The organism is Aeromonas bivalvium (genome assembly GCF_000819765.1).
In the GTDB taxonomy this organism is placed as follows: Bacteria; Pseudomonadota; Gammaproteobacteria; order Enterobacterales; family Aeromonadaceae; genus Aeromonas; species Aeromonas bivalvium.
In genome coordinates, this window is the sequence record NZ_CDBT01000045.1 from 3,470 (window position 1) to 45,428 (window position 41,959).

Genomic DNA, 41,959 nt, shown 5'->3' on the forward strand with positions numbered 1-41,959 from the left:
GGTGCTGCCCGCCCTGGCCCAGACCGAGAAGCAGCTGCAGGCCCTGCACAGCGGCGAGGCGGGCAGGCTGCATCTGGCGCTGGACTGCCACAGCTGCATCCAGTGGCTGCTGCCGCTGTTGCCGGACTTTCGCCGCCAGTGGCCCGGGGTGGATCTGGAGGTGGAGTCGGTGCCCGGCTTCGACGCCCTCACCGCCCTGCTCGGCGGCCAGCTGGACTTGCTGCTCACCTCGGACGTGCAGGCGCGCGGGGATCTTCACTTCGAGCCATTGTTTGGCTTCGAGCTCACCCTGGTGATGGCGCCGGAGAGCCCCCTCTGTCATCAGGCGCAGATAGCACCCGCCGATCTGCTGCATCAGGTGCTGCTGGTCTATCCGGTGGAGCGGGCCCGCATGGACGTGTTCAGCCGCTTCCTGCAACCGGTCGGGGTGGAGCCCAAGCGCTGCAAACCGGTGGACAACACCTCGGTCATGCTGCAGATGGCCGCCGCCGGGCTCGGGGTGGCCGCCCTGCCCCGCTGGGCCAGCGAGGAGTTCGTGCGCCAGGGCCTGCTCGAAGCCAGGCCCCTGGGCCAGGGGGTGCGCCGCCATATGTATGGTGCGGTGCGGGCTGCCGATCGGGATCAACCCTGCCTGCAGAGCCTGTTCGAGCGCATTCGCGCCAAAATGGCCACCCAGTAAACCGGGCACAAAAAAGCCGCCAGGATCAGGCGGCTTTCATCAGGGGTTGTCCGCGCCGAAGGGAGCGCCGGGGATCAGGTCTCGTCACAGCTCGCCCTCCCCTGCCTGCGCGGGCAGTTGCCACACAGCTCCCCATCCCGGCGCTTGTAGTGCAGGCAGCAGCGCTGGCGCACATAGCCCGGCAAGGCCTCATCCCGGGGCAGCCCCCCCTCGCGCCAACCCGCCAGATGCGCCAAGGGCAGGCCGCAGGCGGCAAGCCAGTGCGGCGCATGGGCCGTTACCTCGTCCCGGCTCACCTCCCCGAAGAAATCCGGCACCCGCACCAGGGCCGCCAGCAGATCGTCGGCCAGGAGCGGACGCACGAAGCCGGGACGCAGCCGCTGCCCCTCCCCAAGGAGGGTGAACAGCCCTTGCCAGTGCGCCTGGAGCCGCTCCCCTGCCCGCTTTATCAACACATCGACCTCCCCCCTGATCATGGGCTCGACCGGCAGGGTAAAGCCCGACACCAGCCCTGCCTGATAGCCTTGCCCCATGCGATCCAGGGCGGGCACGGCCTGATGACGGTAGACGGCCACCATGGCGAGATAGATGGATTGCCAGCAGAGCATGCCCCAGCTGCGGGTGAGCCAGTAGGCGGGGCCCGCCTCCGGATGCGCCTGTTGCCAGTGGCCATGGAGGGCCTTGGCCACCTCGGCCGGTGCCGCCCGGGTAGCAGCCGTCAGCGCCGGGCACGCTTCACCTGCCGCCACCAGACTCCCCTTGAGGGAGGGAATAAGGCTGGCCGCGGCCGCGAACAGGGCCTGGTGATCCGAGACGAGGGCGCGCTCTGCGTCCTCCTTGGCGCTGGCGGGGCCCAGCGCCCGGCCATCGCCACTCCGTTGAAGTGGCCCCGGATCCGTGCCGGGGCGCATGGTCAGAATGCGTATTTGAGTCGAGCCTCCAGGTTGCGCTCTGCCCCGAACCAGCAGTTGTTCTGGTCGTAGCAGGAGTAGTAGGTCTGGTCGAACAGGTTGCTGGCGCTAACGGAGGCCTCCACCCCTTTCAGGCGCTGACTGAGCCGGCCGAGATCGTAACTGGCGGCCAGGTCCATCAGCAGGTAATCCGGCACCTTGTCGGTGTTGGCGGCATCGAGTTCGGTCTCCCCCACGTAGCGCAGCCCGACTCCCAATCGCAATCCGGCCGCGGCGCCTTGCTCCAGACGGTAGTTGCCCCACAGGGACGCGGTCTGATCCGGCACCCAGACCGGGGTCTTGCCCTGCAGGCCCGAGGTGTCGCGGGTGATCGCCATGTCGATCAGGGTATAGCTGGCGCTCAAGTCCAGGTTGCTGGCGAGATCGATGCGCCCCTCCAGCTCCAGTCCCTTGGAGAGGGTCTCCCCGGTCTGCAGCTTGGGCCCGTAGACGTTGTCCGGATCCGTCACCAGGGCATTTTTCTTGGTGATCCGGAAGGCGGAGAGGGTGGCCATCTTGCTCATGTCCTCGGAGAGAAACTTGAGCCCCCCCTCCCACTGCTGACCGGTGGCGGGATCAAACGCCTGGCCGTGCTTGTCCGCCCCCGGCACCGGCTCGAAGCTCTCGGCATAGCTCACATAGGGAGAGATGCCGCCATCGAGCTCATAGAGGGCACCGAGGCGCAAAGAGAGATTGTCCTGATCGATGCGGGCCAGGCTGCTGCTGGCCGCCCCGGCGTAGAGGCTGTGGCTGTCGGTATCCATCCGGTAGCTGTCATAGCGCAGCCCGGCGATGGCCACCAGCCGATCGAGGCGCACCTGATCCTGCAGGTAGACCCCGGTCTGATGCTGCTTGATCTGCTTGCGGTCCTGATAGACGAAATTGAGGCTATCGGTGTCAATCTGGCTGTGATTGGGGTTGAAGATATCGATATCCCCCGCGTTGTAGTCGAGAGTGTCCCGATAGAGCACATCCGCATCCAGATACTGGTAGTCGACCCCGAGCAGCAGGTTGTGCTGAGCAGAGCCGGTCTGCACCTTGCCGGAGAGCTGGTTGTCGATGACAAAGCCCTTGGATGCCTCGTCCGTCAGATAGGCGTTGCGTGACAGGGTGCGATCGTCGGCCGCCAGGGCCCCGTTGTAGGTGTTACGCTGCCTGGCGGAGGCATCCATGTAGCGGGCATTTTGCAGGAACTGCCAGTCGGCGCTGAAGTCGTGACTCAGCTTGTAGCCGAGCAGGGTCACGTCCCGGTTGTACTGGTTCCAGTGCTCGTCGCCAAGGAAAGTATCGCTGCCAAGCTCGCCCTGGGGATTGGCCTTGACCGAGCCCCTGGCGGGGACAGTGGTGTAGATGCCGGCTTGTGGATCCTTCTGGTAATAGAGGTTGAGGTTTAGCAGGGTGCGCTCGCCGAGCTGCCAGTCCAGGGACGGCGCCAGTACGTAACGCTCCTCTTCCGAGGTCACCGCCTGCCCCTCCTTCTGGCGGGCCAGCCCCACCAGGCGATAGGCCAGCCGCTCGTTGATGGCCCCTGTGCTATCGAGGGTCAGCTCCTTGAGCGCCCCAGTGCCGCTGGCCAGGCTGACGCTGTGCTTGCCCTCCCGCTGGGGCCGCTTGGCAATGAGGTTGACCATGCCGCCCGGCGGCATGCTGCCATAGAGCACGGACGTCGGCCCCTTGAACACTTCCAGCTGCTCGATGGCCACAGGATCTATCTGGGGTTGCAGGTTCCACTCGTTGTATTGCAGCAAGAGGCCGTCATAGAAGTTCTGGTAGTTGTCAAAGCCACGGATGTTGAACAGATCCAGCCGGTTGACCGCCCCGCCCCTCAGCTCTGTGTTGACCCCGGGCACATAGCGCAGCGCCTCGCTCACCGAGCTGACGCCACGCTGGGAAAGGGTCTCGCCATCCACCACCGAGATAGCCTGGGGCGTTTCGATGGGGTCGAGCCGGGTCTTGGTGGCCGTGTTGCGGTAGGTCTGACCCAGCACCGTCAGGGTCTCTGGTGCTGGAGGCTGGGGCGTGCCTGCCTCGGCCAGCGCCTGGGCGGCAAACAGGGTGGAGAGGGTCGCAGCGACCAGGGTCAAGGGGGGGTGAGTGGTGTACATCTGATCCTCGAATGCAATGATTGAATAGTAACAAATCTCATTTGCATTTTAATCAGCTATTTTTTGGCAAACTTGGCATTTTGGGGCATCTTGCGGCAAAAACCCACGGCAATCAGCCTCTTGCAAGACTGATTGCCGGACGCGATGGCCTCATGGGCACCAGGAGGGCGAGAGCCGTAAACCCTAGCCGCTACGAGATGAGAGGGGGGCGATGGGTAACCAGTAATGCATGCAGGCATCCGCGGCCGTGGCCCGGTAACCCGGGGGATAGGCCTCCAGCTCCAGGCCGTCCAGCCCGCGGTAGCCGGATTGGGGCAGCCAGTGTTCGATGAACCAGCTTAGGGTCCGGGGCAGCTCGCCGATGGGCCCCTGGTGGCGTATCACCCCATAGGTCTGACTCGGCACCGCCAGGATCTGTGCCCCCGGCAGCGCCGGGATCCCCTCCCCCTGTTCAATCCCGGCCCAGTATGGGAATCCCTGGCTCTCCCCCTGGCTGGCACTAAGATCGCTCACCCCGAGCAGGGGTCTGTCCGAGAAGGCCGTCCAGCCCGGCAAGGCCTGCACCCCTTGCCAGATGGCCGGCACCCTGTGTTGAAAATCGGGTGCATCGGCAAACAGGCCGTGGATGGTGCCACTGCCCCCCATCAGCTGGAAGGCGGGCCGGGTCTCGACCCGCACCTGCAACCAGCGCCCCTCCCCCGACCTTGCCGCGATCTGCTGGATGGGCAGACGCAGCCCGATCCGCAGGCCCCGCTTGCGATAGGCCAGGGGCGAACAGCCAAACTGCTGCTTGAAGGCGCGACTAAAACTCGCCTCTGCGTCATAACCGTGGCGCAAGGCCAGATCCAGCACCCGCTCACGACCATCGAGCAGGGCGGCGGCGGCCTGGCTCAGCTTGAGCTCGCGCACATAGGCCGCCACCGTCAGCCCGGTCTCGTTGTGAAACACCCGCTGCAACTGCCAGCGCGACCAGCAGCTCAGCTCGGCCAGTTCGCTGACCGAGAGCGGCGCGTCCAGATGCTGATGGATATGGTTCAACACCCGTTCTATGCGGGTGAAATGGGCGGGCTCGGGCAGACACTTGTCCGCCGGGACGACAGCATGGAGGAGACGAGACATGGGACTGACCCTGACAACAAGGGGCATCAGTGTGGCATATTCCCTGCGGGCCGGTACAGGATGCTCGGCAAGGCCCTTAGTGCGGCGAGCAGGGCCATGACCTGATCCCAGGCCAAAAACGGCAAACCCGACCAGGAGGTCAGGTTTTGTCACTTGCCGGTGGCCGGGCTTGACTCATGTCGTCTCTGGCGCTCGCACTGCGGGCAGCCTCTCATCATCCAGACGGGCTATCATCCTGACCGCCTGTCAACCAGAGGCCGAACCGAGCCGCCCGTCACCGGATACAACAAAAGGGCCCGTCTTTCGACGGGCCCTTTTGTTTTATTTGGCGGTGAGGGAGGGATTCGAACCCTCGAAATCACTCACTAAAACGTTATGAATCAACCAGTTACATTTAAACAGTTGCGTAATCGTGCCACACATCCATGACACCGTCAATTAATATATTTATAATATATGACACTAAGAAAAAAACTTATTGATACAAGTAATTATAATTATTTTTATCAATGAAGTGTTTCACGCTAACTGACCTCAGATTATCTAGATCTATATTAACTAAATAAAGCCCATTAAATTATGGATAGATATATATTGCCAATAGATATTCTCTGGATGTTTCTGATAGTTTATTTACGTGAATAATTTAGTCTGTAGTTAGCTTTTTTATAGAAGAGAGTTCAAGAAGGAAGTATTCAATAACAGAAGCTGCCTCTTCGCGTAAATGCATAGTATCTAGCGGTGGCTCATCTCCGCCAGCTCTCATTATCGCTCTTTGTGCTTGGGTAGTTTCACCATTTTTTGCAAAATAAAGAATTGATTGCGCTATGGATAAGACAATATCGATCTTAGCAGCTATAATGTCCTCATTAAGAGCTTTTATATCGAAATCTTTCCATAACTTATTGAAAAGACAATCCATCTCCATACCGCTAACATCAAAATTGTCTTGGTTACTCAGGAGAACATCATTAGGGATTCTTTCCAATTCATCCAACACACTAATTAGTTTCATATATAACGTGCATCTAATATTTCTTTTTGTGACAGGCAACTTCTCCATATACGAAATCATTTCTGGATATTTTAATGAATTTAAAGTTAGCATGTTAAATTCATGTTTTGCTACGGCCCAATTTTCTGATATTAATTGAGCATCAAGACGCTCTAGTGCAAGATTTGCTTGGACTATTCCATTGGCCTTTTTTGCGTAATGCTTTAGATAGATATATATAAGAGGTATAAGGGCAAGTAGCAGTGGAATTATAGCTTTCATTAATAAATCTCACTTTTTAACTTATGTTGAGTTGAGTTGAGTTTGAGCTCATTAGCAATCATCTGTTGTAGTTCCTAACAAGAGAGTTAGTTAGTAAAAACAACTCCTACAATATATTTCAACCCTAATATCTGAGAATTTTGCGGATTGAAGTCAGAAGTGCAATGCAAGTTGATGCCGCCAATAATGGCAGCATTTGACCATATTTCCTTGATCAGCGAATGAACCCGAGCGCCCGCAGTTGGTGGAGGGCCTGATCCTGCGCACTGTTCGAGTAATCAGGCTCCTGAGTAATTCGAGCAAGACGGTCAATCAGTCTCTTGCCGTTATCGTCAAGACTCGCAGACACATCTAGCAGTGATACTGAATAGCTTGTATTGCAAGCGGACGCCAGCGCGGTAGCCAGCACCCCGCTAGATTTGGTCTGCGGATGTTCTTTTATAATTGCCAAAATTTCATTCAAAACCTTCATTATTATTCCTCTTACTCAGGTAACCTTGGAAATATTCATATTCGGCGTATTCCGCATGTACGGCCCTGGGCGCCAAAAGGCAACAGGCAACAGGCAACAGGCAACAGGCAACAGGCAACAGGCAACAGGCTGGCTGTTGCCGGCCTTCCTATTACACTCATGCTAATAAGGCTATACCGGCGTCAGACCACGTCTGATCTGCCCCAATGAGCTCCATAAGTAGCTCATTCGGATCGCAATTCTCCCGTCCTGCTTGTTGTAGCTCTGCTCCGCATTGGGATGGCTACCGCACCCGACTGACGGCACTGTCAGGGGCTCAGCATCATCGTAATCATTTGGGCGCCGCTTCATGATTTTTTCAATGATACCATGGTGTTACCACCATGAACATGAGCCATATCACTACCCAAACGAATATTTTCAATGTATTGACTCTGCTCTGCTGCCTGGGATGGATCGAGTGGTCTGATAAACCTAAACAAGGGTACTGGGTGCCTATGTGGCTAATCTGCCGTTGAGTATTCAACGGCAATAAGAAAATCAGCACCGACGACCATTAGGTTGTGCAGCGTCAATTCCCGATATGTCTGCTGGGCTCTCGGTGTAATGGTGATCGGCAATCTTTATGGTGTGTTATCGGTTGTTGTGATTAGGTACTGGTTACGCTACTCAACCTCCTCTTAATCAGCCCTGAGCCTTGCTATGACAGCGTTTGATACAATAATGGTTAGGTGGTTAAGTATCGTTGGAGTAAAGCATTCTAAGCGTTTGAGAAGCCCATGCATTTTTACTCAATGACTTTTTATATAGAAACTACTTAATCAATTAACAAAAACCCACTGTAGGCCTGTAATGGTGCGGCATTCAAGCTGGTTAAGCAGTCCACATTGCGCTTAACCACTGCCTAATCACTTAATCATCTGCCAACCCTACAGGCAGAAAAAAGCCCCGCCTTATCGGCAGGGCTTAAGAGTCACTTCTTGTCGGCTTTGCCCTTCTCTTTGGGGCTATCGACGGGCAGCAGGTACTCAGTCCGATTAGAACGCACCCTGCGGCTCTGGAGCTTGCCCTCGCTCGCTAACACCCTGAGGGCTTTACCCCAGTTGCTCGCCATGCTCAACTTCTCACCGTGGCGGACGCACAGCTCGCTCGCCGTGAGCCATTCAGATGAGGCCAGCGGACGTGACAGGTGGTGGTGGTAAATAACCTCATAATATGGGCCCTTGTCTGTGTGAGCATCGTTTTCCGATGCGGCCAGTGCAGCTGTCGCGTCATCCAGAAACCACGTCGCGCCAGACTCATAGTGTTCCCTTACCTCCAGCCAAAACTGGCGCAGTTGCTCAGGGTCTGTCTGGGACAAACGGCCTGCACTCCAGCTCCAGCCAAGGACCGTATTGAGGCTCTCAACATCAGCTGCCGCAGCCAACTCGATAACAGCAAATCTGGCGTTACCGGTTGTATCCTTGAGAAAATCCGTCCCGTTGACCGTGGCAATGAATGACGTCTGGCGCTTTTTGATTGTCATGCTACGGGCATAGGGCAGGCGGAAACAGTCGCTCTCCCTGGTTAGGAACGCTTTGAGCGAGCCAGACTCATGCTTCGTCGTACTTTCCAACTCAGCCAGTTCCACAATCCACGCTGACACCGCACGGCGCACGTCATCCGGCTTGTCTGGATTAATGGAGCAATCGAGGGTCGAACCTGGCACCACGGCAGCCAAACGACTCACCCAGGCGCTTTTTCGATAGGACTGTGCCCCCGCCAGCACGGGCACCAGTTTTGAATTCCAACGTGGTTGATAGAGCGCAGCAACACACCCAACCAGCCATGCATGTAGCACCGCACTCGCATAGGCAGGATTTGCAGCATTGAGGGTAGCAATCACCGCATCGATGCGCGGTATCCCGTCCCACGGGGCTCCACGTTCGAGCCAGTGACGCACAGGGTGATAACTGTGGCGCTCACAAATCGCGATCAGGTGCTCATCAATTGCGGCATCCGGCACACCTGCCAGCTGGCAGGCATCAACCAGCGCAGATCGCTGGCCCGCCTCAGAGCCCCCCAGGCGCTCACCATCAGCCCCCGCCAGTTCCGGCTCACCCGTCATCAGGTTGTAGCGCGGCAACCATGCCTGAAATCGAATCAGGGCGCACAGATTTGCACTGGTCTTGATAGGGCGGCCAGTAGGGCCCATGTCCGGCAGAGTCAGCAGTTCACCCTGCATCACTGACCTAACAGCCTGCTGAACCTGCTCTGTGGCAACACCATCGTTCTGACCGTCATATGACGGAATATCATGCTCAACTGTTGTATTTTTATTGTTTTTCATTTTTTGTTATCCTGGGCGTTATCGCCTGATTGTTGTTATATATGAACCCTTATTATTTTCTACTTGTTAATTTCATGAGCCGCTAATACATTAGCCAGCCAATTCAATTAAATCTAAAAGGTTTTTATGAATGGCATTGCGCTATAAATATGGATGACCGTCACCAATATATGTGTCAAGGTTGATCTTCCTCATACTTCGTCAGATGTCACCTTGGCACACATATGGTTCCGATGTCATTCCATATTTCCCGCTTCATGCCATCCATAAAAATGGATTCTCCACCCACTCCGTTCGCAAGCTCTCTACGGGGTTCCGGTCTCGTGCCTCGACCCATCCACATACTTACGCACTTTTGTGCGCGTAAGTATGGTTCAAAAAACAGGTACTTACGTGGTCTCCCACCTCGCACTTACGTGTGCGGCTGTCGGAGTTACTTACTATATTTTTATTGCCACCCCCTTCCAGTTTTAATCTCGATATACTAAAAAATTAATCAACAACCTACTTAAATTAAGATAAATCATTTTCACTGGATTCATTTTTTCGTCTGAATATCACAGCTGCCATCTCTCTGCTCCGCACTGAGGTATTATTGACCTGATTTATTACTGGAGACTCAGGTTTGATATAATGTGTATTATCCGCTGATAGCTGACCGTGAGTCATTCTAATTCCGCTTAAATCGGCATCAGCAGGGCAGCTAGGCAGTCGCCCGCCTCTAGCCAATTTCCTATTGCCATAACGGTCAACAGAGCCAGTGGCCTGATGCCCCATAATATATGCAATACGTAGGCGGTCTATTCCGGCCCCTTTGAGCTCAGAGCCGAGCTGGTGACGCCAGCTATAAAATGTGGGTAGAGCCCTACGCCTAGGCCATAGTTTTTTACCAGCAGCCCGCAGCCTGTCCTGCATCACACCAATGTCTACTCGTTGCGCCTGCATGACACAATATCTGAGCAGGCTAGAATCGATGCCATCCAACAGTAAAGTGCGGTCTGCCCCCCGTTGTCCGCCATGGCTTTTTTTAGCGCCCGTCACAATAAGCCGATTTCCATCCACTCTCAGACCTGAAAGCTCTGCGGGTCTAATACCTGCGTTTTTAAAAATGAGGATGGCAGAAACCATACTAATGTCACCACGCTGGTTAAAATATGATTTAAGAACATCTTCATCTACCTGATTGATCGCCCTCGCTCGGGGCTGTCTGGATTTTTTTGATAAATTACTACCATGTGCAGTCACAGGGTTTTTCGTCCTCCGAATACGCTCGGCAGCATCAACATAGCCCAGCATATTCTGGTGATATGCCAGAGCACATCGCAGTCTCCGCCAATACCCTGGTCGGTAATCTGGTGCACAGGCTAGCAACTCATTAGAAATGTTTTTTGCCGTGAGTGGTATCGCCCTATTTTCAAGGCGTTGGTAAAAAAATTCAGCCAGCTTCGTATACTCAAACTCAGTCTTTTTGGTAGTCATATATCTCCTAGGGCTCTTTTCGGCCCCTATTTAAAATCTATTATCTTAACGCAACAGTTATGAGCACCAGCCATATAGGATAACAACTCACGTAACGTTTATCGTAAAATGATAGTGAACGGTATCACTACAATAATTGAATTATTGCATACAGTATTATATCGTGAATTTGTTGTTAGTTAAATAAAACCACTTGACCTATAAGAATATATTGTTTTTGTCTACTCCCCATCGCTGGCTCAATTTATTTATGGCTGCCATCCGCCTATCATCCATATGTAATGTAGATGAGCTATTAACGGAAATATCGTGTATTCTCGAATCACTATCGTCTATAGACGCAGTGTCTGAACCATAACACTGATGAGACTCGTCGGATTTAGCTATTGTAGCTGGCTCCAGTTTCGTAAAACCATTAAAACAGCGGTCCAGCACAACATCCTCAACAGCATTATAATCAGGTGCATCCTCTACAATCCATTTCCCGTAGTGCCTATATATCATGGCAGTACTGGTGAGCCCCATTTTACGGGCAATCCGCTCTACAGAGACGCCCGCAGTGAGCATCTGACTCGCATAGGTGTGGCGGAATTGGCTAGGCCCTCGATAGCGTACAGCTACTCGTTCACAATAGGGCCTAAAAAATGCCTCCCGAAAATCGTCAACAGAGACATAGGGCCGATCTTCTTCCTGCGAATACGCCAATAAGGTTCTATACATCTGTAAAGATTTTTTATTGTCCGCTTGTAATACAGTAATTAACTGAGGTTGTCTTTGATGGGCATACTCAACCAGTGTTTTGGCTGCGCTCAGAGTCCAGCCACACAGTTCAATGACCCGTTTTGACTCCCTGGTTTTTGGGATTTTAAATGCCCTATCTACCAGCGCTAGGTCGATAAACAGCTGCTGCTTATTCAGATCAATCGACTCGACAGTAAGAGCCATGAGCTCGCTAATCCTCAGCCCAGTACCGATTCCCAGGGTGATCAATGCCACCTCAATCGGATAATGCTCCTCGCAACTCCTCAGAGCCTGGATCTCATGCTGTAAAAATGGATCTGGATCGTTGGACGATGTTTTACACGTTTTTATATTTTGTATCGGACTCATGGCAATCAGCCTATCATCCACGGCCCGAGTGAATATCTGCCGCAGGATTGAGAGATAGTGATTTACGGTTTTGTTACTATATTCCTGATGCAACCTAGCCAAAAAGAGGCCCATGTCGGTTGCGGTCACATCAGAGATAACCTGCCTACCAATCCATCTATTCAGCTGTTCAGATTTGCGACGAAAAGCCTTAAATGTAGCTGGCGCATATGCCGGTTCCATAATAAGAACATTATTTTTGAGTGCCACCTCAATCGTCATTGCCATCCTGCTTTTTCTATATGCCATTAACTCCATCCTCATGTCATTTGCGGTGAGACTAACCGCATCAAAACGACATGTCAACACGCCAATTCACATTTTTTCAGGCTTGTCAATATCCATTTTTACTAATATTTCTGTAGAATTTAAGACAGGTTATTAGATATTCCTAATGTGCGTCATTCATCACCAGAAAAAACAATATAAATAGTCCAGATGAAATTATTTATATTTTTTAATAATCTTATTCTGGACGGTGAGGGAGAACAAATTTAAGCGCATCAGAAAAATCTAATTGTTCCACTACAGCCTGCAAACGCTGCACTGTGGATTTTTTTCCATAATGGCGATAGGTAAAACCAATTTTGCTATGTCCTGCCAGGTCTGCGACCGCATGTTCGGGTGTATCACGCTGTTGCAGCTCATCAATAACGGTGTGACGGAACCCATAGGCGGTAGGGCGTTGCCCCGCCACAAATCCCAGTTTCCCCAGGTAGCGGGAGAAGCGGCACTCGAAATTTTTGGTCCATTCGCCAAACTCCCCTGTAGCCGTACAACTGAATAGCTGCACATGGCCCTGCCTACGTCGTAATTCGACATAATGCAGGAATCCCAGCGCAATCAACCTGCTGTGGATGGGTACGAGTCGCCTGCTGTTGCCGTTTTTGATCGACTGCTCCTCTCCCTCGTCGGTAATGTTGAGGCAAGCGATATTATCCTGGGTCATCACATCACTGACACGTAGCTGACAGATCTCCGCAGGCCGTGCGCCAGTGTGTAGTAGTACCAGGGGTATCCAATAGTCATCGACGTTGCTGTAAGCGTGCTGGGTGAAGTTTACCGAGCTGAACAATGCCCTGAGCTGGGTGGGCTCCCAGCGCTGTCGTGGGGTAGGCTGCGCACATTTTATTTTGACCTGATCAAATGGATTTTTGGCCGTATATTCCATCTGCACAGCAAAATTCAGCATCTGGGTACAGGCCGCCTTGTATTCACGCACAGTCTTCAGTCCCTTACTGGTCGCCAGCTCCTGAACAAACTGATCTACATGCCTGAATTTCAAAGCCTGTACGAAGAAGCCACCACCCACAGCGTTGATAAGTGCTGTTGTACGAGTCTGGAGCTGCTGGAGCGAACGTGATGAGATTTTTTCATTCGATTTGCGCTCCAGAAACTCAGCCTGCAACTGGCCCATTGCCTTGGGCACTGTAACCGGATCAAGGTGCTGCATCGGCTCAAGAGACGGCTGTAACTGCGATGCCCTCATTGGAGAGTCGCAGCAGGATGCTGCTGACACGTCATCGGGCTGACTATAAGGAAGTGGGGACGACTGAATAAGCCCGTTAGCAGAGGAAAGCAGTTGTTGGCGTAATCGAGCCAGATCCGGCGCGATAAGGTCTCGAAAACGGGTCGTCGGCTGATGGCTGTCAGTCCTCAAGAGAGCGGGTAATCTGCCCATCATTATCTTGATGCCATGTGCTGCAACCAGATTGCGTAGCGTGGCTTCACTGCGATCCTTGGTAAGCAGGGAGACTCTGATCTCTAGGGGGCAGCCTAACAGGCGGAGGGATTGGGGAAACGGAATGCGGGTGTAGTAGTTTCCGTTTCGGTTTTTCAGCAGGTAGCTCGGCATGATCGTGACACCTCATAGTGACACTGGCCTTTTCGCTCCTCCAGAAACGAAAAAACCCCATGAAATTCATGGGGTTGATTCACACTCAATTTGGCGGTGAGGGAGGGATTCGAACCCTCGATACGTTGCCGTATACACACTTTCCAGGCGTGCTCCTTCAGCCACTCGGACACCTCACCAAATTTTTACTTCTTGAAGTGGCTTTCGGAGCACGCTGCGCGCGCATCTTGCCGACTTCGTCGGTGGGCAGCCATTCGGACGCCTCACCAAATTGTGGTCTGTCATTTAACGTGTTCAGCCAACACGGGTTCGCTGCGCTGTTGCGCTGGAACGGGGCGTAATGTAAGGGATGACGCTGGGCCGGTCAACGCAATTTATTGCTTTTCTTGCCGTTTGCTCAAGTTATGCGCCAATTGCCGAAAATCTTGGCAACTTCCCTCTTTACGCCCCCTCTTTCCCGTTTATCCGGGGGCGTGCTCTCCCGCCAATGCCTCCTCCAGTGAGCCGTAAAACTCCAGCTTGCCCGCCACCGGCGCCACGTTGGCACGGGCCAGGGTCTTGAGGGGCTGAAATTGCAGTTCGGCAATACGTAAACACACTCCGGCCTTGGCCATCTGCTGCTCGAAGTGGAGGAAGGCAGAGAGCCCCCCCGCATCCAGGATGGAGACGGCGTCCAGCTGCAACACCAGCAGACGGTGGCCCTGCACCTGCTCGGCCAGCTCGCCAAAGACCCGTTCGGCGGCGGCGAAGAAGAGGGGACCATTGACGCGATAGAGCAGGCCCTGCTCGGGCACCTGATGCTGATGGCGCTTGTGCTGCCCCAGGTTCTGCAGCCGGGTCATCCTGGCTATCTCGCGCATGAACAGCAGGGAGGCCAGGATCACCCCGAAGGTGATGGCAATCACCATGTCGAAGATGACGGTCAGCGACAGGCAGACCAGCAGCACCAGCACATCGGAGCCGGGGGCGCGGCGGATAAGCTCGATCACCTTGTGCGCCTCGCTCATGTTCCAGGCCACCAGCAGCAACAGGGCCGCCATGGCGGAGAGGGGCAGCCAGGAGAGCCAGGGGGCCAGCACCATCACGGCGGCCAGCACCACCAGGGCATGGATGATGGCAGAGACAGGGGAGCTGGCCCCGGCCCGCACGTTGGCGGCAGAGCGGGCGATGGCGGCGGTGGCCGTGATGCCGCCGAAGAAGGGGGCCACTATGTTGCCCAGCCCCTGCCCCACCAGCTCGGCGTTGGAGCTGTGCTTGCGGCCCGTCATGCCGTCGAGCACCACGGCGCAGAGCAGGGATTCGATGGCGCCCAGCATCGCCATGGAGAAGGCCGCGGGCAGCAGTCGCTCTATGGTGGCCAGATCCCAGTTCACCGGCTGACCATCGGGACCCGGCAGGGACCAGGGCAGCAGCAGGCTGGGGGCGATGGGAGGAATGCCCGCCCCCTGGCTGCCGTCCGGCAACAGATAGTGGAACTGGCTGCCGATGGTGGCCACCTCGACTCCGGCCCCGTGCAGGGCGATGCCAAGCCCGGCCCCCACCAGCACGGCGGGCAGATGGCCCGGTACCGGCAGCTTGAGCCTGGGCCAGAGCAGCAAGACCGCCAGGGTGGCCACCCCAACGAGCGTGTCTCCCCACTGCCAGCTCGGCAGGGCATGGGCCAGGGCTTCTACCTTGCCCAGATAGGTCTCGGGCATCTCGGGCACCCGCAGGCCGAAGAAATCCTTGATCTGCAAGGTGGCGATCACGATGGCGATGCCGCCGGTAAAGCCCAGGGTCACCGAAGGGGGTATGTACTCGATGAGGCGCCCGAGCCGCGCCATGCCCATGGCCACCAGGAAGCAACCCGAGATGAGGGTCGCCACCAGCAGCCCCCCCACCCCGAACTGCTGGGCAACCGGATAGAGGATCACAACGAAGGCGGCGGTGGGGCCTGAGACGGAGTAGCGGGAGCCACCGGTCACGGCGATGACGACGCCGGCGATGATGGCGGTGTAGAGGCCGTGCTGGGGCGGCACGCCACTGGCGATGGCCAGGGCCATGGCCAGCGGGATGGCGATGATGCCGACCGTGATCCCCGCCACGAGATCGCGACCCAGTCGGGTCAGGGTATAGGGTTCATCCAGGCAGGATTGGCGCAAGGCCACGGCGAGCCTCACGGGAAGTGGTGCTTGTTGAGTGTGCATGGGTATCGTCATACCAGAACAGAGAGACAAAGGCCGACGGGGTCGGCGCCCGATCATCATCAAGGGCCGGCAACTGTGTCGACGCGGCGATGGTATCCTGTGCAACCTTAACCGATAGCCGACGCGATTTCGATGGGCGGGATCAATGAAACGGCGTCTCTGTCGCGAATTTGCGCCGTTCGCCGCCATTATGACGACTTTTGCCGATTTCTCCGGATTTTTGGGTTGACTCGGTCCGGGATGAGCCTTAGTTTCTGCGCCGATGTTTTGGCCGGAGCCGGTGACGGTGCAGGGACCCCCCCTCGTCATCCCGATAAGAAGCAGTGTTGCCGCCCGACATCCCTTGCCGGGCACCCTCTTTTCCATGCCGGCCAAGGCCGGTCCAGATACAAGGACCCTATGCGCATGTCCGAACCGACAGCCCTGAGTCTCATTCCCCCCGTGGTCGTGCTGGCACTGGCCATCTGGTTGCGCCGCCCCATTCTCTCCCTCATCGTCGGTACCGTCTCGGGCCTGCTGCTGCTCAGCGCCAACCCGTTCGATGCCCTCAACACCTTCGCCGAGGTCTCCCTGCGCACCATGCAGGATGAGACCATCGGCTGGCTGATCCTGGTGTGCGGCAGTTTTGGCTCCCTCATCGCCCTGCTGGTTCGCACCGGCGGCGCCATGGCATTCGGCCAGCAGGCCCTCAGGCTGGCCAAGGGGCCTCGCTCCTCCCTGTTCATGACCTTCGTGCTGGGTCTGGTCATCTTCATCGATGACTACCTCAACGCCCTGACCGTGGGGGAGACCATGAAGCGGGTCACGGATCGCTTCAAGGTCTCCCGGGAGATGCTGGCCTATGTGGTGGACTCCACCGCCGCCCCTGTCTGCGTGCTGGTGCCCCTCTCCACCTGGGCCGTCTTCTTCGGCGGCCTGCTGGAGAACAACGGCGTGGCCGCCACAGGCCAGGGGATCGGCGTCTACTTCCAGGCCATTCCCTACATGCTCTACGCCTGGCTGGCGGTGCTCATGGTGCTGCTGGTGATCCTGGGGGTGGTGCCGGCCATGGGCCCCATGAAGCGGGCCGAACTGCGGGCCCGGCACGGCAGCGTCGGCGCCATGCGGGTGAGCGACGGCGAGCTGGCCCAGGACGCCGAGCTGACCCCGGACAGCTATGCGGTCAAGTCCATCGAAGAGGAGTTCGCCCAGGCCGATCGCGGTGGCAAGCTGCACAACTTCCTGGTGCCCATGGCCATGCTGGTCGGCTTCACCGTCTACTTCGACATCGACATCTGGAAGGGCTTGCTGGTCACCCTGCTGCTGACCATCCCCTACTACCTGGCCCAGCGCCTGATGCCCCTGGCGGAGATGATGGAGCAGATGATAGACGGCTTCAAAACCATGCTGCCCGCCATCGGCACCGTCATCGCCGCCTTCGTGTTCAAGGACGTGTGCGATCAGTTGCAGCTGCCCCAATACGTGATCAACAGCCTGACCCCCTACATGACGCCCCAGCTGCTGCCCGCCGTGGTGTTCGTCTCCATGGCGGTGCTGGCGTTTGCCACCGGCTCCTCCTGGGGGATCTTCGCGGTCACCATTCCCATCGTCATGCCCCTGGCCCATTCGGTCGGCGCCGACATCCCGCTGGTGATAGGGGCCCTGCTCTCCGCCTCCTCGTTTGGCAGCCAGGCCTGCTTCTACAGCGACTCCACCGTGCTGGCCGCCCAGGGCTCGGGCTGCGATCTGGTGAGCCATGCAGTGACCCAGCTGCCCTACGCCCTGCTGACCGCCGCCATGGCGTTTGTTGGCTTCATCATCATCGCCTGATTGCAGGCGGGCCCTGTGCCCACCTCTCCAGGTAATTGATAGTTGGGCAGTAATGGCGAGCAAGGTGTTGATTGTGCTGAAAATGTCCCATAGCGGCCAATTTTTCGGCAAACGACATCAAAAGTGATATTTGCAACCGGAGGGCGGCTTGACACCCGCGCCCCGGCTCTTTAATATGCGCCTCGTCTCGACGAGACAGGCAATTCCTCCTTAGTTCAGTCGGTAGAACGGCGGACTGTTAATCCGTATGTCACTGGTTCAAGTCCAGTAGGAGGAGCCAATTCCCTCGTAGTTCAGTCGGTAGAACGGCGGACTGTTAATCCGTATGTCACAGGTTCAAGTCCTGTCGAGGGAGCCACATTTGAAGCCCAGTTTTCGAACTGGGCTTTTTCGTTTCTACTGCCCCAGCGCAGGGCAAGGGCGCTCGCCTCCCCCACCAGTCTCCCGCTGTGCTCGCCCCTTGCCGCCATGGCCCATCGCCACAAGATGGCGCAGGCTTACCCTCTCTGGGGTACCAGTCTGGTGCGCCTTGCCTTGGCCCTTGATGACATAAAAGTCATCCATATGATTTTTCGATAAAAAATTACTGATGTTGGCCTTGATAGCGACTCAGTTGACTGGCACAGCCCTTGCAATTCCTGATATCAGGGACGTCACAAGGAGTTGCCTATGCTACCCATCAAGCCGCCCGGACCCGGTTGTTACGACGAGATGTTGCTCGCCGACAACCAGTTTCGCGATCACTACCACGCCTACCTGGCGTGGCTGCACCAGACCGACGAGAAGAGCATAGAGCGCAAGCGTGAGGAGGCCGATCTGCTGTTTCACCGGGTCGGCATCACCTTCAACGTCTATGGGGACGGGGACGGCGCCGAGCGTCTCATCCCGTTCGACAGCATTCCCCGCATCATTCCCGCCCGGGAGTGGCAGCATCTGGACAAGGGGATCCGCCAGCGCGTCACCGCCCTCAATGCCTTTCTGCACGACATCTATCACGATCAGCGCATCCTGAAGGCGGGGGTGATCCCGGCCGCCCAGATCCTCACCAACGCCCAGTACCAGCCCTGCATGCAGGGTGTGGACCTGCACCGCAATACCTATGTCCACATCACAGGGGTCGACATCATCCGCAACAGCGACGGCGACTACTACGTGCTGGAGGACAACCTGCGCACCCCCTCCGGGGTCTCCTACATGCTGGAGAACCGCAAGATGATGATGCGCCTCTTCCCTGAGCTGTTTCACAACCAGCCCATAGCGCCGGTGGAGCGCTACCCGGCGCTCTTGCTGCAGACCCTGCGCGAGAGCAGCCCGGTGGACAACCCCTGCGTGGTGGTGATGACCCCGGGCCGCTTCAACAGCGCCTACTTCGAGCACAGCTTCCTCGCCCAGCAGATGGGGGTGGAGCTGGTGGAGAGCGCGGATCTGGTGGTCAAGGATGGTCAGGTGCTGATGCGCACCACCACTGGGCTGAAAAGGGTGGATGTCATCTATCGCCGCATCGACGACGACTACCTGGATCCCCTGGCCTTCAACCCGGACTCCCTCATCGGCGTACCCGGCCTGCTCTCTGTCTACCGCGCCGGCGGCGTGGTGCTGGCCAATGCCATCGGCACCGGGGTGGCGGATGACAAGTCCATCTACCCCTATGTGCCGGAGATGATCCGCTTCTATCTGGGAGAGGAGCCCATCCTCAACAACGTCCCCACCTGGCAGTGCCGGGAACCCGATGCCCTGGCCTATGTGCTGGCGCACCTGGAGGAGCTGGTGGTCAAGGAGGTCCATGGCGCCGGCGGCTACGGCATGCTGATCGGCCCCTGCGCCAGTCGCGAGGAGCTGGCCCGTTTTCGCGAGCTGCTCAAGGCCAGGCCCGACAACTACATCGCCCAGCCGACGCTCTCTCTGTCCACCTGCCCCACCTTCGTCGAGGCGGGCATCGCCCCCCGCCATATCGATCTGCGCCCCTTCGTTCTCACGGGGCAGGAGCTGCGCCTGGTACCGGGCGGCCTGACCCGGGTCGCCCTCACCGAAGGCTCCCTGGTGGTCAACTCCTCCCAGGGTGGCGGCACCAAGGACACCTGGGTCATGGAGGGCAACCCATGCTGAGCCGCACCGCAAGTGAACTCTACTGGATGTCCCGCCACCTGGAGCGGGCGGAGAACACGGCCCGCATGCTGGACGTCACCCAGACCATGTCGCTGATGCCCTCCATCGACGCCGATCACAGCGAGCTGGTGGCGCCCCTCACCATCAGCGGCACCCACGAGCCCTTCCTGGCTCGCTACGGCCAGGTGAACATGGAGAACCTGCTGCAATTTTTCTGCTTCGACGAGGAGAACCCGAGCAGCATCTTCAGCTGCCTGCGCATGGCCAGGGACAACGCCCACGGGGTGCGCGGCAAGATCCCGGGAGAGGTGTGGGAGAGCATCAACGCCGCCTGGATAGAGATCCGCAGGCGCCGCAAGGCGGGGCTCTCCAGCGGCCAGGCCCAGGAGTTCTTCGACTGGATCAAGGAGCGATCCCATCAGTTTCGCGGCGCCACCTATGGCACCATGATGCGCGGGGACGTGCTCTGGTTCCTGCGTCTTGGCACCTTCATCGAGCGGGCAGACAACACGGCGCGCATCCTGACCGTGAAGTATCAGGTGATCCGGGAGGACGAGGACAGCGTGCGCGAGTTCTACCGCTGGAACGCCCTGCTGCGCTCGGTGGGGGCCTACGAGGCGCACCAGACCCTCTACAAGACCCTCTCCCACGCCTCCATCGCCGAGCTGCTGATCCTGCGCAACGAAGTGCCGCGCTCCCTGCGCGCCTGCCTCGACGAGATGGAGCACATCCTGGCCCAGATCGAGGGGAACGCCGGCCAGGCGCCCCGGCGCCTCACCACCATACTCAACGCCCATCTGACCTATGGCACCATCGAGGATGTGTTCGCCCTCGGCATGCAGGCGTACCTGAGGGACTTCCTCGGCGACATCGGCGCCATCGGCCAGAGCATCCACGCCGCCTACCTGGAGGTATTATGAGACTCATCATCGATCACCAGACCCGCTACCACTATGCCGACGTGGTGCGCCGCAGCACCCAGTACCTGCGCCTGACTCCCCACAGCACGGCCCGCCAGCAGATCCTCTCCTGGCAGCTGGAGCTGCCGGGGGAGGCCACCTGCACCACGGACGGTTACGGCAACATACTGCACGTGCTGAGCCTGGAGTCCCCCCACGAGGGGATCCTCATCCGCGCCCACGGGGAGGTGGAGATCCGCGACGACGCCCAGGACGATGAGGAGCACTCCCTCATCTCCCCCCTGAGCTACCTGAGGCCCACCGCCCTCACCTGCCCAAGCGAGGCCCTGCGCGCCCTGGCGCAGGAGTGCCTGCCCTCCGAGCCCACCCAGGCCGACCTGCAGGGGCTGATGGCACGCATCCTGGCGCTGATGCCCTATCAGCCCGGCAGCACGGACGCCACCTTCAGCGCCGACGAGGCCCTCGCCTCGGGCAGCGGCGTCTGCCAGGACCACACCCATGTCTTCCTGGCCTGCTGTCGCCATGCCGGTCTGCCAGCGCGGTACGTGAGCGGTTACCTCTACAGCCAGGACAGCAGTCACGTGGCGATGCACGCCTGGGCCGAGGTGTGGATCGAGGGGCGCTGGCACACCTTCGATGTGACCAACCTCACCTGCTCCGCCAGCGAGCACCTCAAGCTCGCGGTCGGCATGGATTATCTGGATGCCTGCCCGGTGCGCGGGGTGCGCTACGGCGGCGGCTGCGAGCAGTTGCAGAGCCAGGCGCAGGTCACCCGCCTGGATGGGCAGCAGCAATGAGGGTCCAAAAAGCGCTGGCGGGAGGGCGGCCATGACCTATTGCGTCGCCATGTGCCTGCAAGATGGCATCGTCTTCGCCTCAGACTCGCGCACCAATGCGGGGGTGGATCACATCGCCACCTTCCGCAAATTGCACCTCTTCACCCGGGAGGACAGGGTGCTCGTGCTGCAAAGCGCCGGCAATCTGGCCACCACCCAGAGCGTCATCAGCCTGCTGGCGGAAGGGCAGGAGCTGCTTGCCCTCCCCAGCCTCTACGAGGTCGCGGCCCTCATCGGCCAGACCATACGCACCGTCATCAGCCGGGATGGGGGCCAGCAGCAGGGGCATGTCAACTTCGGCTGCAACATACTGCTGGGGGGGCAGATCCGGGGGGAGCGCCACCGCCTGTTCCACATCTATCCGGAGGGCAACTTCATCGAGGCGAGCGCCGACACCCCCTACTTCCAGATTGGTGAAAGCAAGTACGGCAAGCCCATCATAGATCGCATCATCCAGTACGAGACGCCGCTTCAGACCGCCCTGCAGTGCGCCCTCATCTCCATCGACTCGACCCTGCGCAGCAACCTCTCGGTGGGCTTGCCCCTGGATGCCCTGGTCTATCCCGAAGGGAGCTTCTCGGCGGAGAACCTGCACCGCATCACGGAGCAGAACCCCCACTTCCTGGCCCTACGCAAGGCCTGGGGCGAGGGGTTGCAGCGGCTGTTTCGAGATCTCCCCCCCTTCCCATTCTGAGCGGGCGGGGAAGCGCCATGGCGCTTTCCCGCCCCCCTCTTTCCAGATATTCTGGCTGCCATTCGCTTCCCTCTCGATGGAGTCCCCATGCGCCGCTTCAACGTCATGCTCAACGGCAGCCGGTTGATGATGTTCCCCTTCTATGTCTGCATCCTTGTCTGCGTCGCCCTCCTGATGGTGAAGTTCGCCATGCAGCTCTATGTGCTGTGCCGCGACATCATCAAGATCGACTATCTGGATCTCATCACAGGAGTGCTCACCCTGGTGGACTTCGTGCTGGTGGCCCAGATGCTGATCCTGGTGGCCATCTGCGGCTATGTGCAGTTCATCAAGACCCCGGAGCAGCGGGCGGCCCTGGGGGACAACTGGCTCAGCAAGATCAACTTCGCCTCCTTGAAGCTCATCGTCATCAACTCCCTGGTCACCATAGCCGGGATCGAGGTGCTCAAGGCCTTCCTGGAAGATGGCACCGGCAACGAGATAGAAATGAAGTGGTCTGTGATCGTGTTTCTCGCCTTCTCCACCGCCGCCCTCATTTACGCCATCACGGAGCGGCTGGCGGATCACAAGTGACCCGGTCCTGATTTCATTCAGGATCTATTCATCAACGACCGAATTGATAACTCTTTTCATTACCCTTACCCCATTGTAAACTTGCTCGCCCCGGGCTGAACTGCCCGGGTGCTGGAGCACCTATGACAAGCCTTTCCCTCTCACCGCGACACCTCTGGCAATGGCTGGCCTATCACCATCAGGCCGCCGAGGGCTCCCTCTACCTGATGTTCTTCTCCGGCCTGCTGCTGTGGGAGCCACTGACCCCGGTCTGGTCCCTGGCACGCTGGAACCTGTTTCTCCATGTGATGCTCTCCCTCTCCCTGTTTCCCCTGTTGTTTGGCGCCTTCTGGCTCTCCCATCGCAGCCTGCTGAACAAGAGCCGCAGACCTTTTCTGCGCACCACGGGCCGCATCATCGAAGCCCTGCTGCTGGTTTGTCTCGCCAGCGGCCTGCTGCTGGTGCTGCACGGCACCCCGGGGGATAGCCTCGGCAACCTCGCCAGCTGGGCCCACTGGCTGAGCGCGCTAGCGTTGACGCCCCTGGTGCTGCGCCACGCCTGGCGCTGGACCATCTTGAAATGGCGCACCTGATCTTATGTTGAAGTGGTTGTTATCCCTGATGTTCGCCGCCCTGCTGCTGGGGACCGCCTCGGCCCAGGAGATGGGCGCGGCCATGATCCCCTATGACGAGGGCGACACTCCTCGTCTGCTGGTGGCCAACCAGGGCGCCGGCTCCGTCACCCTGCTTGAACGGGGCAGCGGCAAACGGCTGAAAGAGGTGCAACTGGGGGGGGATCTGCGCCAGCTGGCCCGCGCCGATGACGGCACCCTGCTGGTCACCGATTACAGCGGCGATCGGTTGCTGCTCTTGGATGATGATCTCGACCTAGGCAAGGAGATCCCCACCGGTCATAGACCCTATGGCGTCATCTTCGATCCCAAGCGGCAGTGGTTCTGGGTCACGCTGTTCGAGGGGGGCCGCCTTCAGGCCTACGACAGCGCGGGCAAGCTCCAGCTGGATGCAGAGACTGCCGAGACCCCCCGCGGGCTGGCCCTGACGGGCGACGATCGCCTGCTGCTCACCCACGCCATGACCGGCCAGCTTGCCATCTATGATCTCGCCAAGCTTGAGAAGGACGCTAAGGGAGCTACTCTGCCCAAGCCCAAGCTCATCACCCTGGCGGAAACCCACAGCGACACGCCGAGCGACTCCCAGGGGCTGCCGCGCCTGCTGGATGGCATCACCCTCTCCCCCGATGGCAGCGAAGCCTGGCTGCCCCACGTGCTGTGGAGCTTCGGTCACCCCTTCCAGTTCCAGAGCACCGTCTTCCCGGCGGTCTCCATCATAGATCTCGATGAAGAGAAGGAGCGGGTCGATGAAAGAAAGCAGCTCTTCTTGCAGATCAATCTCCCCAGCGTCGGCAACCGCAGCCAGATCGTCTCCAACCCGTTCGCGGCGCGCTTCGCCGCCGATGGCAAGCGGGTCTACCTGACCCTGGCGGGTTCCGAGGACTTGCTGGTGTTCGACCTGTCGCGCAGCGGCAAATCCAACAGCAACCGTCACAGACGCAAGAAGTTTCAGGGGGGCGCCAAGGCGACCCAGCTCTTACGTCACCTGCCGGGCCAGAATCCGAGGGACTTGTTTGTAGACGGCGACCACATCCTGGTCCACAACGTCATGGGGCAGGATCTCACCCGCCTCAGCTCAGGGGGCAATGGCCCCTTCGCCCGTGTGACCGTGGATGTGCCCCACTTCGCCAAACTGGTGGAGACGGATCCCCGCCCCGAAGCGCTCAAGCGCGGCGAGCGGCTGTTCAACCTGGGTAATACCGCCGCCAACAGCCGCTTCCCCATGGCGGGGGACAACTGGATGAGCTGCAACTCCTGCCATCTGGACGGGTTCAACTTCACCAACCGCCATCTGATGGCGGCCCATCGCCAGCAGAGCGGCGACAACGCCATCAACGGCCACGCCAACCTCGCCAACATGGTGGCGGGGGACTTCGTCGGCGAGTACCTGCGCATGACCCAGCAGACCCAGGGCGGCATGGGCCATGACACCCGGGATGGGGCCGAGCCTGTGGATCCCGAGAGGCCCCAGCCGGAAGTGAAGGCGATGATGGAAGACCTGCACGCCTTCGTCACCGCCGATGGCAACCTCCCCTATCTCGCCAACTGGCTCAGGCTCGATGCCCCGCGCAAGGATCCCGCCAAGGCGCCGACCACCCACCCGAAAGAGTGGCTCAACTCCGCCTCCTGCCAGAACTGCCACCAACAGGCGTTTGCGGACTGGAGCGAGAGCAACCACAGGCTGATGGGCAACTCCCACCCCTACTACAAGGTGGTGCAGGCGCTTGCCCGCGAAACCGAAGGGGAAGCCTTCGGCCAGTGGTGTCAGGGCTGCCACATGCCCCAACAGGTGCTGACCGGCCAGCAGGATCTGCCCAAGGGCTCTCACATGTTCGAGCAGGGCGGCGCCTCGCTCATTGCCGCCCACCAGGCGGGCGAGCCCGTGGTGGAAGAAGGGACCGGCTGCGTGCTCTGCCATCGCATCACTAAAGTGGAAGACGCCGGCGGCAACAGCGCCTTTACGGTCAATTTGAAAGACCGCGAGAGCTATGTGTTCGAGGATGCCCCGGGTGGCAGCGTCCGCCACTGGCTGGCCGAGCGGCAGATCAATGCCCGCCCCGCCATGCACAAGGCCTCCTACCAGAAGGATTTCTACCGGGACGCGGCCCTGTGCAAGTCCTGCCACAACGAGTTTGCCCCGGGCACAGGCGCCAACATCGTCAACACCTGGGACGAGTGGGAAAGCTCCAGCTTCGCGAACGCCGAGGATCCCGCCAGGCGGCGCACCTGTATCGACTGCCATATGAACCCGGAGCCCGGCAATGGCGGCGCACCGGTGGCGGGCCAGTCCACCGAGAACGGCACCATGAAGGCGCGGCTCTATCGCCACAACTTCACCGGCGCCCAGCACCAGCTGGTGGGGCTGCGCAATCCCGCGCTTGAGCAGGAGAGCCTGGCGCTGCTGCGCTCCAGCGCCACCCTCTCTGCCCGTATCGAAGGGGCTGCCGATAATCAGCAACTGGTGGTGCGGGTCGCCAATACAGGTGCGGGCCACGCCCTGCCCACCGGGGTTGCCGATTTCCGTGAACTCTGGCTGGAGCTGACCGTCACCGACGCCAGCGGCAAGCGGGTGCTTGCCAGCGGCCAGCCAGTGGACGGCGCCGTGCCCGAGGATGCGCGCCTGTTCAGAAAGGTGTTCGGCGATGCCGAGGGCAAGCCGGTGGGGCTCAAGTTCTGGCGCTACGCCAAACTGCTGGAAGATACCCGCATTCCGGCCGATGGCTGGCGCGATGAAGCCTGGCCGCTGCCCGCAGATGCCAAGGGGCCCTTCAAGGCCGATATCAGACTCAATTTCCGCACCTACCCCAAGTGGGTCAGTGATGCGGTGCGCGCCGCCGAGCCAAGCTTGCCGGCGCCACCCATAGTGCAACTCAATCGGCTGCAACTCACCCTGCAGCCCCTCCCCGTTACGCCCGACACGGAGCCTCAAACCTGATGTTTGCAAGTTTTCTCATTACCCTGCGCGAGGGGCTGGAAGCCTTCCTGCTGGTGGGCATCTGCCTCTCCTACCTCGCCAAGCTGGGGGCAAGCCGCTACAACAAGCTCATCTATCTGGGGGTGGGGCTGGGCCTCGTCGCCTCCCTCATTGTCGCCTTCCTGTTCCAGGTGGTGGTGAGCCAGTTCGAGAGCGAGCGCTACAACCACCTCCTGATGGCGGGGATCCTCATCTTCGCCACCCTGGTGCTCACCTACATGGCGATCTGGATGCAGAAGCAGGCCAAGTCCCAGGTGGGGGCCATGACGGCGCGCATCGATGCCGCCATCGATGGCGGCAACCTGTTCGGTCTGGTGCTGCTCGCCTTCCTGGCGGTGATGCGCGAAGGCTTTGAAACCGTGCTCTTCTTCTCCGCCCTGGTCTACTCAGGGCAAGGGGTGGATCTGCACCAGGGACTGATGGGGGCGCTGGCGGGGCTACTGGTCTCCGTGGTGCTGGTGTGGGGGCTGCTGCGCTCCACCCGCAAGGTGGCACTGGCCCCCTTCTTCCGCTGGACCGGGCTGCTCATCATCATCATCGCCGCGGGGCTGCTGTCGTCCGCCGTCAACATGTTGCAGGCGGCGGACATCATCACCTTCTGGACGACGCCCGTGTTCAACATCAGCCACATCCTCGACGATCAGGGGGTCTTCGGCACCTTCCTGCGCGCCCTGTTTGGCTACAACGCCTCGCCGGCCGGCCTGCAGCTGCTGACCTGGGCCGCCTATCTGGCCATCTTCGTCACCCTCTGGCATCGCAGCTATCGCCCTCGGGCGCAGGGATAAAGCCGCCTCGGTTGCAACCCCATTCGGGGGCCGCGCCCTGGCGCGGCGCCCTTATCTATCAAGCAGTGTCGGAACACTCATGAGCGACAACAACAAGAAGAAGATTGCGGTACTGGGTGCCGGCCCCGCCGGTCTGATGGCCGCCTGGCGCCTGTGCCAGGCCGGTTTTGCAGTCACCCTGTTCGAACAGGAGCCGGTCGTCGGCGGCATGTGCGCCACCCAGACCTTCAAGGGGCGCGATGGCGAGTATCGCTTCGACTACGGCGGTCACCGCTTCATCACCAAGAACCCCGAGCTGCTCGCCTTTATCGACGAGCTGATGGGGGACGATCTGCTCCACGCGATGCGAAAGAGCGTGATCCGCTTTGGCGGGCGCACCTATGACTACCCCCTGAACCTGCCCAACTTGCTCAAGACGGCGCCGCTCGCCCTGATGGCCGGCGCGGTGAAAGACTTGCTGCTGTTGCCCTTTGCCAAGAAGCCCACCGATTTTGCCAAGGCGAGTTTTGCCGAGTGGATCCAGAGCCACTTCGGCCGCACCCTCTATCGCCAGTTCTTCGAGGGCTACACGGCCAAGCTGTGGGGCATCAACCCGGACAAACTCTCCGCCGACTGGGCTGGCCAGCGCATCAGTCTCATCGATTTGAAAGACGTGGCGCGCCGCCTGCTACCAAGACGCAACGGCAGCCTGTCGGTGCGCACCTATGCCCGCAAGTACCGCTACCCCAAGTACGGCTTCGGCCAGATCTTCACCACCCTGGGGGAGCGGCTGGTGGCCGAAGGGGTTGAGCTCAAGACCGGCGCCACCATCACCCGCCTCGAGCAGGCTGATGGCCGCATCGATCGGGTCTATTGGTCACAAGATAACGTTGAGCAGAGCGAGCAATTTGATCAGGTGATCTCCACCCTGCCGCTGCCGCTCACCTGCCAGCATCTGGGCTTGCCGTGCGATCTGCACTACCGATCCCTGCGTTTCGTCAATATGCCCCTCAAACAGGAGAACCTGTCGGACAACACCTGGCAGTACCTCTCCGACCCCCATATTCTGGCCACCCGTCTGCAGGAGCCGCGCCGGCGCAGCCCCTTTATGGCGCCCGAAGGCCAGAGCTCGGTGATGCTGGAGATCCCCTGCAACCCGGGGGATGCCACCTGGCAGGCGCCGCTCATCGATCTGCGCGGCCGGGTGACAGAGGATCTCGCGAGCCTCGGCGTGGATACCGCCAAGCTTGGCGATGAAACATTTGAAGCGCGCAGCGAGTACGCCTATCCGCTGATGGATTTGGGCTATCAGGCCCGCCGCAACGACGCCATCCAGGCGCTGATGCCGATAGCCAACCTCATCATGACCGGCCGTCAGGGGACATTCCGCTACATCTTCACCGACACCGCCATGGAGATGGGGATGATGGCCGCCGACATGGTGATCGACGGGGTGGACAGACGCCACGCCATCTATAACCATCGCAACGAAAATACCGTCATCGAGACCCAGAGCGTGGCCTGAGTGCCGCGCCATAAACAAACAAGGAGAGAAGAGGATGACCATACGCCCGGGTTTATTTGCCCTCACCCTGCTGCTGGCCCTCAGCGGACTGACCCTCAGCGAACAAGCGCAGGCTTACTCCTACGCCGCCGCCGGCAAGGAGCCGCTGATCGACGCCCGCGAGGCGCTGCTGGGCGCCGCCACTGACGGCCAAGATGCCAGCGCCACCTTGAGCGAGATTGCCGACGAGCTGACCTATCTGGAACAGCACCACAAGGTCGAACTGCAAGCGCCCCTGGCCGCCGCCATCAAGGCCAAAGACGCGGCAGCCACCGCTGCCCTGCTCAACCGCGCCTACAAGGCGGAGATCGAGCGCCGCCTGGAAGGGGCGGCTCAGAACCTTGGCGACTACCAGAGCGCCAAGGTGCTGGTGGTCAAGAGCAAGCGCTTCCTCGATTTGATCCTTCCATCACTCAATGAAGGGGATCGCAAGGCCGCCGATCAGGCGCTGGCCAGGGGGCTGGACGCCATCGGCAACCCGGGGGTGTTCGGCGTGGGCGCCAAGCCCGCCGATGCCGCGGCCTTTAGCGATGCCGAAAAAGTGCTGATGGCCGTGCTGGCACCGCTTTGATGGCCGCCAGCCCATCATTTCGCCACCTCACCGTGACAAGCGGTGGGTTTCGCTGCGCGCTACCCACCCTACGCACTTTGATTAGCTCCCATCGATGACGACGGCCCCCCTCATCCCCAGCCCTTCTCCCGCAAGGGGAGAAGGGGGGCGTCACCAGGGCCGATTACGCTTCGCCAATCGACCCTGCTTGCTGATCCTGCTGCAAGGGGTGTGGCTTTGCTGGTTGCTGGCCTTCCCGGTGGCCCTCGATTCCGACGATGCCCTCAACTTTGCCCACGGGGTAACGCGCTTCAGCGTGCTGGAGTTCTCCCCCCACTTTCCGGGCTACCCCGCCTTTATCTGGCTGGCGCGGCTTATCAACCTCGCGGTAGACGATCCGGCCCGCGCTGTGCAGTGGGCAAGTCTCTTGGGTAGCAGCTTGCTGGCGCCCCTCGCCGCCTGGCTGGCGGTGAGAACAGGGCAACGGCCAAGCCTGCTGGCGCCGGTCTGGCTGCTGGTATTGGCCCTGCCGCTCACCCCGAGCCTGGCGCTCTCCAGCCTCTCGGACGGGCCAGCGCTCGCCGCCTGGCTCGGGTCGCTGCTGGCCTTGCAGCAGCGCAGAATTGCGCTGGCGGGTCTGCTGCTGGGCCTTATGCTGGCACTGCGCCCCTCCTATTTTGTGCTGGCGCTGCTGCCCCTGTGGCTCGGGCTGGCGCAGCAGGGCACGCGCGTCAGGTTTGTGCTCCCCATCGTGCTGGTGGGGCTTATCAGCCTGCTGTTTGTCTGGCAGGCAGATGGCTGGGCCTATTTTGCCGAGGGGCGGCGCTTTACCGACGGCCACTTCACCCTCTGGGGCAACACGGCTGCGACCCACGGGGATCGACTGCTGAGCTGGGCGCGCACCTTCAATGAGCAGCTCACCCCGCTCTGGCCCTTGCCGATGGGGGCCTTGCTCCTGCTGCCGCTCTGGCCAAGATCAAAAGACCAAGCAGCCGCCCTCTCCCCGCTCTGGTCCCTCTACTGGCTCGCCCTGCTGCTCTGGACCCTGTTTGGCCAGAATCCGGACAATCCCCGCCATCTGGCCCCCATCACCCTGCTCGGTATCGTGCTGCTGGCAGGCAGGCTGCCCCAATGGGGCGAGCGCCCTGCCATGCTGGGAGCCCTGTTGCTGCTCTGCACCACACTCACAGCGCCAGCGCCGCCCGCCATGGTGCAGGCCGCCCGGCTGGCCGAGCAGGCGTGCCCGGCCCTGGTGACCCAGTGGGGAGTGAGGCTGCTTAGGGAAACCACGACCCTGCCGGTGACGGATGGCTGGTATCAGGGGGATGCCGCCCTTGCGCTCACCCAGGGGGCCTGCCGCCTCAGCCGCCGCCCCATAGCGCAGAGCGAGATGCCGCTCCCCCACCAGGGGCACTGGTTTGCCCCCCGCTTTGGCGCCGAACCCGGCCTCTGGCTCGCCATCCCCCGCTGATCCCTGCCCCGACGACCTGACCCAAACGCGTCATGGTGTCACAGGGTTCGGCTACACTCACTGCCGATGAAGGTGGCAGGGAGAGGATGAATGAAGGCAGACAAGGAGTGGGTACTGGTGCCCCTGGTGCTGACGCAGGCCTGCGCCCTGTTGGTGCTGCCGCTCTGGCTGCAGGGGGGCAGCCAGGGGCACGATCTGTTTCACCACCTGCTCTCGGGCCACTATTTCGGCCGCCAGCTGTGGCAGGGGGAGCTCTATCCCCGCTGGCTGATGGCCATGAATGGCGGCTTTGGCAGCCCCACCTTCTTCTTCTATCCCCCGCTCCCCTATTACGTCAGTGCCCTGTTTGCCGGCCCTGAGGCCCCCGCCCGCCACGCCATCTCCCCCCTGCTCGGCAGCGCCACCCTGGCGCTGCTGCTCTCGGGCGCGTTCGCCTATCTGTGGCTGCGCAGGGCAAGCGGGCCCGGGCGAGCCCTGGCTGCCAGCCTGCTCTATCTGGTCCTGCCCTATCACGTCACCATGGATCTCTACGCCCGTTTCGCCCTGGCGGAGTTCTGGGCCTTCGCCTGGGCGCCGCTGATCCTGCTTGGTCAGGATCTCGCCCATCGCGGCCAACGCCAGGGGTTGCCCCTGCTGATCTTGGGGCTGGCGCTGTTGGCCTTCTCCCACCTCCCCAGCCTGCTGCTGGTGATGGGGCTGGTCAGCGTGCGCGCCCTCTGGTTCGCCTGGCTCGCCCGCTCCCTGGCCCCCTGCTGGCTTGCCCTGGGGGCCCAGGGGCTGGGGCTTTGCATGGCGGGCGCCCTGCTGCTGCCCGCCCTGGCGGATCAGGATGCCATCTCCATGGAGCTGATGCGCAGCGGCATGTTCGACTTTCGCCGCAACTTCCTCGACCGTCTGCCCCAGGGGCTGGATGACTGGCGCTTTCGCGGCCACCTGGGCTGGTTCACCCTGCTGACCCTGGCCCTGCTGCTGGTGGCCTGGGGCAGTGCCAGAGGCCGCAGCCAGGCGGAGATCTCCTGCTGGGGCGCCATTGGCCTGGGTGCCTGCCTGATGATGCTGCCCCCAAGCCAGCCCCTCTGGACCCTGCTGCCTCCCCTGCAACTGGTGCAATTCCCCTGGCGGCTCAACCTGATCCTGCTCCTGGCGACCGTGGCCCTGGTGGCCCAGGTGCCCCCCTCCCCCGGGCCCTGGCGCTGGCTCTGGTGGGGCCTGCTCGCCCTGACCCTGGCCTCTTCCCTCGTCTATGTACGCCACGCCCCCCTCACCCAGGCGCCGGATCTGCGCCAGGTCGATGCCTTGTTTGCCGGCAAGCGCAGCGCCCGGGAGTACCGTCCCCAGCAGACCCCAAGGGGCGCCTTCAGCCCGAGCCAGCTCGCCTGGCAGGGGGCGTTTCAGGCCCCCATCACCACGGAGCAACCCGGGGTAAGCTGGACCCTGGTGCGCTGGCAACCCAGGCAACTGGCGCTGGTGGTCACGGCGCCCCAGCCCGCCAAGCTCATCTTGCACCAATATGACTACCCCGGCTGGCAGGCCAGCCTGGACGACGCCCTGCCCCTGACGGTAAGCGCCAACGACCATGGCCTGCTGCAACTCTGGGTGCCTGCCGGCCAGCACAGCCTCACCCTGACCCTGGCGGCGCGCTGGCCGGAGCGCGCAGGCAATACTCTCTCCCTGCTCGGCTGGCTTGCCTGGCTCTGGCTGATCTGGCGCCCCACTCGGCAAAGAGCCCCCGGGCAGGATGCACCTGATCGCGCCCGCCAAACCTGATAGACTCAGCACCTGCCCCTTAACCCGGCCTTGCCCACGACTCGGACACCCTATGCCTCAAACGCCCCTCTCGCCGCGCTTTCTGTTTATCCTGCTCGGCGCCCTCGCCGGTCTCACGCCGCTCGCGGTGGACATGTATCTGCCCGCCATCCCGGCCATAGCACGGGATCTGGCCACCAGCATCGACGGTGCCCAGCTCACCATCAGCGCCTTCCTCGGCGGCTTTGCCCTCGGCCAGCTGTTCTACGGGCCGCTCGCCGACAGCTTTGGCAGAAAGCCGGTGATCCTGGCGGGTCTGGTGATGTTTGCCGTGGCCTCCGTGGGCTGCGCCATGGCCGACTCCCTGCCGGAGCTGCTGGCCTGGCGCATGTTGCAGGCCGCAGGGGGCGCGGCGGGATCCGTGGTGGTCAATGCCCTGCTGCGCGACCTGTTCGAGAAGGATGCGTTTTCCCGGGCCATGTCCTTCGTCATCCTGGTGATGACGCTGGCCCCCCTGGTGGCCCCGGTGGTGGGGGGCTACATCAGCGCCCACAGCGACTGGCGGGTGATCTTCTGGCTGCTGGTGGCCATCAGCCTGCTCATCTGCCTGGTGATGCAGTGGAAGATACAAGAGACCCTCAAGCCCGAACTGCGCCAGCCCCTGCGCCTGGGGCAGATCCTGCGCAACTACTGGGGCGTGCTCTCCCATCGCGGCGCCATGGGTTATGTGCTGTGCGGCTCCCTGTCGAGCTCGGGCATGTTCGCCTTCCTGAGCGCCTCTCCTTATGTCTATATCGAGTATTTCAAGGTGCCGACCGAGCATTACGGCTGGCTGTTTGGCCTCAATATCCTGCTGATGATGGTGGTCACCTTCGTCAACAGCCGTCTGGTGAAGGGGGTGGGCGCCGAGCGCATGTTGCAGTACGGCCTGACAGTACTGCCCCTGGCAGGCCTGCTGCTCATCTACAACGCCTGGAGCCAGACCGGGGGCCTGTGGGGCATCGTCATCCCTGTGGTGCTCTTCGTCGGTCACATCAGCCTGGTGGGGGCCAACGCCATGACGGGGCTGCTCGGCCACTTCCCCCAGGCGGCGGGCACCGCCTCGGCGCTGGCGGGCACCCTTCGCTTTGGCCTCGGCGCCCTGGTAGGGGTGCTGGTCAATCTCAATCCCCCGGAATCGCCGCTGCCCATGGCCCTCGCCATCGCAGGGTGCGGCCTGGGCTCGACCCTCTGCTACTGGCTGCTCACCGGCAAGCGCGCCGCCTGATCCCCGTGCCCATCAAAGAGAAAGCCCTGTCCATGGACAGGGCTTTTTGCATCGAGGCACAGGCCTCAGTCATCGGCCTGCAAGCCGCTTCGAGCCAGGATCTCGCTCTCCAGCCCATCCAGGCTTCGCTGGTTCTTCTTGCGCCAGTAGGCCTCTATCCCCTCCCGCCCCTGGCGGATCGACCAGTTGGCGAGATCCTCCCTGTCCCCCTGATAGTCAAACAGGGGCACCGACATGCCGCAGGAGGCCTGCACCTTGTCTATTTCCAGCAAAAAGAGTTGCCGGGCCGCGACGCTTGGGGGGAACAGTGCCAGTAGGGACGGCCACTCGGGGTCACCCTGGTGCAGCACCCTGGCCCGGCCATAGGCACGCAGGATCAGGGACGCGCCCTCGAAGGCGCAGAACATCACCGTCATGCGCGGGTGTTGCAGCACATGGGCGGCGGATTCGTTGCCGCTGCCGGTCAGGTTGAGCCAGGCCAGGGTATTGGGGCCCAGGATCCGCAGGGAATCCCCGCCCTTGGGGGAGAGGTTGACCGATCCCTCCGCAGCCGCCGTGCCGACAAAATAGATCTTCTGCGCCTCGATGAAGGCCACATGGCGCGGTGAGAGCGCCTCGAACAGTTGTCCCATCTATCCTTCCTTGACGATTGCCATTGTGCTCAGAACAGGGCGCTGTTGAGCCACAAATGCGCCCCTATGCTGACCATATAGCCCAGCAGGATGGCGGGCAACCACTTGAGGTGGCCGAAGAAGGTATACATGCCATGAGCCTGTCCCATCAGGGCCACCCCGGCGGCGGAGCCGATGGAGAGCAGACTGCCCCCCACCCCGGCGGTCAGGGTCACCAGCAGCCACTGGCCCAGGGCCATATCCGGGTTCATCGACAGCACGGCGAACATCACAGGTATGTTGTCGACCACGGCGGAGAGCACGCCGATGGCGACGTTGGCCAGGGTCGGATCGCCGCCGTCATAGAGGAAGTGGGACGCCAGCTCCAGATACCCCATAAAGCCCAGACCGCCGACGCACATCACCACCCCATAGAAGAAGAGCAGTGTGTCCCACTCCGCCTTGGCCACCTTGTTGAACACATCGAACGGCACTATGGAGCCCATGCGCTGCAGGCGCGCATGGTCGCCGTTGCGCTCGTAGAGGGCGCGCTTGCGGGCCAGGGATCGTGGCAAGGTCTTTCGCAGGTAGAAGCCGAAAAATTGCAGGTAACCCAGCCCCATCATCATGCCGAGCACGGGGGGCAGGTGCAGGAAGTTGTGGCAGGCCACCGCGGTTCCTATGGTGAGGATGAAGAGCAGCACTATGGTGCGGGCCCCGCGCTTGAGTTCCACCACCTCATTCAGGGCATTGGGGGCACGGCGCGGCACCATCAGGCTCATCAGGGTGGCGGGCACCAGGAAGTTGAGCAGGGAGGGAACGAAGAGCACCAGGAACTGGCCAAACTGCACCTTGCCCGCCTGCCACACCATCAGGGTGGTGATGTCGCCGAAGGGGCTGAAGGCGCCGCCGGCGTTGGCCGCCACCACTATGTTGATGCAGGCCAGATTGACGAAGCGGCGATCCCCGTTGGCCACCTTGAGCACCACGGCGCACATCAACAGCGCCGTGGTGAGGTTGTCCGCCACCGGGGAGATGAAGAAGGCCAGCAGCCCGGTGAGCCAGAACAGGGTGCGCAGGCCAAAGCCCGATCGCACCAGCCAGGCGCGCAGGGCATCGAACAGCAGCCTGTCCTCCATGGCGTTGATATAGGTCATGGCCACCAGCAGGAACAGCATCAACTCGGCGTATTCCAGCAGGTTGTGGCGAAACGCGTCATGGGCCAGGGTGCTGAGTCCCTGATCCGCATAGACGATGCCAATCAGTATCCATATGATGCCCGCCGCGATCAGCACGGGCTTGGATTTGCGCAGTTGCAGATACTCTTCGGCCATCACCAGGGCATAGGCGAAGACGAAGATGCCAAGGGCAAACCAGCCGACCCCGGCACCGGTCAGGGGGATGCTGCCGCTACTGGCGAAGCTGGTGGAGGAGAAGAAGGTGAGCCCAAGCAGGGCGGCAAGGCGTAAGGTTCCAGACATACATGCTCTTCCTTTGAGAAGCGTCTGGCATCGATGCTAGCAGCTGATACAAAAATAAATTGTATCTATATCAAGCTTTTCGGCATTTCTTGCCAGAAAACAGGTCCGGGCTTGCGCCCGGCACGCCAGCGCGCCCCCGTCGGGGCGAAGAGCCGGGTTATTTCTTGCCAAATCCGGACTGCTTGAGGGTGTGGCCCGCCTTGTTATGCCAGGCGTCGAGGCCACTGCGGTTGTTGCCCGCCACCAGGCTCGCGGCCAGGCTAGGGCTGTTGAACAGCTGATCGGCGCTGAACACGAAGCCCCCTTCGGCGCGAGGGGTCAGCACCCCCTTGGCCAGCAGCTCCTGACGCAGCTCGATCACCGCCTCGCGCAACGAGGCCGCATCCTCGCCGTTGGCGGTGGATCCCGCCAGCACCATGAAGCCGGGATTCTGCCGCTTGCCCACCGGATAACCGTGGGCCTCTGCCCCCTTGCCACCGAAGTGATAGAGCTCCCGCTCCCCCGGCTTGGTGTCGGAGAGGGCCTTTTGCAGGGTCATCAGCTCGTTGTAGATATCGATGGGGACCACGGCAGCCTGCTTGGCGCCCTTGCTGTCGACGATAAAACTGACTTGCTTGTGTAACATCCTTGCTCATCCTGTGACCCATGGAAGGCCCTATTCTAACCACCACTGGCGAGCGGGATCCAGCCAGGATCCCCATCCCTTTTGCAGGCGCGATCACTAACTGGCATAGTGACGGACATTGTGAAAGCCATTGACCATCAAACGGTTATTCCATGCTAAGCCTGCGCAACCTCAGTAAACGCTTCGCCAACGGCGGCGAGACGCTCCCCCTGTTTGAGGGGCTGGATCTCACCCTCACCCCGGGGGAAACCTGCCTGCTGCTGGGGCAAAGCGGCTGTGGCAAGTCCACCCTGCTCAACCTCATCGCAGGTCTCATCGCCCCGGACGAGGGGGAGATCTGGCTGGGAGAGACCCGCCTTGACACCCTGCCGGCAGACGAGCGGGCCCGGCTGCGGGGCCGGCATTTTGGCATCGTCTATCAGGACTTCAACCTGTTGCCGACCCTGACGGTGGCCGAGAACCTCGCCCTGCCCCTTCAGATAAACCGACTGCCCCAGGACGATGGGCGCCTCGATGCCCTGCTCGCGCGCCTTGGCATGAGCCACAAGCGCCACGCCTGGCCGGAGCAGCTCTCCGGCGGCCAGCGCCAGCGGGTGGCCCTGGCCCGCGCCCTCATGCACAGACCCAGGTGGCTGCTGGCTGACGAGCCCACCGGGAGTCTGGACGAGCACAACGCCGAGCAGGTGATGGCCCTGATGATGGCGGCGGTGCGCGATACCGGCGCCGGCCTCTTGCTGGTGAGCCACAACCCGGGCTATGGCGACCTGGCGGATCGGGTGCTGCGCCTGGAAGGGGGGCAGCTGGTCGAGCGCAAGGGGCGCCGCCATGGCTGACCTCTGCCACGAAGGCCATTGATGCTGCCGCTCAAGGCGCTGCTGCGCCTCTATCGCACCCACCCCTGGCTGCTCTTGATGAGCCTGGCCGGGCTCACCCTCGGGGTCACCCTGGTGGTGGCCATCGAGCTTCTCAACCACAGCGCCCGCACCAACTTCGTCGCCGCCCGCAGCCAGCTCGCCGGGGAGGCCAACTACCGGCTGGCCCCCCAGGGCGGCCTGGATGAGCAGATCTATGTGAGGCTGGCTCGAAGCCAGCCGGATCTCAACGCCATGCCAGAGCTGCACGCCTGGCTCAAGGACGAGCAGGGGCGCAGCTTCCAGCTGCTGGGGATGGATCTCTTCAACCCAGGCCCCCTTCGCCGGCTGTTTGGTGCCACCGCCGATAACGGGCCTGATTTTTCCCTCACCCGCGAAGACAGCGTCTGGCTGGCCGCCCCCGAGGCCAGGCGCCTTGACTGGCAACCGGGCCAGTCGCGGACCTTTGTGCTGGGGGATGAAGCCAAGCGCCCCCTCACCCTCACCCTCGCAGGCACCTTCGAGCCCGGCGCCGTCCCCATGGAGCGGCTGCTGGTGACCGACATAGGCCTAGCTCAATCCCTGCTTGGCAAGGCAGGCAGACTGGATCGCATCGTCTTCAAGGCAAGCGAGACACAGGCGCAGGCGCTGCAGGCAGCCCTGCAATCCTATGCCCCCCATCAGCCCCTCTGGCTTGAGCCCATCAGCCCGGCCCTCGATGCCAGCCAGCTCGGGGATGCCCTGGCGCTGAACCTCACCGCCCTCTCCCTGCTCGCCATGGCGGTGGGATTGTTTTTGGTGTTCAACGCCCAGCGCTTCGTGCAGAGCGTGCGCCGCCCCCTGCTCGCCCAGCTCATCATCCTCGGCATGGCGCCGCGCCGGGTGCTTGGCTGGCTCATGCTGGAGCTCGCTCTCCTCGCCACCCTCGGTACCTTGCTCGGGCTGCTGCTGGGGAGCCTGCTGGCGCTGGCCCTGATGGGACAGCTCACCCAGGCGCTGGCCGACCTTTATGGCCCCAACCCCATCGACCTGCTGCGCCTCTCCCCCGCGAGCCTTGGCAAGGCGCTGGTGCTTGGCCTTCTGGGCACGCTTGCCGCCAACCTGCCCGGCTGGTGGCAACTGCTGCGCCAATCCCCCCTTGCGCTGCGAGAGGGCAACAGTCGCCCGCCGGCTCACCCCTGGCAACGCCGGGGGCTTGCCATCGCCATTCTGCTGCTGTGCGCCCTGTGTCTGTGGCAGCCCTCCACCGGCCTTGGCGGCGCCCTCTTCGTGGCCGGGGGCTGGCTGCTCGCCATGGCCCTCCTGCTGCCCGATGCCCTTCGCTCCTTGCTGGGGCGACTGCGTGCACGCGGCCCCCTCACCGCCCGGCTCGGGGTGGCAGAAACCCTCTATCACCTGGATCGCACCGCCATCGCGGTGATGGCGCTGCAACTGGCCATCGCTGCGGCCATCGGCATCGGGGTCATGGTGTCGAGCTTTCGCTCAAGCGTGGAGATCTGGCTCGGCCAGCGCCTGGCCGCCGATCTCTACGTCACCGCCCCCAAGGGGGTGGCTGGCAGCAGGGGCGCCCTGGGCGAGCAGACCCTGACCGCCGTCCTGGCTGCGCCGGAGGTGAGCGCCGCCTCCCGCCGCGCCGTGCTCCCCGCCCGCTGGCAGGGGCAGCCCATCGAGTGGGCGCAGATGGACTTTATCCCCGAGCTCAAAGCCGCCTATCCCCTGCTGGCCGGGCGCTGGCCCGCCGCTCCCGACGAGGTGCTGGCGAGCGAGCCGCTCACTGTGCGCCTCGGGGTCAGGGTGGGCCAAACCCTCGAGGTAACCAGCGAAGGGGGGCCGAGGGCTTTCACTGTCACCGGCGTCTATCAGGATTACGGCAGCGACAAGGGGCAGATACTGCACGCCTTCGAAGAGGGCAAGGTGCAATCCCTCGCCCTCTTCAGCCCGGATCCCGAGCGCCTTGGCGACAGGCTCAGGAGCCAGTTTGGGGAGCAGGTGAACCTGTTGCCCGCCCCCGCCATCCACGCCGCGGCGCTCAAGGTGTTCGACCAGACCTTCGTGGTGACCGAGCTATTGAAGTTGCTGATCCTGGGGATCGCCTTCGTCGGCATCGGCTCGGCCTTTATGGTGCTGGGGCTGGCCCGGCGCGGCGAGTTGCAGACCCTGCAAAGCCTTGGCCTGAGCCCGCGCCACTGCCGCCGGCTGCTGGTGTGGCAAGGGGCGGGATTGGGGCTGCTCACGGCGCTGCTGGCCCTGCCGGTGGGCTATGGCCTTGCCTGGGTGCTGATCGAGGTGGTCAACCCCCGCGCCTTTGGTTGGCGGCTGGCCTTCGAGGCCGCCCCCCTGCACGCCGTCACGGCGCTCCTGCTCGCCCCCGTCTGTGGCGCGCTCGCCTCCTGGTACGCCGCAAGGAGAGTGGTATGAAAACCATCATCTGGTCGCTGGCACTCATCTACACCCTGTATGGCGCCGGGATCGGTGCCAACGATCTGGGCGCCATCCTTGGCGGCGACAGCGAGCACTTCAAGAAGGCCCTGCCGGGCCAGTCCATCAACCTGCCAGCGGATCACGGCGCCCATCCCGACTACCGCTCCGAGTGGTGGTATCTCACCGGCAACCTGAAAGACGAGCAGGGGCGCGATTACGGCATGCAGTGGACCCTGTTCAGGCAAGGTATCGAGCAAAACGTCAAATCGGAGAACCCCTGGCTCACCCCCCAACTCTGGCTGGCCCAGTTCGCCATCACGGATGTGAGCAAAGGCAGCCACCAGCAGGACGAGCGCACCAGCCGCCAGGGGCCGGGGCTGGCCGGTGCCAGCGGCGGTCAGTATTGGCTGAAAGAGTGGGTGCTGGCCTCTCAAGGAGAAGCGCTTTTCCCCGCCACCCTCCAGGTGCAGAGCAAGGCCGGGGATCTTGATGTGAAGGTGAGCGCCGCCAAGCCCGCGGTGCTGCAAGGCAAAGCGGGTTACAGCGAGAAGAGCCCCGGCAACGCCTCCTTCTACTACTCCTACCCGCGCCTGACCATCAGCGGCACTTTGACCCTGGATGGCGAAACCCGCACCGTCAGCGGTGAGGGGTGGTTTGATCACGAGTGGAGCAGCTCGGTATTGGCCGAGTGGCAATCAGGCTGGGACTGGTTTTCGCTGCAATTTGAAGATGGCCGCGAGCTGATGCTGTTTCGCCTGCGCACCAAGGCGGGCCGCACTGAGCCTGAGAACCGCTACGGCATCCTGATAGAGCGGGACGGCAGCAGCCGGGTGCTGAACCCTGAGCAGATCCGCCTCACCCCGGGCAAGACCTGGCGCGGCCCCAAGGGACAGCCCTACCCCATCGAGTGGCAGCTTAAGGCCGCTGATTTGAATCTTGTTATTAAGGCGCGTCAACCCAATCAGGCCATGACGGGACGCTTTGACTACTGGGAGGGGGCGGTGTCCGTCTCGGGGGATGCCAAGGGCGTCGGCTATCTGGAGATGACCGGTTATTAAGATGAGTTATGACATTATTTAACAAATGTGTTCCCTAGCTAGTTGCCCAAAAAATATCAAGCACATATATATAAAATAGCACTTCATATTCATAAAACATGATAGCGTCTTATGAAAGCATATCCTACAAACGTCATTTACTCATCAAGAAAATATATTAAATCATTTATAGATTCACTTTAAAAATTAACGCCGCAAGAAAATCTAGCAATCCTCCATCAACAAGGAAATGCGTTCCTAACAAGTTACTGTGGATATAATAACATTGATAGCATACTTTTCCTCTTGACCAAGGCCACAACAATAGTAATATATGGGTTCATGTAATAAGGATAAATTCTTTGGCGAGGTAAATATATGATAAAAACTAATGGTGTTATAAATGAAAATAACTAAAGCCAACCTTATTTTTTCAATGATTATTTTCGCATTTTATTTATTATTGGCTTATGTATCATCTAAGCCAGTTGACTTTCAGAACATAATATTAGGGTTACTTGGCTCCGCTATTCTCCCTCTCATGCTAAACAATAATATTACGGATGTACTATTCTATTTCACTAAAAGATATAAATTGAGAAGGCGCATTAAAAATGAATTAAATAATTCTGGCAACATAAACAATAATGAGCTAGAAAAAAATCTAAAAAAAATTTTTAATGGCTTTTTTAACAAGAAGGGATTGGATAAAAAGTTTATTGAAACCGCTACAAGTTATGAGTGTGCTGCACTAATGTTTGCCCTACAAAATGAAAAAGATCCATTCAATATTTCCACTCAATTATCAGTGAGCGATTTTAAAAAAATCGCTCATGATGCATCAAAGAACCAAGTCTATAGATATTTATTACTCTCGGATTCGTTGAAAATGATAGGTTATGATGATATAGAGAAAATTGAGCCTATTTATGACAATGAATATGCAATAGGAAGTGAACTTAAAATAAATTCAGATAGTGAGTTTTACAAAAGATTATTGTCTACTGAACAAGATGAAGTGATCATATTCAGCACTACATCACAAATATCATCCGACATAATAAAAATCATAAATAATCACCATAGGAATGTTTCTAAAATATCATTTTACATCTGCAGCCCTTTAATAAAGAAAGATTCAGCTATAGAGAACATGTTCTCTGAATATAATAACCCTATCTTTGCAACCCCCCAGATGCAGTTTATTGAAAATCCTGATGGTTCGATTAACATTAATATTGATGCTGTCAGACGTGTACTTAAAATAACCAGCTCAATTAAAAATATTATTTATATCTCTAAAGAAAAAGAAATTGAAGTTGAAGTTAATCTATTCAAAAAGCAATATCCTGGTTTGAAATTAAAAATATTAAAAAAGAAAAAGTATATACAGATACAACCTGGCAACTTATCTTACGCAAATAACCTCTATAGATTTGGAGTGGAGAC

Annotated in this window: 32 protein-coding genes and 3 tRNA genes; 21 read left to right on the forward strand and 14 right to left on the reverse strand. The window is 60.0% G+C overall.

Going from position 1 to position 41,959, the window contains the following annotated elements; all coding sequences use genetic code 11:
- The coding region (locus BN1119_RS13265) for a LysR substrate-binding domain-containing protein (protein WP_041998713.1) at window positions 1-679 on the forward strand (679 nt) is incomplete at its 5' end.
- 74 nt (window positions 680-753) lie between these two features.
- On the opposite strand, the gene BN1119_RS13270 is transcribed toward BN1119_RS13265, so the two are convergent.
- From BN1119_RS13270 to dauA, 11 genes are all read right to left on the reverse strand, one after another.
- Window positions 754-1,590 (reverse strand): siderophore ferric iron reductase, encoded by an 837-nt coding sequence (locus BN1119_RS13270; protein ID WP_084205464.1) that lies wholly within the window; start codon window positions 1,588-1,590, stop codon window positions 754-756.
- A gap of 2 nt (window positions 1,591-1,592) precedes the next feature.
- Window positions 1,593-3,734, reverse strand: a complete 2,142-nt coding sequence (locus tag BN1119_RS13275; RefSeq protein WP_041998716.1) for a TonB-dependent siderophore receptor — start codon at window positions 3,732-3,734, stop codon at window positions 1,593-1,595.
- A 183-nt stretch (window positions 3,735-3,917) separates the two neighbouring features.
- Window positions 3,918-4,853 (reverse strand): AraC family transcriptional regulator, encoded by a 936-nt coding sequence (locus tag BN1119_RS13280; protein ID WP_041998719.1) that lies wholly within the window; start codon window positions 4,851-4,853, stop codon window positions 3,918-3,920.
- 646 nt (window positions 4,854-5,499) lie between these two features.
- Window positions 5,500-6,129: a hypothetical protein gene (locus BN1119_RS13285; RefSeq protein ID WP_041998722.1), complete on the reverse strand. Its 630-nt coding sequence runs from the start codon at window positions 6,127-6,129 to the stop codon at window positions 5,500-5,502.
- A 214-nt stretch (window positions 6,130-6,343) separates the two neighbouring features.
- Window positions 6,344-6,601, reverse strand: coding sequence for a hypothetical protein (locus BN1119_RS13290; protein WP_041998724.1), 258 nt, complete (start codon window positions 6,599-6,601; stop codon window positions 6,344-6,346).
- A gap of 973 nt (window positions 6,602-7,574) precedes the next feature.
- Entirely contained in the window at window positions 7,575-8,930 is a 1,356-nt protein-coding gene (locus BN1119_RS13295) for a VapE domain-containing protein (RefSeq protein ID WP_041998726.1), read from the reverse strand.
- Window positions 8,931-9,443: 513 nt separating this feature from the next.
- Window positions 9,444-10,409, reverse strand: a complete 966-nt coding sequence (locus BN1119_RS20135) for a site-specific integrase (RefSeq protein ID WP_084205467.1) — start codon at window positions 10,407-10,409, stop codon at window positions 9,444-9,446.
- Window positions 10,410-10,607: 198 nt separating this feature from the next.
- Window positions 10,608-11,780 (reverse strand): tyrosine-type recombinase/integrase, encoded by a 1,173-nt coding sequence (locus BN1119_RS13300; protein ID WP_244463744.1) that lies wholly within the window; start codon window positions 11,778-11,780, stop codon window positions 10,608-10,610.
- A 244-nt stretch (window positions 11,781-12,024) separates the two neighbouring features.
- Entirely contained in the window at window positions 12,025-13,413 is a 1,389-nt protein-coding gene (locus BN1119_RS13305; protein ID WP_041998728.1) for a site-specific integrase, read from the reverse strand.
- 91 nt (window positions 13,414-13,504) lie between these two features.
- Window positions 13,505-13,592 (reverse strand) — tRNA-Ser (locus BN1119_RS13310).
- A gap of 282 nt (window positions 13,593-13,874) precedes the next feature.
- Entirely contained in the window at window positions 13,875-15,599 is a 1,725-nt protein-coding gene (gene dauA / locus BN1119_RS13315; protein WP_041998731.1) for a C4-dicarboxylic acid transporter DauA, read from the reverse strand.
- Between the two features lie 405 nt (window positions 15,600-16,004).
- On the opposite strand from dauA, the gene BN1119_RS13320 reads away from it, so the two are divergent.
- The 16 genes from BN1119_RS13320 (at window position 16,005) to BN1119_RS13395 (ending at window position 33,484) form a co-directional block, all read left to right on the forward strand.
- Window positions 16,005-17,408: a Na+/H+ antiporter NhaC family protein gene (locus BN1119_RS13320; protein WP_041998734.1), complete on the forward strand. Its 1,404-nt coding sequence runs from the start codon at window positions 16,005-16,007 to the stop codon at window positions 17,406-17,408.
- Between the two features lie 204 nt (window positions 17,409-17,612).
- Window positions 17,613-17,688, forward strand: a tRNA-Asn gene (locus BN1119_RS13325).
- A gap of 2 nt (window positions 17,689-17,690) precedes the next feature.
- Window positions 17,691-17,766, forward strand: a tRNA-Asn gene (locus BN1119_RS13330).
- A gap of 311 nt (window positions 17,767-18,077) precedes the next feature.
- A complete protein-coding gene (locus BN1119_RS13335) occupies window positions 18,078-19,514 on the forward strand; it encodes a circularly permuted type 2 ATP-grasp protein (RefSeq protein WP_041998737.1) in 1,437 nt (478 codons plus the stop codon).
- Window positions 19,508-20,434, forward strand: a complete 927-nt coding sequence (locus BN1119_RS13340) for an alpha-E domain-containing protein (RefSeq protein ID WP_041998740.1) — start codon at window positions 19,508-19,510, stop codon at window positions 20,432-20,434. Before BN1119_RS13335 ends, BN1119_RS13340 begins: the two co-directional genes overlap by 7 nt.
- Window positions 20,431-21,231 carry a transglutaminase family protein gene (locus BN1119_RS13345; protein WP_041998743.1) on the forward strand — a complete coding sequence of 267 codons (801 nt, stop codon included), beginning with the start codon at window positions 20,431-20,433 and terminating at the stop codon, window positions 21,229-21,231. Before BN1119_RS13340 ends, BN1119_RS13345 begins: the two co-directional genes overlap by 4 nt.
- Before the next feature lie 31 nt (window positions 21,232-21,262).
- Window positions 21,263-21,964, forward strand: a complete 702-nt coding sequence (locus BN1119_RS13350; protein WP_041998747.1) for a proteasome-type protease — start codon at window positions 21,263-21,265, stop codon at window positions 21,962-21,964.
- 87 nt (window positions 21,965-22,051) lie between these two features.
- Window positions 22,052-22,537 carry a YqhA family protein gene (locus tag BN1119_RS13355; RefSeq protein ID WP_041998750.1) on the forward strand — a complete coding sequence of 162 codons (486 nt, stop codon included), beginning with the start codon at window positions 22,052-22,054 and terminating at the stop codon, window positions 22,535-22,537.
- Between the two features lie 122 nt (window positions 22,538-22,659).
- Complete coding sequence (locus tag BN1119_RS13360) at window positions 22,660-23,109, forward strand: hypothetical protein (protein WP_041998753.1); 450 nt, start codon at window positions 22,660-22,662, stop codon at window positions 23,107-23,109.
- A 4-nt stretch (window positions 23,110-23,113) separates the two neighbouring features.
- Window positions 23,114-26,083, forward strand: a complete 2,970-nt coding sequence (locus tag BN1119_RS13365) for a YncE family protein (RefSeq protein WP_041998755.1) — start codon at window positions 23,114-23,116, stop codon at window positions 26,081-26,083.
- The gene (locus tag BN1119_RS13370; protein ID WP_041998759.1) at window positions 26,083-26,907 is read left to right on the forward strand and encodes an FTR1 family iron permease; all 825 of its coding nucleotides are present in this window, start codon (window positions 26,083-26,085) and stop codon (window positions 26,905-26,907) included. Before BN1119_RS13365 ends, BN1119_RS13370 begins: the two co-directional genes overlap by 1 nt.
- A gap of 79 nt (window positions 26,908-26,986) precedes the next feature.
- Window positions 26,987-28,411, forward strand: a complete 1,425-nt coding sequence (locus tag BN1119_RS13375; RefSeq protein WP_041998762.1) for an FAD-dependent oxidoreductase — start codon at window positions 26,987-26,989, stop codon at window positions 28,409-28,411.
- Window positions 28,412-28,445: 34 nt separating this feature from the next.
- Window positions 28,446-29,021, forward strand: coding sequence for a hypothetical protein (locus BN1119_RS13380; RefSeq protein WP_041998765.1), 576 nt, complete (start codon window positions 28,446-28,448; stop codon window positions 29,019-29,021).
- A 187-nt stretch (window positions 29,022-29,208) separates the two neighbouring features.
- Window positions 29,209-30,471 (forward strand): hypothetical protein, encoded by a 1,263-nt coding sequence (locus BN1119_RS13385; RefSeq protein ID WP_041998768.1) that lies wholly within the window; start codon window positions 29,209-29,211, stop codon window positions 30,469-30,471.
- Window positions 30,472-30,561: 90 nt separating this feature from the next.
- Window positions 30,562-32,238: a hypothetical protein gene (locus BN1119_RS13390; RefSeq protein ID WP_041998771.1), complete on the forward strand. Its 1,677-nt coding sequence runs from the start codon at window positions 30,562-30,564 to the stop codon at window positions 32,236-32,238.
- A gap of 52 nt (window positions 32,239-32,290) precedes the next feature.
- Entirely contained in the window at window positions 32,291-33,484 is a 1,194-nt protein-coding gene (locus BN1119_RS13395) for a Bcr/CflA family multidrug efflux MFS transporter (RefSeq protein WP_041998774.1), read from the forward strand.
- Window positions 33,485-33,549: 65 nt separating this feature from the next.
- Here the strand turns inward: BN1119_RS13395 and BN1119_RS13400 are convergent, their stop codons facing one another.
- The 3 genes from BN1119_RS13400 to BN1119_RS13410 all read right to left on the reverse strand — a co-directional run bounded on the left by BN1119_RS13400 (window position 33,550) and on the right by BN1119_RS13410 (window position 36,201).
- On the reverse strand, window positions 33,550-34,116 hold the full coding sequence (locus tag BN1119_RS13400; protein WP_041998776.1) for a pyridoxamine 5'-phosphate oxidase family protein: 567 nt from the start codon (window positions 34,114-34,116) through the stop codon (window positions 33,550-33,552).
- Between the two features lie 29 nt (window positions 34,117-34,145).
- Entirely contained in the window at window positions 34,146-35,576 is a 1,431-nt protein-coding gene (gene nhaD / locus BN1119_RS13405) for a sodium:proton antiporter NhaD (RefSeq protein ID WP_041998778.1), read from the reverse strand.
- Between the two features lie 157 nt (window positions 35,577-35,733).
- On the reverse strand, window positions 35,734-36,201 hold the full coding sequence (locus BN1119_RS13410; protein WP_041998781.1) for a DUF4357 domain-containing protein: 468 nt from the start codon (window positions 36,199-36,201) through the stop codon (window positions 35,734-35,736).
- Window positions 36,202-36,353: 152 nt separating this feature from the next.
- Between BN1119_RS13410 and BN1119_RS13415 the strand changes: the two genes are divergently transcribed.
- The 4 genes from BN1119_RS13415 to BN1119_RS20500 form a co-directional block, all read left to right on the forward strand.
- The gene (locus BN1119_RS13415) at window positions 36,354-37,034 is read left to right on the forward strand and encodes an ABC transporter ATP-binding protein (RefSeq protein WP_041998784.1); all 681 of its coding nucleotides are present in this window, start codon (window positions 36,354-36,356) and stop codon (window positions 37,032-37,034) included.
- A 21-nt stretch (window positions 37,035-37,055) separates the two neighbouring features.
- Entirely contained in the window at window positions 37,056-39,470 is a 2,415-nt protein-coding gene (locus BN1119_RS13420) for an ABC transporter permease (RefSeq protein ID WP_041998787.1), read from the forward strand.
- Complete coding sequence (locus BN1119_RS13425; protein WP_041998791.1) at window positions 39,467-40,531, forward strand: lipocalin-like domain-containing protein; 1,065 nt, start codon at window positions 39,467-39,469, stop codon at window positions 40,529-40,531. The genes BN1119_RS13420 and BN1119_RS13425 overlap by 4 nt, the downstream gene beginning before the upstream one ends.
- A 382-nt stretch (window positions 40,532-40,913) precedes the next feature.
- Window positions 40,914-41,959: hypothetical protein (locus tag BN1119_RS20500; RefSeq protein ID WP_167335477.1), on the forward strand; the 1,046-nt coding region annotated here is incomplete at its 3' end.

Bases quoted from the DNA above. Each gene is read 5' to 3' on its own strand.
- BN1119_RS13345 (WP_041998743.1), top strand. From the start codon at position 20,431: ATGAGACTCATCATCGATCACCAGACCCGCTACCACTATGCCGACGTG.
- BN1119_RS13335 (WP_041998737.1), top strand. From the start codon at position 18,078: ATGCTACCCATCAAGCCGCCCGGACCCGGTTGTTACGACGAGATGTTG.
- BN1119_RS13415 (WP_041998784.1), top strand. From the start codon at position 36,354: ATGCTAAGCCTGCGCAACCTCAGTAAACGCTTCGCCAACGGCGGCGAG.
- BN1119_RS13280 (WP_041998719.1), bottom strand. From the start codon at position 4,853: ATGTCTCGTCTCCTCCATGCTGTCGTCCCGGCGGACAAGTGTCTGCCC.
- BN1119_RS13380 (WP_041998765.1), top strand. From the start codon at position 28,446: ATGACCATACGCCCGGGTTTATTTGCCCTCACCCTGCTGCTGGCCCTC.
- BN1119_RS13285 (WP_041998722.1), bottom strand. From the start codon at position 6,129: ATGAAAGCTATAATTCCACTGCTACTTGCCCTTATACCTCTTATATAT.
- BN1119_RS13425 (WP_041998791.1), top strand. From the start codon at position 39,467: ATGAAAACCATCATCTGGTCGCTGGCACTCATCTACACCCTGTATGGC.
- BN1119_RS13340 (WP_041998740.1), top strand. From the start codon at position 19,508: ATGCTGAGCCGCACCGCAAGTGAACTCTACTGGATGTCCCGCCACCTG.
- BN1119_RS13375 (WP_041998762.1), top strand. From the start codon at position 26,987: ATGAGCGACAACAACAAGAAGAAGATTGCGGTACTGGGTGCCGGCCCC.
- BN1119_RS13295 (WP_041998726.1), bottom strand. From the start codon at position 8,930: ATGAAAAACAATAAAAATACAACAGTTGAGCATGATATTCCGTCATAT.
- BN1119_RS13360 (WP_041998753.1), top strand. From the start codon at position 22,660: ATGACAAGCCTTTCCCTCTCACCGCGACACCTCTGGCAATGGCTGGCC.
- BN1119_RS13355 (WP_041998750.1), top strand. From the start codon at position 22,052: ATGCGCCGCTTCAACGTCATGCTCAACGGCAGCCGGTTGATGATGTTC.
- BN1119_RS13290 (WP_041998724.1), bottom strand. From the start codon at position 6,601: ATGAAGGTTTTGAATGAAATTTTGGCAATTATAAAAGAACATCCGCAG.
- BN1119_RS20135 (WP_084205467.1), bottom strand. From the start codon at position 10,409: ATGACTACCAAAAAGACTGAGTTTGAGTATACGAAGCTGGCTGAATTT.
- BN1119_RS13395 (WP_041998774.1), top strand. From the start codon at position 32,291: ATGCCTCAAACGCCCCTCTCGCCGCGCTTTCTGTTTATCCTGCTCGGC.
- BN1119_RS13300 (WP_244463744.1), bottom strand. From the start codon at position 11,780: ATGACGATTGAGGTGGCACTCAAAAATAATGTTCTTATTATGGAACCG.
- BN1119_RS13305 (WP_041998728.1), bottom strand. From the start codon at position 13,413: ATGCCGAGCTACCTGCTGAAAAACCGAAACGGAAACTACTACACCCGC.
- BN1119_RS13420 (WP_041998787.1), top strand. From the start codon at position 37,056: ATGCTGCCGCTCAAGGCGCTGCTGCGCCTCTATCGCACCCACCCCTGG.
- nhaD (WP_041998778.1), bottom strand. From the start codon at position 35,576: ATGTCTGGAACCTTACGCCTTGCCGCCCTGCTTGGGCTCACCTTCTTC.
- BN1119_RS13410 (WP_041998781.1), bottom strand. From the start codon at position 36,201: ATGTTACACAAGCAAGTCAGTTTTATCGTCGACAGCAAGGGCGCCAAG.
- BN1119_RS13320 (WP_041998734.1), top strand. From the start codon at position 16,005: ATGTCCGAACCGACAGCCCTGAGTCTCATTCCCCCCGTGGTCGTGCTG.
- dauA (WP_041998731.1), bottom strand. From the start codon at position 15,599: ATGCACACTCAACAAGCACCACTTCCCGTGAGGCTCGCCGTGGCCTTG.
- BN1119_RS13390 (WP_041998771.1), top strand. From the start codon at position 30,562: ATGAAGGCAGACAAGGAGTGGGTACTGGTGCCCCTGGTGCTGACGCAG.
- BN1119_RS13400 (WP_041998776.1), bottom strand. From the start codon at position 34,116: ATGGGACAACTGTTCGAGGCGCTCTCACCGCGCCATGTGGCCTTCATC.
- BN1119_RS13350 (WP_041998747.1), top strand. From the start codon at position 21,263: ATGACCTATTGCGTCGCCATGTGCCTGCAAGATGGCATCGTCTTCGCC.
- BN1119_RS13270 (WP_084205464.1), bottom strand. From the start codon at position 1,590: ATGCGCCCCGGCACGGATCCGGGGCCACTTCAACGGAGTGGCGATGGC.
- BN1119_RS13365 (WP_041998755.1), top strand. From the start codon at position 23,114: ATGTTGAAGTGGTTGTTATCCCTGATGTTCGCCGCCCTGCTGCTGGGG.
- BN1119_RS13370 (WP_041998759.1), top strand. From the start codon at position 26,083: ATGTTTGCAAGTTTTCTCATTACCCTGCGCGAGGGGCTGGAAGCCTTC.
- BN1119_RS13275 (WP_041998716.1), bottom strand. From the start codon at position 3,734: ATGTACACCACTCACCCCCCCTTGACCCTGGTCGCTGCGACCCTCTCC.